The organism is Streptomyces sp. NPDC048258, assembly GCF_043201995.1.
Lineage (GTDB): Bacteria > Actinomycetota > Actinomycetes > Streptomycetales > Streptomycetaceae > Streptomyces.
Map to the genome: position 1 here is coordinate 529,342 of NZ_JBICZH010000003.1, position 56,338 is coordinate 585,679.

General features: G+C 72.8%; 48 protein-coding genes, 3 pseudogenes and 1 riboswitch (2 of these 52 running past the window's edge). Of the genes and pseudogenes, 29 read left to right on the top strand and 22 right to left on the bottom strand.

The features are described from left to right. Both ACGFYQ_RS09935 and ACGFYQ_RS09940 read left to right on the top strand, forming a co-directional pair. Window positions 1-1,399 carry the 3' portion of an FAD-dependent oxidoreductase gene (locus ACGFYQ_RS09935; protein ID WP_393741840.1) on the top strand. Its footprint begins 401 nt before the window's first position, so 1,399 of the gene's 1,800 nt are visible here — the last part of the coding sequence; its start codon lies off the left edge, out of view; its stop codon occupies window positions 1,397-1,399. A 34-nt stretch (window positions 1,400-1,433) separates the two neighbouring features. Then, window positions 1,434-2,228 carry a helix-turn-helix domain-containing protein gene (locus ACGFYQ_RS09940; RefSeq protein WP_393741842.1) on the top strand — a complete coding sequence of 265 codons (795 nt, stop codon included), beginning with the start codon at window positions 1,434-1,436 and terminating at the stop codon, window positions 2,226-2,228. Here the strand turns inward: ACGFYQ_RS09940 and ACGFYQ_RS09945 are convergent. Further along, a complete protein-coding gene (locus tag ACGFYQ_RS09945) occupies window positions 2,214-2,630 on the bottom strand; it encodes a hypothetical protein (protein ID WP_393741844.1) in 417 nt (138 codons plus the stop codon). The two genes, ACGFYQ_RS09940 and ACGFYQ_RS09945, sit on opposite strands and share 15 nt — an antisense overlap. A 257-nt stretch (window positions 2,631-2,887) precedes the next feature. On the opposite strand from ACGFYQ_RS09945, the gene ACGFYQ_RS09950 reads away from it, so the two are divergent. From ACGFYQ_RS09950 to ACGFYQ_RS09965, 4 genes are all read left to right on the top strand, one after another. Further along, a complete protein-coding gene (locus tag ACGFYQ_RS09950; protein ID WP_393741846.1) occupies window positions 2,888-3,943 on the top strand; it encodes a hypothetical protein in 1,056 nt (351 codons plus the stop codon). Then, window positions 3,940-4,518: a toxin-antitoxin system, toxin component gene (locus ACGFYQ_RS09955; protein ID WP_393741848.1), complete on the top strand. Its 579-nt coding sequence runs from the start codon at window positions 3,940-3,942 to the stop codon at window positions 4,516-4,518. The genes ACGFYQ_RS09950 and ACGFYQ_RS09955 overlap by 4 nt, the downstream gene beginning before the upstream one ends. Before the next feature lie 72 nt (window positions 4,519-4,590). Continuing rightward, window positions 4,591-6,072, top strand: coding sequence for an FAD-dependent oxidoreductase (locus tag ACGFYQ_RS09960; RefSeq protein ID WP_393741850.1), 1,482 nt, complete (start codon window positions 4,591-4,593; stop codon window positions 6,070-6,072). Continuing rightward, entirely contained in the window at window positions 6,069-7,226 is a 1,158-nt protein-coding gene (locus tag ACGFYQ_RS09965; protein ID WP_393741852.1) for an MAB_1171c family putative transporter, read from the top strand. The genes ACGFYQ_RS09960 and ACGFYQ_RS09965 overlap by 4 nt, the downstream gene beginning before the upstream one ends. Window positions 7,227-7,328: 102 nt before the next feature. Here the strand turns inward: ACGFYQ_RS09965 and ACGFYQ_RS09970 are convergent, their stop codons facing one another. Further along, window positions 7,329-8,174: a bifunctional 5,10-methylenetetrahydrofolate dehydrogenase/5,10-methenyltetrahydrofolate cyclohydrolase gene (locus tag ACGFYQ_RS09970; protein WP_393742147.1), complete on the bottom strand. Its 846-nt coding sequence runs from the start codon at window positions 8,172-8,174 to the stop codon at window positions 7,329-7,331. A gap of 72 nt (window positions 8,175-8,246) precedes the next feature. Further along, a riboswitch (ZMP/ZTP riboswitch) is annotated at window positions 8,247-8,340 on the bottom strand. 76 nt (window positions 8,341-8,416) lie between these two features. Between ACGFYQ_RS09970 and ACGFYQ_RS09975 the strand changes: the two are divergent. Together ACGFYQ_RS09975 and ACGFYQ_RS09980 are read left to right on the top strand one after the other, a co-directional pair. Further along, window positions 8,417-8,590: pseudogene (locus ACGFYQ_RS09975) on the top strand (SAM-dependent methyltransferase); the annotation flags it as partial. 224 nt (window positions 8,591-8,814) lie between these two features. Beyond that, complete coding sequence (locus tag ACGFYQ_RS09980; RefSeq protein WP_393741854.1) at window positions 8,815-10,404, top strand: RNA polymerase sigma factor; 1,590 nt, start codon at window positions 8,815-8,817, stop codon at window positions 10,402-10,404. Here the strand turns inward: ACGFYQ_RS09980 and ACGFYQ_RS09985 are convergent. The 6 genes from ACGFYQ_RS09985 to ACGFYQ_RS10010 all read right to left on the bottom strand — a co-directional run bounded on the left by ACGFYQ_RS09985 (window position 10,401) and on the right by ACGFYQ_RS10010 (window position 18,477). After that, on the bottom strand, window positions 10,401-12,206 hold the full coding sequence (locus ACGFYQ_RS09985; RefSeq protein WP_393741856.1) for a hypothetical protein: 1,806 nt from the start codon (window positions 12,204-12,206) through the stop codon (window positions 10,401-10,403). The genes ACGFYQ_RS09980 and ACGFYQ_RS09985 overlap by 4 nt on opposite strands. Window positions 12,207-12,267: 61 nt before the next feature. Continuing rightward, window positions 12,268-13,329: an ATP-binding protein gene (locus ACGFYQ_RS09990; protein ID WP_393741858.1), complete on the bottom strand. Its 1,062-nt coding sequence runs from the start codon at window positions 13,327-13,329 to the stop codon at window positions 12,268-12,270. A 335-nt stretch (window positions 13,330-13,664) separates the two neighbouring features. Next, window positions 13,665-14,114: an SRPBCC family protein gene (locus tag ACGFYQ_RS09995; RefSeq protein WP_393741860.1), complete on the bottom strand. Its 450-nt coding sequence runs from the start codon at window positions 14,112-14,114 to the stop codon at window positions 13,665-13,667. A gap of 42 nt (window positions 14,115-14,156) precedes the next feature. Next, on the bottom strand, window positions 14,157-15,590 hold the full coding sequence (locus ACGFYQ_RS10000) for an amino acid permease (RefSeq protein ID WP_393741862.1): 1,434 nt from the start codon (window positions 15,588-15,590) through the stop codon (window positions 14,157-14,159). Between the two features lie 75 nt (window positions 15,591-15,665). After that, window positions 15,666-17,855 (bottom strand): phage holin family protein, encoded by a 2,190-nt coding sequence (locus ACGFYQ_RS10005; RefSeq protein WP_393741864.1) that lies wholly within the window; start codon window positions 17,853-17,855, stop codon window positions 15,666-15,668. Between the two features lie 217 nt (window positions 17,856-18,072). Continuing rightward, window positions 18,073-18,477: a hypothetical protein gene (locus tag ACGFYQ_RS10010; protein ID WP_393741866.1), complete on the bottom strand. Its 405-nt coding sequence runs from the start codon at window positions 18,475-18,477 to the stop codon at window positions 18,073-18,075. Window positions 18,478-18,608: 131 nt separating this feature from the next. On the opposite strand from ACGFYQ_RS10010, the gene ACGFYQ_RS10015 reads away from it, so the two are divergent. The 3 genes from ACGFYQ_RS10015 (at window position 18,609) to ACGFYQ_RS10025 (ending at window position 20,514) form a co-directional block, all read left to right on the top strand. Continuing rightward, complete coding sequence (locus ACGFYQ_RS10015) at window positions 18,609-19,385, top strand: MBL fold metallo-hydrolase (protein WP_393741868.1); 777 nt, start codon at window positions 18,609-18,611, stop codon at window positions 19,383-19,385. Beyond that, window positions 19,382-20,023, top strand: a complete 642-nt coding sequence (locus ACGFYQ_RS10020) for a DedA family protein (RefSeq protein WP_393741870.1) — start codon at window positions 19,382-19,384, stop codon at window positions 20,021-20,023. The genes ACGFYQ_RS10015 and ACGFYQ_RS10020 overlap by 4 nt, the downstream gene beginning before the upstream one ends. A 224-nt stretch (window positions 20,024-20,247) precedes the next feature. Then, window positions 20,248-20,514 (top strand): hypothetical protein, encoded by a 267-nt coding sequence (locus ACGFYQ_RS10025; protein WP_393741872.1) that lies wholly within the window; start codon window positions 20,248-20,250, stop codon window positions 20,512-20,514. A 229-nt stretch (window positions 20,515-20,743) separates the two neighbouring features. Here ACGFYQ_RS10025 and ACGFYQ_RS10030 read toward each other — a convergent pair whose 3' ends face one another. From ACGFYQ_RS10030 to ACGFYQ_RS10040, 3 genes are all read right to left on the bottom strand, one after another. Further along, window positions 20,744-21,823 carry an MBL fold metallo-hydrolase gene (locus tag ACGFYQ_RS10030; RefSeq protein ID WP_393741874.1) on the bottom strand — a complete coding sequence of 360 codons (1,080 nt, stop codon included), beginning with the start codon at window positions 21,821-21,823 and terminating at the stop codon, window positions 20,744-20,746. A gap of 29 nt (window positions 21,824-21,852) precedes the next feature. Continuing rightward, entirely contained in the window at window positions 21,853-23,070 is a 1,218-nt protein-coding gene (locus ACGFYQ_RS10035) for an aminotransferase class I/II-fold pyridoxal phosphate-dependent enzyme (protein ID WP_393741876.1), read from the bottom strand. Between the two features lie 131 nt (window positions 23,071-23,201). Continuing rightward, entirely contained in the window at window positions 23,202-23,774 is a 573-nt protein-coding gene (locus tag ACGFYQ_RS10040) for a TIGR03086 family metal-binding protein (protein WP_393741878.1), read from the bottom strand. Window positions 23,775-23,965: 191 nt separating this feature from the next. On the opposite strand from ACGFYQ_RS10040, the gene ACGFYQ_RS10045 reads away from it, so the two are divergent. Continuing rightward, window positions 23,966-24,784, top strand: coding sequence for a methyltransferase domain-containing protein (locus ACGFYQ_RS10045; RefSeq protein WP_393741880.1), 819 nt, complete (start codon window positions 23,966-23,968; stop codon window positions 24,782-24,784). A 204-nt stretch (window positions 24,785-24,988) separates the two neighbouring features. Here ACGFYQ_RS10045 and ACGFYQ_RS10050 read toward each other — a convergent pair whose 3' ends face one another. From ACGFYQ_RS10050 to ACGFYQ_RS10060, 3 genes and pseudogenes are all read right to left on the bottom strand, one after another. Next, a complete protein-coding gene (locus ACGFYQ_RS10050) occupies window positions 24,989-26,959 on the bottom strand; it encodes a DUF5107 domain-containing protein (RefSeq protein WP_393741882.1) in 1,971 nt (656 codons plus the stop codon). A 125-nt stretch (window positions 26,960-27,084) separates the two neighbouring features. Then, window positions 27,085-27,984: an arginase family protein gene (locus ACGFYQ_RS10055; protein WP_393741884.1), complete on the bottom strand. Its 900-nt coding sequence runs from the start codon at window positions 27,982-27,984 to the stop codon at window positions 27,085-27,087. A 36-nt stretch (window positions 27,985-28,020) separates the two neighbouring features. After that, window positions 28,021-28,186, bottom strand: a pseudogene (locus tag ACGFYQ_RS10060) (GNAT family N-acetyltransferase); the annotation flags it as partial. Window positions 28,187-28,293: 107 nt separating this feature from the next. On the opposite strand from ACGFYQ_RS10060, the gene ACGFYQ_RS10065 reads away from it, so the two are divergent. Next, window positions 28,294-28,989 carry a hypothetical protein gene (locus ACGFYQ_RS10065; RefSeq protein WP_393742148.1) on the top strand — a complete coding sequence of 232 codons (696 nt, stop codon included), beginning with the start codon at window positions 28,294-28,296 and terminating at the stop codon, window positions 28,987-28,989. A 21-nt stretch (window positions 28,990-29,010) separates the two neighbouring features. On the opposite strand, the gene ACGFYQ_RS10070 is transcribed toward ACGFYQ_RS10065, so the two are convergent. The 4 genes from ACGFYQ_RS10070 to ACGFYQ_RS10085 all read right to left on the bottom strand — a co-directional run bounded on the left by ACGFYQ_RS10070 (window position 29,011) and on the right by ACGFYQ_RS10085 (window position 33,874). Beyond that, window positions 29,011-31,008, bottom strand: a complete 1,998-nt coding sequence (locus ACGFYQ_RS10070) for a prolyl oligopeptidase family serine peptidase (protein ID WP_393741886.1) — start codon at window positions 31,006-31,008, stop codon at window positions 29,011-29,013. 13 nt (window positions 31,009-31,021) lie between these two features. Continuing rightward, on the bottom strand, window positions 31,022-32,407 hold the full coding sequence (locus ACGFYQ_RS10075) for a M20/M25/M40 family metallo-hydrolase (protein ID WP_393741888.1): 1,386 nt from the start codon (window positions 32,405-32,407) through the stop codon (window positions 31,022-31,024). After that, the gene (locus tag ACGFYQ_RS10080; RefSeq protein ID WP_393741890.1) at window positions 32,400-33,233 is read right to left on the bottom strand and encodes a M55 family metallopeptidase; all 834 of its coding nucleotides are present in this window, start codon (window positions 33,231-33,233) and stop codon (window positions 32,400-32,402) included. The genes ACGFYQ_RS10075 and ACGFYQ_RS10080 overlap by 8 nt, the downstream gene beginning before the upstream one ends. Window positions 33,234-33,430: 197 nt before the next feature. After that, window positions 33,431-33,874, bottom strand: a complete 444-nt coding sequence (locus ACGFYQ_RS10085; RefSeq protein ID WP_393741892.1) for an SRPBCC family protein — start codon at window positions 33,872-33,874, stop codon at window positions 33,431-33,433. Window positions 33,875-34,065: 191 nt separating this feature from the next. Between ACGFYQ_RS10085 and ACGFYQ_RS10090 the strand changes: the two genes are divergently transcribed. From ACGFYQ_RS10090 to ACGFYQ_RS10100, 3 genes are all read left to right on the top strand, one after another. Next, window positions 34,066-35,088 (top strand): Rv2578c family radical SAM protein, encoded by a 1,023-nt coding sequence (locus tag ACGFYQ_RS10090; protein WP_393741894.1) that lies wholly within the window; start codon window positions 34,066-34,068, stop codon window positions 35,086-35,088. Between the two features lie 112 nt (window positions 35,089-35,200). After that, complete coding sequence (locus tag ACGFYQ_RS10095) at window positions 35,201-36,763, top strand: alpha/beta hydrolase (RefSeq protein ID WP_393741896.1); 1,563 nt, start codon at window positions 35,201-35,203, stop codon at window positions 36,761-36,763. A gap of 24 nt (window positions 36,764-36,787) precedes the next feature. Then, a complete protein-coding gene (locus ACGFYQ_RS10100; RefSeq protein WP_393741898.1) occupies window positions 36,788-37,213 on the top strand; it encodes a RidA family protein in 426 nt (141 codons plus the stop codon). Between the two features lie 159 nt (window positions 37,214-37,372). Here ACGFYQ_RS10100 and ACGFYQ_RS10105 read toward each other — a convergent pair whose 3' ends face one another. Then, the gene (locus ACGFYQ_RS10105; RefSeq protein ID WP_393741900.1) at window positions 37,373-37,930 is read right to left on the bottom strand and encodes an adenylosuccinate lyase; all 558 of its coding nucleotides are present in this window, start codon (window positions 37,928-37,930) and stop codon (window positions 37,373-37,375) included. A gap of 366 nt (window positions 37,931-38,296) precedes the next feature. Here ACGFYQ_RS10105 and ACGFYQ_RS10110 point away from each other — a divergent pair, with 366 nt between their 5' ends. From ACGFYQ_RS10110 to ACGFYQ_RS10160, 11 genes are all read left to right on the top strand, one after another. After that, window positions 38,297-40,093: a 3-hydroxyacyl-CoA dehydrogenase family protein gene (locus ACGFYQ_RS10110; protein ID WP_393741902.1), complete on the top strand. Its 1,797-nt coding sequence runs from the start codon at window positions 38,297-38,299 to the stop codon at window positions 40,091-40,093. Between the two features lie 178 nt (window positions 40,094-40,271). Beyond that, a complete protein-coding gene (locus tag ACGFYQ_RS10115; RefSeq protein WP_393741904.1) occupies window positions 40,272-41,084 on the top strand; it encodes a TetR family transcriptional regulator in 813 nt (270 codons plus the stop codon). Window positions 41,085-41,488: 404 nt separating this feature from the next. Continuing rightward, complete coding sequence (gene ccrA / locus ACGFYQ_RS10120; protein WP_393741906.1) at window positions 41,489-42,826, top strand: crotonyl-CoA carboxylase/reductase; 1,338 nt, start codon at window positions 41,489-41,491, stop codon at window positions 42,824-42,826. A 21-nt stretch (window positions 42,827-42,847) separates the two neighbouring features. Continuing rightward, complete coding sequence (locus tag ACGFYQ_RS10125; RefSeq protein WP_393741908.1) at window positions 42,848-44,926, top strand: protein meaA; 2,079 nt, start codon at window positions 42,848-42,850, stop codon at window positions 44,924-44,926. Beyond that, window positions 44,923-45,897, top strand: a complete 975-nt coding sequence (locus tag ACGFYQ_RS10130) for an HpcH/HpaI aldolase/citrate lyase family protein (RefSeq protein ID WP_393741910.1) — start codon at window positions 44,923-44,925, stop codon at window positions 45,895-45,897. The genes ACGFYQ_RS10125 and ACGFYQ_RS10130 overlap by 4 nt, the downstream gene beginning before the upstream one ends. A 4-nt stretch (window positions 45,898-45,901) precedes the next feature. Next, the gene (locus tag ACGFYQ_RS10135) at window positions 45,902-46,414 is read left to right on the top strand and encodes a MaoC family dehydratase (protein WP_030155134.1); all 513 of its coding nucleotides are present in this window, start codon (window positions 45,902-45,904) and stop codon (window positions 46,412-46,414) included. Window positions 46,415-46,416: 2 nt separating this feature from the next. Continuing rightward, window positions 46,417-47,622 (top strand): acyl-CoA dehydrogenase family protein, encoded by a 1,206-nt coding sequence (locus tag ACGFYQ_RS10140; RefSeq protein ID WP_393741913.1) that lies wholly within the window; start codon window positions 46,417-46,419, stop codon window positions 47,620-47,622. Between the two features lie 186 nt (window positions 47,623-47,808). Next, window positions 47,809-48,465, top strand: coding sequence for a phosphatidylserine decarboxylase (locus ACGFYQ_RS10145; RefSeq protein WP_393741915.1), 657 nt, complete (start codon window positions 47,809-47,811; stop codon window positions 48,463-48,465). Continuing rightward, the gene (gene pssA / locus ACGFYQ_RS10150; RefSeq protein ID WP_393741917.1) at window positions 48,452-49,309 is read left to right on the top strand and encodes a CDP-diacylglycerol--serine O-phosphatidyltransferase; all 858 of its coding nucleotides are present in this window, start codon (window positions 48,452-48,454) and stop codon (window positions 49,307-49,309) included. Before ACGFYQ_RS10145 ends, pssA begins: the two co-directional genes overlap by 14 nt. 152 nt (window positions 49,310-49,461) lie before the next feature. Then, window positions 49,462-50,946, top strand: a complete 1,485-nt coding sequence (locus tag ACGFYQ_RS10155; RefSeq protein ID WP_393741919.1) for an AlkA N-terminal domain-containing protein — start codon at window positions 49,462-49,464, stop codon at window positions 50,944-50,946. An 11-nt stretch (window positions 50,947-50,957) separates the two neighbouring features. Then, window positions 50,958-51,455, top strand: a complete 498-nt coding sequence (locus ACGFYQ_RS10160) for a methylated-DNA--[protein]-cysteine S-methyltransferase (protein WP_393741921.1) — start codon at window positions 50,958-50,960, stop codon at window positions 51,453-51,455. 13 nt (window positions 51,456-51,468) lie between these two features. Here the strand turns inward: ACGFYQ_RS10160 and ACGFYQ_RS10165 are convergent, their stop codons facing one another. Further along, complete coding sequence (locus ACGFYQ_RS10165; protein WP_393741923.1) at window positions 51,469-51,897, bottom strand: hypothetical protein; 429 nt, start codon at window positions 51,895-51,897, stop codon at window positions 51,469-51,471. Between the two features lie 49 nt (window positions 51,898-51,946). Continuing rightward, window positions 51,947-52,447, bottom strand: a complete 501-nt coding sequence (locus ACGFYQ_RS10170; protein WP_393741925.1) for an NUDIX domain-containing protein — start codon at window positions 52,445-52,447, stop codon at window positions 51,947-51,949. Between the two features lie 273 nt (window positions 52,448-52,720). On the opposite strand from ACGFYQ_RS10170, the gene ACGFYQ_RS10175 reads away from it, so the two are divergent. Then, complete coding sequence (locus ACGFYQ_RS10175) at window positions 52,721-53,737, top strand: glycosyltransferase family 2 protein (protein WP_393741927.1); 1,017 nt, start codon at window positions 52,721-52,723, stop codon at window positions 53,735-53,737. A gap of 57 nt (window positions 53,738-53,794) precedes the next feature. After that, entirely contained in the window at window positions 53,795-56,206 is a 2,412-nt protein-coding gene (locus ACGFYQ_RS10180; RefSeq protein WP_393741929.1) for a hypothetical protein, read from the top strand. Window positions 56,207-56,209: 3 nt separating this feature from the next. Here the strand turns inward: ACGFYQ_RS10180 and ACGFYQ_RS10185 are convergent. Further along, window positions 56,210-56,338 (bottom strand): annotated as a pseudogene (locus tag ACGFYQ_RS10185) (BCCT family transporter) (its annotated part continues 82 nt past the right edge of the window); the annotation flags it as partial.

The following is a 56,338-nucleotide window of genomic DNA, read 5'->3' on the forward strand; positions in this document are numbered from 1 at the left end:
GTGGGACAACCTCGTCGCCCCGCGCGAGATGATGTTCGCCCGCGCGGGCGGCCGCGAGGACCTGCGCGCGCCCATCCCCTGGCCGGAGCACTCCCCCGCCGAGCTGACGCCCGACGAGATCCGGCGCGCCCTCACCGGCATCCTGCAGTCGCTGGTCCGGCTGCCGCTCCACGAGACGACGTACTTCGTGAACCGCGTGCTCGTCTTCCTCACCAGCTGCGACGAACGGCGCAACGAGGTCTGGGAGCACACCCCTTGGTGGGACTTCGTACGCGCCGCGCAGATGTCGAGCGAGTACCAGCGGATCCTCGCCGTCGGCATCACCCGCAACATCGTGGCGACCAAGGCCGAGGAGGCCTCCACCCGTACGGTCGGCACCCTCGGCGAGGCCTTCGTGTTCAACCTGCTGGGCCGCGGAGCGGACGGCCCGCCGGACCGGATCCTCAACCTGCCCACCAACGAGGCGTGGATCGACCCGTGGGAGGCCCATCTGCGCTCCCTCGGAGTGGAGTTCAGGATCGGCTGGACCGTACGGGAGGTGCAGTACGGGAACGGCCGGGTGAGCGGGGTCGCCGTCCTGGACCCGGCCGGTGCGCGGCAGACCGTCACCGCCGACCACTACGTCTCGGCCCTGCCCGTCGAGCACGCCCGGCGCACCTGGAGCACCGCGCTGCGGGCCGCCGATCCGATGCTGGGGCGCTGCGACAAGCTGGAGACCGACTGGATGACCGGGATCCAGTTCTACCTCACCGAACGGGCCGCGCTGGTCCACGGACACCTCAACTGCATCGACTCCCCCTGGTCGTTGACGGCGATCCAGCAGGCCGAGCACTGGCCGTCCCGGGACTTTCCCGCCGACTACGGCGACGGCACCGCGGTCGACTGCCTGTCGGTGGACATCTCGGATTGGGACAAGCCGGGGATCCTGTATGGGAAGACGGCCAAGCAGTGCACCCGCGAGGAGGTGGCGCGCGAGGTGTGGGCGCAGCTGAAGGCCTCCCTCAACGACAGCGGGAAGACCCTGCTGAGCGACTCCGCGCTGCACTCCTGGTTCCTGGATCCGGGCGTGGACGGGCTCGGCACCCCCCACCCCACCAACCAGGACGAGCTGCTGATCCACCCGACCGGCACCTTCCACAACCGGCCGAGCGCGGGCACCCGTATCCCCAACTTCTTCCTCAGCGGGGACTACGTGGCGGTCGACATCGACCTGGCGACGATGGAGGGGGCGAACGCCTCGGCCCGGGCCGCCGTCAACTCCCTGCTGGACCGGGACGGTTCGAAGGCGGGCCGGTGCACGATCCGGCCGCTGTACCGGGCCCCGGAGGTCGAGTCCGCCAAGCGGCACGACCTGTGGCGCTACCGTCTCGGCCTGCGGAACGTCTTCGATCTGGGCTGACCCCGGACCGACACGCTCGGCTACCGTCGTGGGCATGACCACCACGATGCCCACGGTCGGCACCCTGCTCCGCACCTGGCGGGAGCGGCGCGGTATCAGCCAGCTGGAGCTGGCGGGCCGCGCCGACTCCTCGTCCCGGCACATCAGCTTCATCGAGACCGGGCGGTCCCGGCCGAGCGAGGAGATGGTGCTGAGGCTCGCCGACCGCCTGGACGTGCCGGTGCGGGAACGCAACTCGCTGCTGCTGGCGGCGGGTTACGCCCCGCACTACGCGCAGACCGCTCTGGACGACCCGTCGATGGAGACGCTGCGCGAGGGCATCCGGCGACTGCTGACGGGATACGAGCCCTACCCGGCGCTGGTCGTGGACGCCACGTACGACGTCGTCGCCGCCAACCGGGGCATCGCGATGCTGATGGAGGGGCTGCCGGAGCACCTGCTGACGTCACCGCTGAACGCCATGCGCATCACCCTGCACCCCGAAGGCCTGGCTCCGAGGATCCGCAACCTCAAGGCGTGGCGCGGGCACCTGCTGGCGCAGATGGAGCGCCAGATCGCGCTGGCCCGGTCCGAGCCGCTGCGCGCGCTGTACGAGGAGGTGTCGGCCTATCCGGTCGCCGAGCGCCCGGGCGACACCGAACCGGATGAGCCCGTTCCGTACATCGCGCTTCCGCTCGTCATCGAGCACGACGGTCACGTGCTGTCCTTCGTGTCGTCGATCGCGACCTTCAACACGCCGATGGACGTGACAGTCGCCGAGCTGGCCATCGAGACGATGCTCCCGGCCGACCCGGCGACGGTGAAGTACCTGCGCTCACTTGGCGACTGAGCGCAGGGCGAGCTGCTGGAGCAGGGCGAACGAGGCCACCGTGACGGCCTGCACCGGGATCCACACCAGGCCGGCGGTGGTGGGCGTGAACCAGACGAGCAGGGACACCAGACTCAGGGCGGCCCAGGCGTAGTTCGCCTCGATGACGAACGTGACGGGGAAGACGGGCGGCCGGCGGCGCGAGGCGAGCCAGCCGACCCCGGCGCCGAACACGGCGAGGAAGACGCCCAGTTCCAGCAGCAGGCCCTGGCCGACCCCGAGCAGCCGTCCCAGCGGGGCGGAGAAGACGACGTACGCGAGCCCGTTGCCGGTGGTGACCACGGAGTCGAGGGCGAGGAAGCGGCGCAGCGCGGTCTGCGGCGCGGTGGTCCGGGCGATGCTGCCGAGCAGGGTCGCGGACATGGGAGATCAGCCTCCATCGAGGTCGAACGGCCTGGTGGGAGACGGGTTCCGGAGCCGAGTGCGCGGCCCCGGAACCCGATGACCCCACTGTGCCGGGCGCCCTCCGGCGGGTCGATTACCTCCGACGTCATGCCAACCTTCTTTGAGCTGTACGGCAGGAAACGTTGGGTTTCCCCTGGTTCGGCAGGGGGCGGCCGGATAGGCTTCAGCCAGCCCAGCCCACTCGAACGTCTTGTCGACATACGGAGAATCAGCCGGTGCGAGCCGCTCCCCGACCCGACCTCGCCGCGCTCCGGCGGCGCGTGGAGGAGCTGTCGGAGCGGCGCGGGCAGGACCCCGCCCAGGTACTGGCCGCCCAGCGGCTGAGCCACCTCTCCGGTGTCGAACCGGCCCGCATTCCCGGGGTGGTTGCGGGCACGGCCGTCGAGGAGACCCTCGAACAGCGCGTGCACCGCCGCTTCCTGCGGCTGCGCGCCACCCGCCGCGACAAGCACGGCCGGGAGTGGCCGCTCGCCGCCATCGCCGACGACTTCGACGCGCCCGGTGCCTCCCTCGGCCCCCTCAACGCGGGCACCGGACTGCCCCGCCTGGGCCACGCGGCCGGTGTGCAGCGCTTCTTCGGGGTCCACGCCGGCTTCCTGCTGGCCGACAGCAAGAGCGCGGTGGAACGGGCCCTCGCCCTGTCGGCGGCGACCGCCTCGGACGGCGGGGACGACCTGGAGCGCCTCTCCCACCTCACCGGCATGACCCCGCAGGCCATCCGGCTCACCCTCGACGGCAGACCGCCGCGGCTTCCGCTGAAGGAGCAGGTGCACCAGCGGTTCGAGCACCTGCGCCGCACCCGGCTGCGGGAGGACGGGCAGCCCCATTCCCTCGCCGCCATCGCCAAGTCCTTCGACGCGTCCGGCCAGTCGCTGACCCGGCTCGCCCAGGGCGAGGGTCTGCCGAACCTCGCCGCGGCCGCCGGGATCCAGCGCTTCTACGGAGTCGAGGGCGGCTTCCTGCTGGCCGACGACACCGAGGCCCTCGCCACCGCCCTCACCGTGATCGAGCGAGAACTGGAGTCCGCCGAGCGGCAGCAGGAGAACCCGATGCTGGCCGTGCTGCGGGCGCACGACGTACGGAGCATCGTCACGCGGGCCGGCCGGCTCTCCCCGCGGGGCTGGAAGTCGCTCGCCGACCACCTGGACGACCTGCTCGCCCGGGAAGGGCAGCTGGGCCGGCCGGCCGGCGGCGCCGAGCACGACAGCGGGGATCCGGCCGGCGGGGGCCGGACCACCGGAGGCCGGACAGCCGAGGGGGGATCCGCATGAGGACCACACGGGCGATGCGCGGGCTCGCCGGCGAGCTGCTCGCCGACGCGCGCCTGACACCGCCGACCGACGCCACCGGGATCATCGGGGCCCTGTGCGCCGCCTACGCCCGCCGCCGGGGCGGCCGGAAGGTCGACTTCCGCTTCGCTTCGTTCCCGCCCGACACGGCCAGCGGGCTGTGGCTGGAGATGGACGACCGCGACCTGCTCGTCATCGAGGAGCGGACCCGGCCCGAGCACCAGCTCGTCATCGCCTCCCACGAGCTGTGGCACGTGGACGAGGGCACCTGCGACAGCCACGGGCCGGGCATGGCGGTGGCCGCCCGGCTCACCGGACACCGCGGCGACCTCGCCGGGCTGCTGCGCTCCGACACCGGCCTGAGCGCCGTGATCCGGCAGGCCGCCGCCCGGGCCGACCACGAGGACCCGGCGGAGATCCGCGCCGAGATCTTCGGCCTGCACCTGGGCAAGCTCCTCAAGCCGTACCTGCCACCACCCCGGGAAGAACAGTTCCCCGAGGCGATCGAGCGCATCAAGACCTCGCTCGGCTGGGGGCGCCCCGCGTCACTCCGGTGACCCGCGCCCAGCCAGCCGCCGCACCCCTCGCGCCGATGCCCTCGGCACGGCCCTGACAGAGAGCACGACACGATGACCCAGTCTTCCCCGCCCCGCCACGCCGTCGTCATCGGCGGCAGCCTGTCCGGCCTGCTCGCGGCCGCCGTCCTCGCCGAACACGCGACGGTCACCGTCATAGACGCGGACCCGCTGCCCGAGGGCCCGGCGCCGCGGCGCGGACTCCCGCAGGCCAGGCACACCCACCTCCTGTGGTCGGGCGGCGCCCGTGCCATCGAGCGGATCCTGCCCGGCATCACCGACGACTGGACGGACGCGGGCGCCATCCGCCGCAGCCTGCCCACCGACCTGGTCACCAAGACCGCCCAGGGCTGGATCCCGCGCGTCGGGGAGAAGCAGTTCAACATCTCCTGCAGCCGCGACCTGCTCGACTCGGTGGTCCGCGCCCGGGTGACCGGCCTGAAAGGGGTCTCCACCCTCCAGCGGAGCCGGGTCCGGGCCCTGGAGGGCACGGCTGCCCGGGTCACCGGCGTCCGGGTCGACACCCCGGACGAGGAGGGCCGGCTGCTGACCGCCGACCTCGTGATCGACGCGAGCGGCCGCGGCTCGCGCGCCCGGACCTGGCTCCAGTCACTGGGCGTCACCGGCATACGACAGGCCGAGGTCGACTCCGGCCTGGTCTACGCGACGAGGATCTTCGAAGCCCCGGCCGGAGCCCACGAGATGGGCTTCCCCATCGTCAACGTGCAGTCCGACCCCCGGGTGCCCGTACCCGGCCGGACGGCCACGATCGTGCCCATCGAGAACGGCCAGTGGCAGGCCACCCTCTCCGGGACCCGCGGCGGCCAGCCGACCGGCGACCCCGAGCAGTTCATCCCCTTCGCCAAGGCCATCAGGGACCCGATCGTCGGCGAACTGCTCGACGGGAAGAAGCCCCTGACCGACGTCGCCGTCACCCAGGGCACCGCCAATCGCCGGATCTACTTCGAGAAGGCCGAACTGCCCGACGGCTTCATCGCCGTCGGCGACTCGGTCGCCACCTTCAACCCGCTGTACGGGCAGGGCATGACGGTCGCCGCCCAGGGGCTGCTGGCCGTGCGCTCCCTGCTCCGGCACAAGGGGCTCGCCCACCCCGGCTTCGGCCGCGAGGCGCAGCGCGCGATCGCTCCCCTGGTGAGCACCGCCTGGGAGCTCGCCACCTCGCAGGACATCCTGTACCCGGGGGCCACCGGGGTGAAGCCGCGGGCCGGCACCGGCGCGCTCAACGCGTACGTGAGCCGGCTGATGACGGGCGCCACCACCGACGAGGCGCTCACGGCCGCCCTGTTCAAGGTGCTCACCATGAGCAGCGCGCCCACCCACTGGCTCCACCCGTCGGTGGTCTGGCACGTCCTGCGCGCCTCGGGCCGGGGCGCCCTCAAGGCGCCGCCGCTCACCGCCGCCGAGCGGGCCGTCGCCGGGCTGGGCCCGGCGGTGCCGGCGGGCCCGGGCCCGGTCGACCCGGCGGGCCCGGTGGACCCGATCGGACCGGCCGACCCCGTCGGACAGGCCCGGTGAGCAGCCGAATCCTGCTCTACCTGCCGGGAGCCGTCATGTTCCTGGCGCTGCTGATCAAGGTGCCGACCCTGCGCCGGGACCGGGACCAGCCCCTGAACCGGGCCGCGTGCGCGCTGCTCGTCGTGGGCTGTCCCATCACGTTCCTGGCGTCGCCGCCGACGATCGCCACGGTCAACCGCCTCACCGGCGTGGTCAACTTCTCCGCACCCCTGGTGTTCTGCCTGGTCACGGTCTTCTCGGGATCGTGCGTCGTCCTGGTCCTGCAGTGGGCCGGCGGGCCGCCCGCGGCCGTCCGGCGGGCCACCCGGCTGACGGTGGCGGTGTTCGGCGCGGTGAGCGTGCTGATCGTCGTCCTGTTCGTGATCGGCGACGCGCCGGTGGAACGGCTCCGGGACGTGGACACGTACTACGCCACCACGCCCTGGATCCGCGAGATGATCGTCTGCTTCCTGCTGGCCCACACCGTCGGGACCTCGGCGCTGACCGTGCTGTGCGGGAAGTGGCTGTGGCGCGCGGACCGTTCGCTGCGCCCGCTGCGCACCGGGCTGGCGCTGATCGTGTTCGGCGGGCTGCTGGACCTGGCCTACCTCGCCGCGAAGTGGGCCTCGGTGGCGGCCCGCTGGGCCGGCCGGGACTGGGTGGTCTCGGCGGACGTGGCACTGTCGCTGACCTCCGGGGCGGCTCTGATGATCGGTGCGGGGTTCGTCGTGCCGCTGGTCGGCGGGTCGGCGGCCTGGCGGGACTTCGCCCAGTACCGGCGGCTGTATCCGCTGTGGAAGGCGCTGCGCGGATCCGCGGCCGCCCGGGTGCGGACCGTGCCGCTGGCCTGGTGGTCGCCGGTCGGGATCCGCCTCATCCACCGTGAGTCCGTGATCGACGACGGCATCCTGGCGCTGGCCTCCCGGTTCGACCCCGCCGTGCGCACTGCGGCGTACGAGGCGGCGCGCGGGCAGGGTCTGAGCGGGGCCCGGGCCGCCGTGGTCGCGGACGCGGCCATGCTCGCCGCCGCCTGCCGGCGCGGGGCCGCCGGTACTCAGGGCGGGCACCCGGCCCCGTACCGGCTGGACAGCGGACCGCTGGACGCACTGGCCCGGGAGTTCCGCAGCTCCCCCATCGTCGCCGCGGCCCGCGAGGCCGCCGCCACGGGAGCCTGATCCCCGGCTCGGGTCGTGGCCGCGGCCCCCGGCCCCTTGCCCGGGGAAACACGGCGCCCCGGGCCCGAGGGCCCGGGGCGTGGTGTTCGGTTCGGCTGCGGCTCAGAGGTCCGCGAGGTCCAGGCCGGCCTGCGCGGCGGCGGCCTGGACGGTCTGCTCCAGCAGGACGGCGATGGTCATCGGGCCGACGCCGCCCGGTACCGGGGTGATCAGGGAGGCGCGGGCGGCGGCCGACTCGAAGTGGACGTCGCCGACGTTGCCCTCGTTGTAGCCGGCGTCCAGGACCACGGCGCCCGGCTTGATGTCCTCGCCCCGGATGAACTCGGCCTTGCCGACGGCGGCGACCAGTACGTCCGCCTGGCGCACGATCGAGGGAAGGTCCTGGGTACGGGAGTGGCAGTAGGTGACGGTGGCGTTCTGCTCCAGCAGCAGCATCCCGGCCGGCTTGCCCAGGATCGCGCTGCGGCCGACGACGACGGCGTGCTTGCCGGTGAGGTCCACGTCGTAGGCGGCGAGGAGGCGCATGATGCCGCCGGGGGTGCAGGAGACGAAGCCCGGCAGGCCGAAGCCCATGGCGGCGAAGGAGTGCATGGTGACGCCGTCGACGTCCTTGCCGGGCGCGATGGCCTCGAAGGCCGCCCGCTCGTCGATGTGGTGCGGGACGGGGTGCTGGAGCAGGATGCCGCTGATCTCCGGGTCCTCGGAGAGCGCGGTGAGGGTGGCCACCAGCTCCTCGGTGGTGGTCGCGGCCGGCAGCTCCACGTGGCGGGAGGTGATCCCGGCCTTGGCGCAACGGTTCTGCTTCATGCGTACGTAGGTGACGGAGGCGGGGTCCTCACCGACCAGCACGGTCGCGAGGCAGGGTGCGGTGCCGGTGCGCTCGGTGATCTTCGCCGCGTAGGCGGCGGTCTGCTCCGAGATGCGGCGGGCGAGCGCGGTGCCGTCCATCAGCCGGGCGGTGGCGGAGGCGGGGGCAGTCTGGGCAGTCGTCACGGGGTCTCCTGAACGTCGCTGCGGATCGCGGTTCGCCCAGGCGCGCGGCAGTCGACGTACGGAGGTACGCCGGGCCGCTCCCCGGTGGTGATCCACCCGAACGCCAGTCACGGCCCGCCGCCCACTGTAGTCGACATATCTGGTGGATGACCGGGGCCCGACCTGGGACGATCCAGACATGACGCGTACTTTCGACTACGGAGTCCCACGACATCGGAGCCGTGATCTACTTTCTCCGGAAGGTGATCTGGATGGTGCCGGGCTTCACGGTCGGGCAGCACCGGGACCGGTTGCGCGGGCTGCACGAACGGTTCGAACGCGACGGCCCGTTCGTCGCGCACACCGCCCGCTCGCTCATCGAAGCCCGCAAAACGGGGTGGCGGAGAGGGCGGACGGATCCACGCCGGATCGGTTGCGCGGCCACAGCGTGGCGCAGGTCACTCAATTCAGCGCGTAACGAATCGACTCGGGCATGCGATGAACCGACAGGTGTCCTCGCGCGGCCACGGAATACAGACCCCCCTCGGGTCTGTTTCCCGAGTTCGCGCGATGATGTCCCGCCCATCCTTTATCTGTTCGCAACGAGAGGCTCCTTGTGTCGCTCAGCCCGTCCCGTACGTTCCCTCCGGAGATCGCCGAATCGGAGGCCCTCGTCGCGCTCGTCGAGCGCGGCCGCGAGCAGGGTCACATCAACGGTGACGATGTGCGCCAGGCCTTCGAGGCCGGCCGCATCCCGGTGGACCAGTGGAAGCGGGTCCTGCGCAGCCTGAACCAGGTCCTGGACGAGGAGGGTGTCGCCCTTCACGTCAGCGCGGCCCCCGCCACCAAGGCCGCCGCCAAGAAGCCCCGCAAGGCGGCCGCCGCCCCGGCCCGTACGGTCGCCAAGAAGGCGGCCGCCGCGCCGCGCCCGATCGGCGCCCGCAAGACCTCGGCCACCAGCGCGGCCACCGCCACCGCCGCGGCGATATCCGCTCCGTCGACGTCCACCACCGAGGACGAGGCGACGGCCGAGGCCGCCGCCGAGCCGAAGAAGCGGACGGTCAAGAAGACCGCGACCGCCGCGAAGAAGACCGCCACCAAGAAGACGGCGGCGAAGAAGACCAGCGCCAAGGACGCCGACGAGGGCGAGACGCCCGCGGTCGGCGAGGACTGGGCAGCCGAGGACCTCGTCGACGAGGCCGAGGAGGAGGCCCCCAAGGCCGGCGGCACCCAGGGCTTCGTGCTGTCCGACGACGACGAGGACGACGCCCCGGCGCAGACGGTCATGGTGGCCGGCGCCACCGCCGACCCCGTCAAGGACTACCTCAAGCTCATCGGCAAGGTGCCGCTCCTCAACGCCGAGCAGGAGGTCGAGCTCGCCAAGCGCATCGAGGCGGGCCTGTTCTCCGAGTACAAGCTCGAAGAGGAGGAGGACCACAAGCCCGCCTTCAAGCGCGAGCTGGAGATCCTGGTCGAGGACGGCCGCCGCGCGAAGAACCACCTGCTGGAGGCCAACCTCCGCCTCGTGGTCTCCCTCGCCAAGCGCTACACCGGCCGCGGCATGCTCTTCCTGGACCTGATCCAGGAGGGCAACGTCGGCCTGATCCGCGCCGTGGAGAAGTTCGACTACACCAAGGGCTTCAAGTTCTCGACGTATGCGACCTGGTGGATCCGGCAGGCGATCACGCGTGCCATGGCCGACCAGTCGCGCACCATCCGCATCCCGGTGCACATGGTCGAGATCATCAACAAGCTCGCCCGCGTGCAGCGCCAGATGCTCCAGGACCTGGGCCGCGAGCCCACCCCGGAGGAGCTGGGCAAGGAACTCGACATGACCCCCGAGAAGGTCATCGAGGTCCAGAAGTACGGCCGCGAGCCGATCTCCCTGCACACCCCGCTGGGTGAGGAGGGCGACAGCGAGTTCGGTGACCTCATCGAGGACTCCGAGGCGGTCGTGCCGGCCGACGCGGTCTCCTTCACCTTCCTCCAGGAGCAGCTCCAGTCCATCCTGGGCACGCTCTCCGAGCGTGAGGCGGGCGTGGTCTCCATGCGCTACGGCCTCAACGACGGCCAGCCGAAGACCCTGGACGAGATCGGCCGCGTGTACGGGGTCACCCGTGAGCGCATCCGCCAGATCGAGTCCAAGACGATGTCGAAGCTGCGCCACCCGTCGCGTTCGCAGGTGCTGCGCGACTACCTCGACTAGACCAGTCGGAAAACCGGCCCTCGTGGCGTGAACGGCAGGGAGGCACCCTGCGGAACCAGATAGGCGTGCTCGCGCCGGATCCGCAGGGTGTCGCACCACCCGTCCGTGATCACCAGCACCGGGGCCCCGGGCGGGAAGTCCTCCGCCCGCTGCAGCAGGTCGATGCCCGGCTGCAGCACGGTGCCGCCACGCCCGCGCACCCGGACCCGGGCCGCGATCTCGGTCGGGGGCAGATAGCCCGCGTCGTACGGCGCCGCGTCGCAGAACACGACGCGTGCCGCCGGTACGTCGCGGGCTTCCGCGTACGAGGCGATCGCGCCCAGCGCCTTGCCGAGCAGGGCGGCGTTCATCGACCCCGACGTGTCGAGCACCACACCGAAGGTGCAGCGGGCCACCTCCTCGGGCGGGAAGTACCGGCCCGCGCGCGGGATGTCCGGCGTGGAGGCCTGGCGGCGTGCCGGGCGGGCGTAGGACCGTACGGCCACGGGCCGCGGCACGTACTCGTCGAACCAGCGGGCGAGCCGCGCGTCCCAGGGCACGGGCGGGTGGGCCAGCGCCCGGATCTCCTGGATCAGCCCGGCGGGCAGCAGCCCGCGCTCCCCGTACTGGTGCAGGTCGAAGCCCTGCGTCAGGCCGCGCCGGTAGAAGTCGTCCAGGTCCGCGTACGGGCAGCTCCCCGGGTGGGGCAGCGGCTCGCCCAGGATGTCCCCGAGGCCCTTGCCGCGCAGGGTCGCGAGGCGGCGCGTCCGGCGCAGGTCGGTGACGATCCGGTCGTAGACCTCTTCCACGGAGAGGTCCCGTAGCGCGGGATCGTGGAGCAGCCCCGCGGGCATCTCGCCGACGCCCATCTCCACGAGCCAGCCGTTGACCACGTAGTCGGCGGCCACGTTGTGCAGGTACGGGTCGCGGGCCCCGCGGCGCTCGCCGTGGCGCAGCGCGGCGTGCAGCATCTCGTGGGCCAGGATGAACCGCCATTCGCCATCGGTGAAGGTGCGCAGCGGGTTGACGTAGATCTCGCCGGCGCCCGCGCTGACCGCGGCGATGGCGATGCCCTGGGCGCGGGCCAGCTCGGCGTCGGCGACGATCTTCAGGCCGGCGGCGAGGCCGCCGAGCAGCGGGTACGACGAGACGAACCAGTTCAGCGCGCGGTCCCAGGGGTGCCGGCGGGCCATGACGCCCGTGATCCGGTCGCGGCGGCCGCCGGCCACGTCCATGGCGGCGGAGACGCTGCGGGTGAGGGCGTGGGCGAAGGCGGTCTCCCAGTCGGGGGCGGTGGTGTTCCAGCGGCGCCAGGTGACCAGGACCTGGTCGGGGTGGTCCCCGGCGGTGCCGCACTGCTCGTAGGCGGCCGGGATGCCGTCGCGGCGCCATCGGGCGGCGAGCAGCTCCTCGTCCCCGCCGGGGTACTCGGCGGGGAGGTGGTCGGGGGGCCGGCCGGCCGGGACGGTGAGCAGGAAGCGGTTGACCACGGCGCAGCGGGCGGCGAGGTCGAAGCGGTCGGGCTGCGGGCGGTCCTCGTCCTTGCTCGCGGGGACGTGGCCGAAGCCGAGGTGGAGCAGGGCGTGGGCGAGGGCCCAGGCCCACTCCCGGGGTTCGGCGCGCTTGGTGGGGTGGACGTGGACGGTGCCGTTGGAGTCCACCGCGGCCAGTCCCCCGGCCGGGGTCGCCGCGCACTTGGCCTGGCGGCAGATGTCGGCGTCGACGGCGGCGAGGGCCGGATTCCGGTTGACCAGGGCGAGCCCCTCGGCGAAGGCCTGGGTGGCGGGGTCGGGCTTGGCCGGCTTCTGCGCGCCGCGGCTCATGCGGCGGCCCCCTGTCGGGCGGCCCGGCCCGGCCGGTGCCCCGCGCGGGAGCGCAGCGGGCTCACCGGCGGGCCTCGACCAGGCGGGGCATGTCGCGGGCGGCCTCGACGAGGAACCAGGCGGGCAGGACGGGCAGGCCGTCGGCGTCGTCGGCGATGACGGTCTGCGCGACCTCGACGGAGATCTCGGCGAGCTGGACCAGGAGCGATTTGGCGCGGTAGGCGGTCTGCCGGACGGCGGGCGAGACGTGTTCGCGCTGCGCGGGGAGTTCCTTGACCAGGCGTCCCCGGAAGGCCTCGGCCAGGTAGTACAGCAGGTCCCGGTCCTCCGTACGGCGCGGCCAGCTCGCGTCGCCCTTCAGGATCGCCTCGATGCCGAAGGTGTGGCGGACGATCTTGGCGTAGCCGCAGAAGGAGACGGCGTGGGCGGGGGTGAGGGTGCCGTGCGCGACGACCTTCAGGGTCTGCTCGTCGAGGCCGGTCCCGAAGGAGTGCAGGGCGTCGGAGAGCATGTGCCAGGAGCGGGGCGTGGAGAACGCCTCCTCGGTCTTGGGCGGCTGCGACCACAGGTGGTCGGGGCGGTCGGTGAGGTAGTCCGTGACCCAGGGGTGGATGCCGTTCTCGCCGGCCCACACCAGCCAGTCCCGCGCGGACGCCTGGAGGTGGACGTGGGTGAGGCGGTTGACGAGGGCGGAGGCGATGGGCCGGGCCAGCGCGTTGTCCGTGGCGCGGTTGCCCGCGCCGATGACGATGGAGCCCGCGGGGAGCTCGTACGAGCCGATGCGGCGGTCCAGGATCAGCGAGTAGAAGGCCTTCTGGACGTCCGGGGACGCGGCGTTGAGCTCGTCGAGGAAGAGGCAGTACGGCTCGTCGCGCGCGATGGCCTCGGGCGGGCAGAAGACGGATCGGCCGTCCCGGATCTGCGGTACGCCGATCAGGTCCTCGGGGGCGAGCTGCGTGCCGAGGAGGCTGACGCACTCCAGGCCGAGGGAGTCGGCGAACTTCCGTACCAGCGAGGACTTCCCGATTCCGGGCGCCCCCCAGAGGAACACGGGCCGCACGGTGGCGAGGCCGAGGAGCAGTTCGGGGATCTGGGCGGGGGTGACGGTGACGGCAGCCTGCACGGGCGTGGATGTCCTCGGGAGTTCGGGTCGTGGGGGGGGGGGGGGGGGGGGGGGGCCCCCCCCCCCCCGCCCCCCGCGCGGGGGGGGGGGGGGGGGGCGGGCCCCCGCCCCCCCCCCCCCCCCCCCCCCCCGGGGGGGGGGGCGGCGGCGCCGGGGTGGGCTGCCGGGGCTCCGCCCCGCGCCCCGGGGGGGGGCGGCGCCGGGGGGGGGGGGGGGGGGGGGGGGGGGGGGGGGGGGGGGGGGGGGGGCGGCCCCGCGGGGCCCCCCCCCCCCCACGACCCGGGGCATCCGGTTTTTCCCGGGGTGCGGAGCAGGACCCGGACCGGGCCCCGGAGTCAGCTCGCGGTGTGCTCCAGCAGGTGCTTGAGCTTCTCCTCGCTTCGGGGCATCTCCTTGCGGAGCATGGGCTTGACCGCGAGGGGGACCAGCGCCCTGCCCATGCCGTGGCCCTCGAAGTCGACGGACAGGGTGACGCGTGAACGGGTCCCGCCGTCGAGGGGTTCGATGTAGCCCCGTACGTCCGGCCGGACCGGTCCTTCGACGCCGTGGATGTGCCAGCTCCTCGGCGGGTCGAGTTCCGTGAACTCCATGGTCGTGGGGATCCTGCGCTTGCCGACCTGCCGGGTGACGACGACCTTCGAACCGACGTGGACGGGGAGGTCGCCCATGGGAACGGCGGACACGGCGCTGTCCTGCCACTCCGGCAGGTGCGTGGGGTCCGTCACGTACGAGTAGACGTCCTCCGGCGTGCGGTCGATCTCGATGGTGTTGCTGATCGCGGACATGGCGACCCCTTAGAGCCCCCCTGACTGTCCTCTCCTTCCAAATTACCCCGCGGGTGAAACGGTCGCGCGCCCCTTCCGGGCGGACATCACGGCGTACACGAGGACGCCCGCGAAGAGGAACAGCACGCCCTGGTAGACGGCGGCGTAGCCGGAGCCGGCCACCAGCCACATCGAGAAGGCGAAGGCCAGGCAGGCGAGGACGGCGTCGCGGACCAGGCGGCCCCGGTGGACGCGCTCGGAGCGGCCCGAGAGCAGGAAGTAGAGCTGCGCGGCGGTGGAGAGCAGGTACGGGACGGTCGCGGTGAAGGTGGTGACCAGGACCAGGATCTCGAAGACGCCCTGCGAGCCGAAGGTGTAGTTGTAGACGGTCAGCGCCGAGGCGAGGACGGCCGTGACGATCACGCCGACCACCGGTACGCCGCGCCTCTTCGTCTCGAAGGCCTTCGGGAAGAGGCCGTCCTTGGCGGCGGCGTACGGGGTCTGCGCGCTGAGCAGGGTCCAGCCGTTGAGGGCGCCCGCCATCGAGATCACCGCCGCGCAGGCGACGACGGTGCCGCCCCAGGTGCCGCCGGCCCCGCCATCTGCGGAGAACATGGCGTCGACGGCGTCCGTGAAGGGGGCCTGGGAGGAGACCAGGCTGTCGTGGGCGACCAGGCCGAAGACGGCGAGGGTGCCCAGCAGGTAGACGGTGGCCGCGCCGACGGTGCCCAGGATGGTGGCCCGGCCGACGTTGCGGGCCGGGTCGCGGACCTCGCCGGCGCTGACGGCGGCGGATTCGACGCCCAGGTAGCTGAAGAGCAGGATCGCCGCGGAGGCGGAGACGGCGCCGATCGCGCTCTGGTCGGTGGCCCGGAAGGGGCCGAGGTTGGCCGGGTCGAAGAAGAGGAGACCGCCCACGGCGACGAACAGCAGCGGGGCGAACTTCAGGACGGTGGAGACCAGTTGGACGGCACCGATGTACCGGGTGCCGGCCAGGTTGGCGAGCGCCGGCAGCCACTGCACGGCGAGGGCGGCCAGACACATGGACCACTTGTGCGCGCCGACGGCGGGGAAGAGCACGCAGAGGTAGCCGACGGCCGCCACCGCGAGGGCCGCGTTGGAGACCCAGGTGGTGATCCAGTAGCTCCAGGCGGCGAGGAAACCGGCGAAGTCGCCGAAGGCGGCGCGGGCGTAGACGTACGGGCCGCCGGTCTGCGGGTGCCGCTGGGCGAGACGGCCGAAGACGAGGGCGAGGGCGATCGCGCCGAGGGTGAGCACGGCGAAGGCGACGAGGCTGATGGTGCCGAAGGGGGCGACCGAGGCGGGCAGGAGGAAGATCCCGCCGCCGATGATGTTTCCCATGACCAGGCAGGTGGCGACGGGGAGGCCGAAGCGCCGGTCGCCCTCCCGGGCGGGTGCCGGGGGTCCGGGGACGGTTGCGGCCTCGGTCGGCGGGGCTGCGCTGCCCTCGGTTGCTGGGGCTGCGGTGCTGGTCATCGGTGGTGCGCCTCGCGTTGTCTCACATGGTGGGCAGGTCGACACATGGTCGGCCACCGCAAAGGCGGTACCAAATCAGCGGGTTTCGTCCGGCGTGGGCAGCTCTACGGAAGGAAAGGTTCCGCCAATGACGCCTCCGGACGGGGGATCCTGCGGCAGCGTCCGCGCGGCCCTCCCGCCGGAGCTCTCCACGGTCGGCCGCACCGGCGGAGCCACCGACTGCCTCGCGGGCTCACCCAGCGGCGGAGCCACCGGCAGCTGCGGCCCGTCCGCCTCCCGCAGCCAGCGGCGGAGTACGCCGTGCACCGCCTCGGCGCCCACCAGCTCGCGGCCCGGATCCGACAGCTCCGTCGGCCACATCAGGAACGGGTGCCCCTGCTCCCCGCCCAGGCCGCCGTGCGAGCCGATCTGCTCCTCGAAAGCGTGCACCGCGCCCGTCTCCGGGTCGTACGCCGAGTTCACCATGATGTCGGCCACGTGCGGGAAGGTGTCGGTGCGGCGGACGGCCTCGGCCGCCCCGGGGCCGTAGGGAGCCAGCAGCTCCTCCGCCTCCCCCGGCACGTCGAGGCGTGCCACCGCCCCGCCCGGGCCCAGCACCACGCCGTCCACCAGCAGGAAGCCCACGCCGGGGTGGTTCGCCAGGGTGGGCAGCAGGGCAGGGTGCGCGCGCTCGACGCGCTCGCGCGAGGCCCGGCCGGGGACGTCCGGGAAGGAGATCAGCCCGAGATTGCCGGAGGCGAGCACCACCGGGTCCGAGCCCGGCCCCGGGCGGGCCTCCGCGTCCTCCTCCACCGGCCGGTGCAGGGCCGCCAGCACGGCCGCCCGCGCCTCGGCCCCGCTGCGGGTGCGGCCCGCCCGGCGCGAGACCGGCAGCCCGCAGCCCGCCCGGACCAGGTCCTTGAGGGTCAGCCCGTACCGGCCGAGGAAGGTCTCCCCCGGGCTCTGCCCGTGGTCGGAGAGCAGCACGATCCGGTACGCGCGCGGCGCGTGCTCGGCGACCCGGGCGATCAGCGCGAGGCTCCGGTCGAGGCGTTCCAGCACCCGGTCGGTGTCCCGGCCGTGCGGGCCGGAGTGGTGCGCGACCTCGTCGTAGGCGACCAGGTCGGCGTAGACCGCGGCGCGCCCGGCGAGCATGTCGCCGATCACCGCCGCCACGACCACGTCCCGTTCGACCACGGTCGCGAAGGCCCGGATCAGCGGGTACAGCCCGCCGCGCGCCACGCGCGGCCGGTCCCCGCGGATCCGGGCGCGCAGCGACTGGCCGATCTCCCGTCCCGCCTCGGCGACGAAGGACAGGGCCGTGCGGACGGCGTTGGCCGGATCGGAGAAGTACGCGAAGTAGCCCGCGCGGGACCGGTTCGCCCGGCCGCGGCGGGCGGAGACCGAGAGCACGAGCGCCAGTTGGTCCGCGCCCCCGCTGAACAGGTTGCCCCGGCTGGCCCCGTCGAGGGTGAGCAGCCCGCCGTCCGCGGTCCGCTCCACCGCCCGCCGCTGGAGTTCGGCGGCGCTGGTGGGCCGGTTGCAGACCATCACCTCGCCGGTGTCCTTCTCGTACCAGCGGAACGCGGGCACGTCGAAGGTGGAGCCGTGCAGGATGCCGAGCTGGCTGGCGCCGGTCTGGCTCGACCAGTCGGTGCGCCAGGAGGCGATGCGGTGGCTGCCGTCCAGCCAGTCGGCGACGGTCGGCATCAGGCCGCTGCCGGCCGCGCGGCGCAGCACCTCGTACCCGACCCCGTCGAGCTGGAGGAAGACCAGACCGGGCGCGGCCCCGCCGGCCCCGGGCGCACCCGCCCTCCGCAGTCGGCGGCGGCGCCGGTCGGCGAGGCGGTAGAGGCGCCGCCGGTACGCCTCGTCGTCGCGCACCGCGAGCGCGGTCGAGGTCGCCGAGGCCACGGCGGACATCACGGCGGCCACGACCACCGCGGTCTCGGGGGCCACTTCGCCCCGCCCGGCGGGGATCAGGTCGAGGGCTATGAGCAGCAGCGAGCCGTTGAGGAAGAAGACGAGCAGCCCGAGCACCAGGGCGGGCACCAGCAGCAGGGCCCGTACGAGCACGGGCCAGACGAGCGCGCTCAGCAGACCGAAGGCCCCGGCGCCCCAGGCGGCGGTCAGCCCGATCTGCGTGATGCTGTCGTCGTCGCCGGACCGGAGCCGGAAGTCCGGCAGGATCCCGGCCAGCGCGACCATCGTCAGCGTGGACACCGCCCAGACGAGGATCACCCGCACCAGGGCCCCGCCCGCGCTCCGCCACCGTCCTCGCACCACGCCCCACCTCCCGCGCGCCCCGTCCCGCCTTCCAGGCTCGCACAGGCGGGCTCACCCGGCCGGGCGACACGGACGGCGCACCGGTGCGCGGGACCTGCCGGTCAGGTGCCGTCGTGGCCGCGGGTCAGGTGCCGTTGCAGCCCGGCAGTCCGGTGCCGTCGTAGCCGCCGGTTACGTACGGTCGTAGCCGGCGCTCAGGTGCCGTCGTAGCCGGCGGTTACGTACCGTCGTAGCCCGCGGTCGGCATGGACAGCCGGCGGTGCACCTCGGCCTTCATCGCGGAGGTGTACGGCGGCTCTTGGTGCCCGGCGGTCTCCAGTCGGACACCGCGCCGCTCGCACTCGGCGCTGAACTCCTCGACGGAGCGCAGCGCGCGGGCCAGCACGCGGTGGTTGGCGGCGACGAAGAGGTCGACCTGCCCGGCGTCGATGTCGGACCAGAGCCCGCAGTGGTCGGCGCGCAGCCCGTAGACGAGCAGTTGCCTCGTCACGACGTACCCGTGGTCGGCGGCCCAGCGCACGCACACGGCGTGCTGGCTCCGGGTGTCCACGGCGAAGGGGTCGGCGTCGAGGTCTTCGAGCGGGGCCAGGCTGGCGATCGCGGCCACGCGCAGCTCTTCCATGCCGCCCGACCCTACTCCGATCGGCCGCCGGGGAGGAGAGGGCGGCGAGGTTCCGGTTCCGGGCGGATCCTCGGGGCAGCCTTTAGGCTCGGTGAGGGGCGGGACGGGACGGGCGCGGGAGGGAGGGCCGGATGCCGGTGGAGGTCACCTGGTGGGGGCATGCCACGTGCACGGTCGAGGACTCCGGGGTCCGGCTGCTGACGGATCCGCTGTTCGCCCGGCGCCTCGCCCATCTGCGGCGGCGGCGCGGGCCGGTGCCCCCGCCCGAGGCGGCGCGGGCCGACGTGGTGCTGGTGTCGCACCTGCACGCCGACCATCTGCACCTGCCCTCGCTGGAGCGGCTGGCGCCCGGCACCCGGCTGCTGGTGCCGCGGGGTGCGCGCCGGGCGGTGCCGGGGCTGGCGCGGATCGCGGGACTGCGCGGGCTGGCGGTGACGGAGGTGGCCCCGGGCGACGAGGTCCCGGTACGGGGCGGCGTACGGGTACGGGCGGTCAGCGCCCTGCACGACGGGCGGCGGCTGCCGTTCGGGCCGCATCTCGCCCCGGCCCTCGGGTACGTGGTCGAGGGCGAGGCCCGTACCTATTTCGCCGGGGACACCGGGCTGTTCGACACGATGGCCCGGGAGGTCGGCCCGGTGGACGTGGCCCTGCTGCCGGTGGGCGGCTGGGGGCCGTACCTGGGGCCGGGGCACCTGGACGCGGGGCGGGCGGCGCGGGCGCTGGCCGAGCTGGCCCCTGCGGCGGCGGTCCCGGTGCACTACGGGACGTACTGGCCGATCGGGATGGACGCGGTGCGTCCGCACGAGTTCCACGCGCCGGGCGTGGAGTTCGAGCGCCGCGCGGGACGGCTCGCGCCGAAGGTGACCGTACGGGTGCCCGCCCACGGGGAGCGGGTGCGGCTGCCGTGACCTGGCGCGACATCGTGACGGCGGCCGGGCAGGTGCCGCCGGAGACCACCCAGCAGGCGGTGGGGTACCCGGCGTTGTTCGTGCTGGTGGCGCTCGGCGCGCTGGTGCCGGTGATCCCGACCGGGGCTCTGGTGAGTTCGGCGGCCGTGGTGGCGTTCCATCAGGACTCGTTGCCCTTCGGGGTGTTGCTGGTGTTCGGGGTGTCGGCGCTGGCGGCGTTCACCGGGGACGTCGCACTGTACTGGCTCGGGCAGCGCGGGGTGCGGTCGCGCAACGGCTCGCGCCGGCTGGAGGCGCTGCGCGGGCGGGCCACGCCCGAGCGGCTGGAGCAGGCGCGGAGGGGGCTGGACGAGCACGGGGTGCTGGTCCTGGTGGTGTCCCGGCTGGTTCCGGCGGGGCGGATCCCGGTGATGCTGGCCTGTCTGCTGGCGCGGCTGCCCCTGCGCCGCTTCGCCCGCGGCGACGCCCCGGCCTGCCTCGCGTGGGCGGCGACGTACGGCCTGATCGGCATCCTGGGCGGTTCGCTGTTCTCGGAGCCCTGGAAGGGCGTGGCCCTCGCGGTGGGTCTGACCCTGCTGATCAGCGCGGGCCCGTCGGTGTGGCGCCGGCTGCGGGGACCGGTCCCGAAGGAGGACTAGATCTCAAGTGCGTTTCGGGTTCCAGGTACTTCCTCATCGGACGGTCCTGAACATTGCCCGGTCGGCCTGAAGTGCGTGCACCGGTGCCGTGCTCTAGCGTCGGAAGGGCGAGGGTGACCGATGCGTCGAGCCGGTCGCCCCTAGGACCTGCTCCGCGCCGCCCCCGCCCGTGGTCCGGCGCACTCGCGGATCGCGTGACCGACCGAGAGAGCAGGTGCATCCGCATGCGTTCGTCGGCTCGTATCCCCAGCATCCTCGCCGGCCTGGCCCTCGCCGTCGGCGGCATCGTCGTCACCGCCCCGGTCGCCCACGCGGACATCCAGGCCTGTGAGCAACACGTCGGGCAGCAGAACGCGCAGGTCAAGGACGCCGTCCGGCAGGCGTGCTACGAGGGCCAGATCGGTAACCAGACCAGCTGCACCGCCAGCCTCGACGAGGCCGGCATCTCCAAGGATGTCGCGGCCCAGGCCTGTCAGGTGGCTCCGAAGTAGCAACCACGAGGGCCCCGACGCCAGTTGGTGCAGGGCCATCGGTCTGGCCGCCCCAGGTGTGGTGACTAAGGGCTGTCCCGTAATCCCCGGTGGATCAGCGCACGGCGTCAGATGCGGTGCATCGCAAGGCGGAGGGGCGCCCCCATACTGGGCGTATTCGGGCGTTCCGACAACGCAGCGAGGTGCCGTAGCTGGCGTCGTGCGCCCGCCGGGGATTACGGGACAGCCCTTAGCCTTCGAGCGTGCGCGAGGCGCCGATCGCGAGGTCCCAGAGGTGGTCGCGGGGCAGGCCCGCGCGGGCCCAGGCGGCCCGGGCGCGGTGCAGGGGTTCCATGACCGGTTCGGCGGAGAGGACGAAGGTGGCCCAGTGCATGGGGGCCATCCGCCGGGCACCGAGGTCGAGGCAGGCCTGGACGGCCTCCTCCGGGTCGGCGTGGACGTCGCCCAGCCACCAGCGCGGGGCGTAGGCGCCGATGGGCAGGAGCGCGAGGTCGATACCGGGGTGGCGGCGGCCGATCTCCGCGAACCAGCGGCCGTAGCCGGTGTCGCCGGCGAAGTAGAGCTTCTTCGGCGCGGGGCTCAGGGTGTCGGTCAGGATCCAGCCACCCCACAGGGACCGGCAGGTGTCGATCAGCGAGCGTTTCGACCAATGGTGGGCCGGTACGAACTCGAAGCGTACGCCGCCTAGTTCGGCCGATTCCCACCAGTCGAGCTCGGTGACCCGGGTGAAGCCGCGGCGGCGGAACCAGCCGGCCAGGCCGGCCGGGACGAAGAGCGCGGTGTCGCGGGGCAGCCGCTTGAGGGTGGGCGCGTCCAGGTGGTCGTAGTGGTTGTGGCTGATGACCACCGCGTCCACGGGCGGCAGGTCCTCCCAGCGCACCCCGACGGGTGTCATCCGGGACGGGGTGCCGAGGATCCGCCGGGACCAGACGGGGTCGGTCAGCACGGTCAGCCCGCCGGTCTGCAGCACCCAGCTGGCGTGTCCGGCCCAGGTGACGCAGACCGAGCCGGGAACCGCCGCGGGCAGCGGGGCCGGCTCGTACGGCAGGTCGGGGATGCCGCGCAGGCCGTCGGGGCCGGGCCGGAAGGCGCCCTCGCGGGCGAGCCGGGCGAAGGCGCGGACACCGGGGAGCGGGGTGGTGAGCCGGTCGGCGAAGGAGCGGGGCCAGCGGCGGTGTTCGCCGAGCGGGCGCGGGGCGGCGGGGAGCGGCGGCGACGGGGCGGGCCGCCGGGCGCCGGCGGCCGGCCGTACCGCGCCCGCGCCCGCGCCACCGCCCGTGGATGCGGGGGCGTCCGTCCGGTCGCTCATCAGGAAGTCTCCGTTCACCGGGTCGGGCATCAGACCAGCCCGGCCAGGACGGAGCCGAGGAGGTCCAGGGAGCGCCGTACGTGCGGGAGCGCGAGCGGATCGCGTGCGGTGAGCGCGGCCAGCCGTTCCTCCGGGGTGGCGCCCAGCAGCGGCCCGGTCGACAGCCTCACCCGCAGGGCGACCGGTTCGTCCGCGAACCGCTGCCCGCCCGGGGTGGGCGCACCGAGCCGGCCGCCGAGCCAGTCCTCCAGCTCCATGGCGTCGCCGACCCCGTGCCGGGCGAGTCCGGCGCGCAGCGGGGTCAGGTCGGCGTAGAGGTGCCGGCCGGCCTGCGGGGGGCGGGCCAGCGCCCCGACGGAGAGGAGTTCGCGGTGCGCGGCGGCGGCGACCGCACCGTGCAGGGCGGCTGCGGCGGAGGCCCGCCCGGCGACGGCGTCGGGTTCGTCGAGGGCGTGCGCGGCGGCGCCGGCGACGGGTCCGGCGACCAGCGCGCCGGTGGCGGTGAGGACGTCGAGGGTACGGGCGCGCAGCCAGGTCCCCCTGGGGGTGCCGGGGAAGCGGACCACGGCCGCGGGCCAGCCGGCGGGCAGCAGCGCTCCGGACAGGTCGACGAGGACGGCCGCCTGGTCCGGGAGCATCTCGGCGGGGCTCAGGACCAGGGTGTCGTGCGGCCGGTGGACGGTGTCGCGCCAGCTCTCGTCGCTGACGACGAAGAGCCCGGTGGATTCGGCGGCCTCGCAGGCCTCGCGCAGCATCTCGGGCGGCGGGACGGTCGCGGTCGGGTCGTCGGCGACCGACAGCAACAGTACGCGCGGGTCGCCGCCCTCGGCGCGTACCCGCCGTACGGTCTCCAGCAGGGCGTACGGGTCAGGGATGCCGCCGCACTCGGCCGGGGTCGGCACGTGATAGGCCCGCCGTCCCAGCAGCCGGACCTGCGGCGTCCACCAGGCGGGACAGGGCCGGGGCAGCATCACGTCGCCGCCGTACGCGCCGAGCAGCGCGAGCAGCAGCGCCGGAGCCCCGGGCCCGGCGGCCACGTTCTCCGGGGCGGTCGGCAGCCCGCGCCGCCCCCAGTGCCGGCAGGCGGCCTCGCGGACGGAGTCCCCGCCGCCCGGGGGCTCGGGGGCGGCGCGCCCGGCGGCCGCGGCGAGGACGGAGACGAGTTCGGGCAGCACGGGCAGGCCGGGCTGGGGCGCGGGAGGTCCGTACCGGACCGGACCACGGCCTTCCGCCGTCGTGCGCTGCATCCCCTCCACCGTTTCCGCCTTCCGCGCGCGAACCGCTCAGCTCCGCCAATCCTGACCTTTATACGATTATTTGCGGCGCTATGCCCGCTCTGGGCCCGCTTGCACCCGGTCCGACCGCCGCCCGCCGGGGTTCAGCCCCGCCTCCCCAGCAGCCCCAGCAGCCTGGTCTGCGCGTCCGCTCCCGCCGGAACCTCCAGCGGAGCGGCGTACATCCCGCTCGCCGCGAGCCCGTCGGCGTACGGCATGACCTCCTTGATGGAGAACTCGACGAGGCCGTCCGGCAGCCGGTCGTCGGCCCCGATGCCCCGCGAGAGGTCCCAGGTGTGCACGACGCAGTCGGCGGTCAGCTCCGCGCAGTACGCGGAGCCGAGCGCGGGCCCGTACGAGAGCTTGACGGTCCGGTCGAGAGCCCCGGGCTCGGCGAAGGCGTCCTGCGCGGCGGACGCGGCCCTGTCCCAGGCGGCGACCGGGTCGTCGCCCAGCACGTCGCCGGAGAACGCGTCGCCCATCTCCTCGACCGTGCGGCCCTCGCTGACCAGCGGCGGGATCCAGAGCTGCTCCCCGGTGACGTGGTTGACCAGATCCCGCACGCTCCACTCCGCACACGGGGTCGGCGCGTCCCACTGGTCGTCCCCGATGGCGCGCAGACGCTCGCCGAAGAGCCGCAGCGCCTCGGCATGCCGTTCGAGCAGCGTTTCCGGCATGGCTCTCACCGTCCCGTGGCACGAGGTCTCCCCCCTCGGCCCCACTCTCCTCGCCCCCGCATTTCCCTGCCACCGCCACGCCGAACCCCCTTGACACACAAGGATGGTGTCCACATGTCGAAACTCGTATCTCACATCACGAACTGATCGTCTACGGTGAGGACAACGCTTCGACGAGGAGGGGTCAGGCCATGAACGCCCACAAGGAGACCGCCGTCTACACGCACGGCCACCACGAGTCGGTGCTGCGCTCGCACCGCTGGCGCACGGCGCGGAACTCGGCCGCGTACCTGATCGGCGAGCTGCGGCCGGGCATGTCCGTGCTGGACGTGGGCTGCGGCCCGGGCACGATCACCGCCGACCTGGCGGAGCTGGTCGCGCCGGGCGGCCGGGTGACCGCCGTCGACGCGTCGGGGGACGTGGTCGCGCAGGCCCGGGCGTACGTGGCGGAGCGCGGCGTGGCCGGGGTGGAGTTCGTCACGGCGGACGTCCACGCGCTGGACTTCCCGGACGGCTCCTTCGACGTGGTCCACGCCCACCAGGTGCTGCAGCACGTCGGCGACCCGGTACGGGCCCTGCGCGAGATGCGGCGGGTGTGCCGGCCGGGCGGGATCGTGGCCGCGCGGGACGCCGACTACGCGGCGATGACCTGGTACCCGGCCGCGCCGGGCCTGGACGAGTGGCTGGACCTGTACCGCCGGGTCGCCCGCGCCAACGGCGGCGAGCCGGACGCGGGTCGCCGGCTGCGGGCCTGGGCGCGTGAGGCGGGCTTCACGGACGTGGCGTCCTCGGCGACGGCCTGGTGCTTCGCCTCCCCGGAGGAGACGGCGTGGTGGTCGTCGCTGTGGGCGGACCGCACGACGGCCTCCTCGTACGCGGACATCGCCGTCCGCGGCGGCCACGCGACGGCCGCGGACCTGGCCGCCGCCGCGGAGGCCTGGCGCGCCTGGGCCGCCGCCCCGGACGCTTGGTTCTCGGTCCTGAACGGCGAAATCCTCTGCCGGGCCTGACCTCTGCCTGCCCGGGCCGCGCCGCTGCTGGGGCTCCGCCCCGTGCCCCGCGCCTCAAACGCCGGCGAGGCTGAAATTGCCCTGCGGGCAATCCAGCCCCCCGCCAGGCAGGCGGCATCAGCCGAAAATCCAGCCCCGCCGGCGTTTGAGGCGCGGGGGTTCGGGGGCAGCGCCCCCGACAGCGGCGCCGCACCCGCCCGCCGGCTACCGCACCGGCGGCCGCATGCGGAAGTCGTACCGCGCGGGGAGCGGGCGATCGGTGAGCGCCGACCAGGCCTCGGCCAGGATCTCCTCGCCCTCCCGGAGGTCCGGAAGCTCGAAGCCGTCTTCGAAGACGCGCCGGGCCGCGGCCACATGGCCCTCCGCCGCCAGCAGCCGCGCGGCGAGCAGCCGGAAGCGGCCCCCCTCACGCAGCGCGGGCCGCAGCCGGTCCCAGACCCGCCGGGCCTCGGGCAGGCGTCCCGCGGCCAACAGGGCCGCCATCGCCTCCTGCCCCAGCGCGGCCTCCGCGACCGTCCACGGCTCGCCGCCCCGGCTCTCCCCGGCCAGGTCGTCGAAGGCCTCCGCGTACCCGTCGGCCGCCCTCGCCGTATCGCCGGCCAGCGCGTCCGCCACCGCCAGGCACCGCAGCAGCGGCCACCGCGACGGCGCCAGCGCCAGCCCGCGCTCCCAGCTCCGTACCGCCTGGGCCACGTCTCCGGCGTGCCACTGCGCCACGCCCAGGTGGTACTCGGTCAGCGGCTCCGCCGGGGCCGTCTCCAGCATGTCCCGCCAGTGCGCGGCGACCAGGCTCGGCCCCGGCGGAGCCACCCGGCGCGGGACCGGGAAGACCCCCGTGCGCCACAGCTCCAGCCACGGCTCCTGGGCCTCCCCGAGCGTGGACTCCTCGAAGGGCGTGCCCGGCAGCTTGAAGCCGCCGCACAGCACCTCCAGCGCGCCCCATCCCGAACCCGCCGCCAGCCGCTCCCCCGGCTCGCCGTCGGCGTGGCCGCGCCACGCCTCGTAGGCCTCGTCCACCCGCTCCCGGGGCAGTACGGACTCCAGCGCGGCCTGCGCCGCGCCGCGGGCCGCCGCCCAGTCGGGGCCGTGCACCGCGGCGGGCTCCGCGGACAGCGGGCCGTACGCCTCCAGCCAGCTGAACTCCGCCCCGCCCTCCAGCCGTACGTGCTCCAGCTGCGTGCGGGCCAGCCCCGCCTGGATCTCCGCGTAGCCGCCGGTGCCCGGCTCTGTCAGCCACTCCTGCCAGCGGCGGCCGCCGCCGCCCGCGCCCCACACGAACAGCTTGCGCCCGCGCAACCGCCCGGTGGAGGTCTGCACGAGCCCCCGCCCCTCGGCGTCCAGGGAGGCGATCCAGGGCCGGGCCCCGTCGTGGACCTCGTAGAAGAAGTCGGCCGGGTACTCGCTGCGGAGCGGGTACGTGCGGTCCGCGCCCTCCCAGTCGGGTACCGGGATGCGGCGCAGCGAGCGCTCGTAGCCGAAGTGCCAGGCCTCGTCGGCGGGGGCGAGGACCCGGGTGCCCGCGTCCTCGGGAACGGCGATGTTGGACCACCAGTACACGGGCACGGGCCGCTCGTGCGGATTGCGCACGCGCACGCCGACGTAGAGGAACTCCGAGTCCTCCGGCAGCCACAGGTCCACCTGGAAGGGCAGGTCGCGCAGCCGCTCCCACTCCCACAGCCGGACCATCACACCGCCGTCCGGGGCCGGGACGAGCGCGGCGTGCAACGGCTCGCAGGAGAGGGTGGTGTGCCCGGTTGCGCCGGTGTTCCACTCGATGCCGCCGGAGAACCAGGCCCCGTTGAGCGCGAAGTTGGCGGGCTGGAACACCGGGTTGCGGTAGAGCAGTTCACGACCGGTGGGCAGGTGCACGAGGGAGTGGACGCGCCCGCCGAGCCCCGGCAGCACGGTCACCCGCAGGTGTTCGTTCTCGATGACGATCGACTCGAACTCCCGCTCCGAGCGCTCCCGCCGGTACCCGTCCCGGATCCGCACGGGCAGCAGCGAGCGCAGCGGCTCGTACCCGATCTGCCGCGCCATGTCGCGCGGCAGCCCGTCGCACGCCCGCTCGTCCAGTACGTGTACCCCGTCGGGCGCGCGCAGGGCGGGCAGTGGGTTGTCGGAGCCCAACGGGGCTGCGGGAAGGGTCAGTACGGCGCGGCGGACGGTGGTGGCCATGAGGGAAATGGAACACGCCACGGCGGCCGGTGCACAGGGGTTCCGCGGATCACCACCGGTCAGGATTACGCAAAGGCGTACGCGAAGGCAGGGGCGCAGGCCTGAACGACGGCCCGCACGACGGTCTACGCGAAGGCGCCCGCGACCAGGTCGGCGAGCAGCGCGCCCGCACGGCCGTCCGGATCCAGGTCCGGGTCGTAGATCGTGACGTTGATCCCGACGCAGCGCGGGGAACTCACCAACACCCCCAACAGCTCGGCGAGTTCGTCGGGGAGCAGGCCGCCGGGGTCGGGGCTGTCCACGGCCGGCATGACGCTCGGGTCCAGCGCGTCCGCGTCCAGGTGCACCCAGAAGCCGTCGGTGGCCGGCGGGTGCAGCCCGTCCAGCGCCGCCCGGGCCACCGGCCCGGCGCCACGCTCGCGGATCTCCCCGACGGTGGCGGTGCGGATCCCGGCCGCGCGCAGCTCCGGGAGGTCCGCGTCCCCGTCCCGGATCCCGAAGAGCCGCACGTCCTCGTCCCGCAGGTACGGCGAGCGGCCCTCCAGGTCGGAGAGGCCGGCCTGCCCGCGTCCGGTGGCGAGGGCGAGCTCCTCCCCGCCCGCCGCGCCGACCGGCCCGTTCACGGCCTCGTTGCCGGGGTGGCGGAAGTCGGCGGAACCGTCGATCGCGGCCAGTCCGTACCGGCCGAGCCTGCGCATGGCGAGCGAGGCGCCGAGCTGGATCGAGCAGTCCCCGCCGAGCACGACGGGGAACTCCCCCGCCCGCAGGTGCCGTTCGATCCGGTCGGCGAGGGTGACGGTGTACGCGGCGAGCGCGTCGGCGTGGAACACGCCGTCGCCCTCCTTCCAGTCGCCGCGGTCGTAGCGCGGCGGGACCACCACCCCGCCCTCGCGTGCGCCGAGCCGGGCCAGCAGGCCCTGTTCGCGCAGGGCCCCGGCCAGCTTGTAGACGCCGGGTACGGTGCCGGGCGCGGGCGGGCGCAGGCCGAGGTTGGACGGGGCATCGAGGAGCACGAGGGATCGCATGGACCCATCCTGGGCGATGCCGGGCCGGAACGCCTCCTACGGAAGCGGCAATTCGGCGGTCACGGCCCAGCGTTCGTGGTCGCGCCAGGCTCCGTCGACGTGCAGGAGGTCCGGGGAGAGTCCCTCCAGCCGGAAGCCCGCGCGCCGGACCGGTGCGATCGAAGCCGTGTCTCCGGGCTGGCATGTCGGCCTCCAGGCGGTGGGAGGCCCACCCGGTCGCCCTCGCGGAGGTAGGTGGAAAAACTCATCGCCGCAGGCTGGGCGGTGTGGCAGGATCCCCCGGTGATCATCATCCAGGACCCCGAAGAAATCCTGCTCGCGGCGGCGCGCAACAACGCCGAGTGGTGCGACGCGGTCGTGCGCGGCCACGGAGCGGCCGGCGAGTTCGCGCCGGGCGTCTGGAGCAGCGCGCGCCGGACCCCGCCGCTCTACCCCGATGCCGTCTCCCTCGCCCCGGGCGCCTCCGCGGCCGGGCTGGTGGCGGCGATCGACACCGACGGCCCCGGCAGCTGCTCGGTGAAGGACAGCTTCGCCGACCTGGACCTGGCCGGGGACGGCTTCGAGGTGCTGTTCGAGGCCCGGTGGATCCACCGCCCGGCCGGGGCCCCGGCGGCCGCGGGCTCGCGGCTGGAGTGGTCCGAGGTGACCACCGCCGACGAACTGGAGGCCTGGGAGGCCGCCTGGGACGGCGAGGAGTCCACCGGGCTGTTCCACCCGGCCCTGCTGGGCGAGGACATCGCCTTCCTGGCGGGCCGCGCCGACGGCCGGATCGTGGCGGGGGCCGTCGCGAACCGCGGCGGCGACCCGGTGGTGGGCCTGTCCAACCTCTTCGCCCACGACGACGCCGATACCGACGCCGCCTGGGCGGGCGCCCTCACCGCGATCGCCGCCCGCTGGCCGGACCTGCCGGTCGTCGGCTACGAGGCGGGCGACGACCTCGACGCGGCCGTGCGCGCCGGCTTCACCCCGCTCGGCCCGCTCCGCGTCTGGCTGCACACGGCCTGAGCGGGCAGAACCGCCGCGCCCCTAGGACTCCAGCCGAAGCGGCGGGACGTCGGTCCGCTCGATGCCGAAGACCTGGGTGTACAGCGACAGTTCGGCCTCCAGGGCGCGGATCATCGTGTCCGCCCGCCGGAAGCCGTGCCCCTCGCCCTCGAAGGTCACGTACGCGTGCGGTACCGACCGCCCCCGCATGGCGGCGAGGAACCGCTCCGCCTGGGCCGGCGGGCAGACCGGGTCGTCCAGCCCCTGGAGCAGGACGAACGGGGCCGTGATCCGGTCGGCGCGGGCCACCGGCGAGCGCTCGCGGCACCGTAAGGCGAGGGTCTGCGGCGGTCCGGCCAGGCTGTCGATGTAGCGGGACTCCAGGTCGTGGGTCTCCGCGGCGAAGCCGAGCAGGTCCAGCACCGGGTAGATGATCGCCGCGCAGGCGTACAGGTCGGTCGCGGCCAGCGAGGCCGCCGCCGTCCAGCCGCCCGCGCTGCCGCCGCGGATCGCGAGCCGGTCCGGGTCGGCGGTGCCCTCGGCGGCCAGCGCCCGGGCCACCGCCGCGCAGTCCTCCACGTCCACCACGCCCCACTGCTCGCGCAGCCGCTCCCGGTACGCGCGCCCGTAGCCGGTGGAGCCGCCGTAGTTCACCTCGACCACACCGATGCCGCGCGAGGTGAAGTAGGCGATGTGCAGGTCGAGTACGGGCGGCACGTGGTCCGTGGGGCCGCCGTGCGCCCACACCACGTACGGGGGCAGTTCGTCGGCCGGGGCGCGCACGGCCGGGTGGTGCGGCGGGTAGACGTGCGCGTGGATCTCCCGGTTGTCGGGGCCGACGAAGGTCCGGCTCTGCGGCTCCGGGTAGTAGGCGGGGTCGACCCGGTCCAGCCCGGTCCGGGCGCCGCCGCCGATCACCCGGGTGTGCCCGGTGGCGGTGTCCAGCTCCACCACCTCGTACGCGCTGCGCGGGCTCGCGGCGACCCCGTAGACGCGCGTGCCGCTGACGGCGAGGGTCGGCTGCCAGGCCGTCCACGGTCCGGCCGCGTCCACCAGGTCCCCGCTCTCGGGGTCCAGGACGCCGAGCACCGAGGAGCCCTGGCCGTGCAGGACGGCGACGAGGCGGTCGGGAAGCGGGGCGAGCCAGCGCAGCCCCGGCTTCCACAGCGCGCCGCCGAACTCCTCTTCCCGGGGGCACAGGTTGACCGCCCAGCCCGTCCCCGGGTCCACGCGGTACGGGTTCCACCAGCCGCCGCGGTCGCTCACCGCGAGGAGGGTCCCGTCGGCCGTCCACTCGACCTGGGCGACGGACTCCTCGGGGCCGCCGAGCACGGTCCGGGGCCCGGAGAGGGTCCCGTCCGCGGTGACCTCGGCGAGCCGCAGCTCGGTGCCGTCCCAGGGCATCCGCGGGTGGTCCCACACCAGCCAGGCCGCGTGCCGCCCGTCCGGCGAGAGCCTGGGCCCGGTGCTGAACCGGTACCGGGCGTCCGTCAACTCCCGTACCGCCGAGCGGTCTTCCGCAGCCGATCCGTCCAGCGGTACGGCGGCCAGTGCGCGGCGTACGTCCGTCGGCGCGGGACCGGTGAACTCCTCCAGCACGCACCAGACTTCGCCGCCCCGCAGTACCGGGTCGGCCCAGCGCAGCCCGCCGCCGACATCGGAGACGGGCGTGAGGGGCCGCGGTGCGGCGGCGCCGGGCGCGTCCGGCTCGTAGGCGTACAGCCGCTGGTCGGCGAAGTGGACGAAGACCAGCAGCGGCCCGCCTTCGGCCCGTTCGGCGCCCGCCCAGGGCCGGCCGCCGTACTCGGTGACCCTGCTGCGCACGTTCCACGGCGCGGGCAGCGCCGTGACCGCGGGTCCGCCGTCCGCGGGGCGGCGTACGAGGGCGCGGCGGCCGCCTTCCTGGGGCCGGGGCTCGGTCCACCACACTTCGGGGCCGACGGTGCCCACGTACTCGGGCCGCCCGTCGAGCGAGGCGGCGAGTTCCGCGTCGATGGGTGAGGGCCAGCTTCCGTAGGGCCGGGTCGGCACCACCGCCATCACAGGGTCCCCCTCACAGAGTCCGCAGCGCGTGGTCGAGGACGCGGACCCCGAAGTGCAGGGCTTCGACGGGGACCCGCTCGTCCACGCCGTGGAAGAGGGACCAGTAGTCGAAGCCGGGCGGCAGCTTCAGCGGGGAGAAGCCGTAGCCGGTGACGCCGAGGCGGGAGAACTGCTTGGCGTCGGTGCCGCCCGCCATGCAGAACGGCACCACGTGCCCGTCGGGGTCGAACCGCTCGACGGACTCGCGCAGGATCCCGTACGTCCGCCCGTCGACGGGGGCTTCGAGCGCCACCTCGCGGTGGTGGAACTCCCAGCGCACGTCCGGGCCGGTGAGCGCGTCGAGGGTGGCGATGAACTCGGCCTCGCCGCCCGGCACCATCCGGCCGTCCACATAGGCGGAGGCCTGGCCGGGGATCACATTGAGCTTGTAACCGGCGCTGAGCATGGTCGGGTTGGCGCTGTTGCGTACGGTCGCCTCCAGCAGGACGGCGGCCGGGCCGAGCCGGCCGAGGACCTCGTCGAGGTCGAAGCCGGGGGCCCGGGGGTCCACCGACAGGCCCTGCAGGGCCGCGAGTTCGGTGATGCAGGCGACGACGGTGTCGGTGAGGCGGACCGGCCATTCGTACGCCCCGATCCGGGCGACGGCGGCGGCCAGGCGGCTCACGGCGTTGGCCCTGTTCGGCTTGGATCCGTGCCCGGCGGTGCCGTGGGCGGTCAACTTCAGCCAGGCGGTGCCGCGTTCACCGGCCGCGATCGGGTACAGGGCGGGCTGTCCCGGGCCGGGGTGGACGGTGAAGGCCCCCGACTCGCTGATGCCCTCCGTACACCCTTCGAAGAGGTGCGGGTGCTCGTCGGCGAGGAAGCCGGAGCCGTCGGCGGCACTGTCCTCCTCGTCGGCGGTGAAGGCGATCACGATGTCCCGACGCGGCTTCACCCCGGCCCGCGCCCAGGCCCGTACGACGGCCAGCACCATCGCGTCCATGTTCTTCATGTCGACCGCCCCGCGGCCCCAGACCACTCCGTCGCGGACCTCCCCCGAGAAGGGGTCCACGCTCCAGTCGGCGGCCTCGGCCGGGACCACGTCGAGATGGCCGTGGACCAGGAGGGCCTCGGCGCCGCTCTCGGTGCCCTCGATCCGGGCCACGACGTTGGTGCGGCCGGGGGTGCGCTCCAGGAGGACCGGCTCCAGCCCGGCGGCGGCGAGCCGCTCGGCGGCGTACTCGGCGGCGGGGCGCTCACGGCAGTCGCCGCCGCCCCGGTTGGTGGTGTCGATCCGGATGAGGCCGGAGGTGAACTCGACCACCTCGTCGAGGGCGGCCTCGTCCACGGCGTCGGCCGGGACACGGTCCTGGGCCTGGACCGGAACCTGGGCGGTGACTGCGGGCATGTCAGCCATACTGCTCCTCCACGGCTGCCGAGACGACCGTCGTGACCGCCTTGAAGGTCCGGATCCCCTCGTACATCGTCTCGCTGGTGTACGAAATCCTGCGCTCCCCGCACCGCTCCGCGCCCGGGACCACGGTGGCGGCCATCGCCAGGTGCTCGGCGTCGAACTCCAGCTCCACGGTGTACGGACCGCCGGGTACGGGATCGCGCCGGGAGGCGAGGGACATGGCCTCCTTGGCCGCGGCGCGGATGTCGGCGGCGGTGCGGGCGGGGGTCCGGCACACGGCGGCGTAGCGCGAGACGTGGTCCTTCACCGCGACGGTCACCGCGTCCGGGGCGTAGCCGGCGGCCTCGGCACAGGTCAGGTCGTCGCCGGTGACGAGGATGACCGGGACTCCGTACTCGGCGACGACGTGGGCGTTGAGGAGTCCCTCGCTCGCGCGGATCCCGTCGAGCCAGACACCGGTGATGGAGTTGGCGAGGTAGGTGTGGGCGAGGACCCCTTCGGAGCCCGCTCCCATGTGGTAGCCGACGAAGGCGATCCCGTCGACGTCTCCGTGCTGGACGCCCTCGACCATGGAGAGCGACTTGTGGCGGCCGGTGAGCATCTCCGCGCGGGCGTCGAGGCGCTCCAGCAGCAGGTTGCGCATGGTCCAGTGGGCCTCGTTGATGAGGACCTGGTCGGCGCCTCCGTCGTAGAAGCCGAGGACGGCCGCGTTGACATCGGAGGTGAACATCGACCGGCAGCGTTCCCACTGCGGCGTCCCGGGCAGCACGTCCGCGGGCCAGGTGACGCCGGTGGCGCCTTCCATGTCGGCGGAGATGAGGATCTTCATCGGGCCCCCGGGCGGTCGGTCGCGCGCGGGCGGTGGCACGCGCTCGGTCACGCGCGACGCGGGCGGCACGCGCAGGGACCCAGCGTAACCGTCCGGCCTGCGGCCGGCCCGGGACCACGCCCGGCTTCCGGCGGCTCGGCCCGGCCGGGAAATCCACCCGATCCGGTGAGCCGCTCGGAGCCGTGCGATGTCCGGGCTCAGGCCTCGACTTCGGCGGCCAGGTTGGCCAGCACGGTGTCGTAGATGCGGCCGAGGCCCTTGGGGGCGAAGGTGCGCTCGAAGAAGCCGCCGATGCCGCCGGCGCCGTTCCACACGGTGGTGACGACGGCCTTGGACTTGCCCTCACCGGCCGGGGTGACGATCCAGGTGGTGACCATGGAGGAGTTGCGGTCCTTCTCCACGAGCTGGCCGTCGGTGGGCTCACTGACCTCCAGCAGGCAGTCGCGTACGCGCTTGCTGGTGGCCTGGAGCTTCCAGTGGACGAGGGTTCCCTCGCCGTCGCCGCCCTCGCGCACCTCGTACTCGCTGAAGTGCTCGGGCAGCAGCTTCCCCCGGGTCCCGGTGTAGTCCGCCAGCGCGTCGAACACGGTCTCCGCGTCGGCCGCGATGATCCGCTCCGTGGTGGCCTCGACCTGCGCCATAGCTGTTCCTCCAGCAGTTGTGTCCGCTCGTCACGCCGAAGCCAACCACCTCCGGGGCGGGCGCCCAAATCCGGGGCGGACGTGACGGCGGACGCGGACGCGGAGCGCGTCCGTGGGGAGGGAAGATCCACCCCGCACGATCATGGGAACGTTTGTTCTATTCTCGGCCGGAGCTACCGAGGGAGGCGCTCATGCGCTGGGACAACCTGACCGAGGGCCCCACGGGTCCGACCGCGCTGTTCGGCGCCGACGCCGTCGTCACCCGCACCGTCGACACCCCCGAGTTCCGGGGGATCACCTTCCACGAGGTCCGGGCCCGCTCGATCGTCAACCGGGTGCCCGGCGCCTCGCGCATGCCGTTCGAATGGACGGTCAACCCCTACCGCGGCTGCAGCCACGCGTGCGTGTACTGCTTCGCCCGCAAGACCCACAGCTACCTCGACCTCGACACCGGCCTCGGATTCGACTCGCAGATCGTCGTGAAGACCAACGCCCCCGAGCTGCTGCGCCGCGAGCTCGGCTCGCGCCGCTGGACCGGCGCGCACATCGCCATGGGCACCAACGTCGACTGCTACCAGCGGGCCGAGGGCCGCTACCGGCTGATGCCCGGGATCATCGAGGCGCTGCGCGACCACTCGAACCCCTTCTCGATCCTCACCAAGGGCACGCTGATCCTGCGCGACCTCCCCCTCCTCCAGGAGGCCGCCGCGGTCACCGAGGTCGGGATCTCCGTCTCCGTCGGCTTCACCGACACCGCCCTGTGGCGGACCGTGGAGCCCGGCACGCCCTCCCCCGCCGCGCGGCTGCACGCCGTACGGACCCTGACGGACGCCGGAATCGAGTGCGGGGTGCTGATGGCCCCGGTCGTCCCCTTCCTCGGCGACGCCCCGGAGCAGCTGCGGGACACCGTCCGGGCCGTCGCCGAGTCCGGCGCCACCTCCGTGACACCCCTGGTACTCCATCTGCGGCCCGGGGCGCGCGAGTGGTTCACGGCCTGGCTGGGCGAGCACCATCCGCACCTCGTGGAGCGGTACGAGCGGATGTACGCGGGCGGCTCGTACGCGCCCACCTGGTACCAGCGACAGATCACCCGCCAAGTCCACGAGCTGGCGGCGGAATTCGGCATCGGCCCGAACGGCCGGGGAGCGGCCCGCCGGGTCACCGTTCCCGAGCGGCCGGTGCCCGCCGAGCCGACGCAGCTCACCCTCCTCTGACAACCCAGACCCCCTGAAGGGTCATCACATCGGGCCAATAGGCAGCGCAATCCCGCCTTCCGGTCGCGGTTTCCGGGACGATTCCGCCCAGAACCCTCGGCTGGGAGGCCCCATGCTGCACCCCTTGAAGAAGCGCGCCGCTGTCCTGCTGTCGATCTCCACCGTCGCCGCCGTCCTCGCGAGCCCGGTCACGGCCGCCCCGGCCGCCCCCGCGCCGAAGCAGGCGCCGCTGCGCTGGACCGACTGCGCGACCCCCCGCTACCCCACGCTCCAGTGCGCCTCCCTCAAGGTCCCCCTCGACCACGACCGGCCCACCGGGCGCCAGATCTCCCTCGCCCTGACCCGGGTCCCCCACACCGCCGCCACCTCGGCCGGCCCGCTGCTGGTCAACCCCGGCGGCCCGGGCGGCAGCGGCCGCGGCCTGGCGGGCTTCGTCGCGTCCGCCCTCCCCAAGGACGTGGCCTCCCGGTACGACGTGATCGGCTTCGACCCGCGGGGCGTCGGCAAGAGCGAGCCCGCGCTCGACTGCGCGGGCGGCCACTTCGCCCCCGTCCGGCCCGACTCCGTACCGCGCGACGCGGCCGGCGAGCAGGCCAACCTGGACCGGGTGCGGTCCTTCGCCGAGTCCTGCCAGGCCAAGCACGGGGACGTGCTGCCGCACGTCGGCACCGTCTCCGCCGCCCGCGACATCGAGGTGCTGCGCACGGCCCTCGGCGCGCAGCGGATCAGCTACTTCGGGTACTCGTACGGGACCTACCTGGGCGCGGTGTACGCCAAGCTCCACCCCGGCCGGGTCGACCGGCTCGTCCTGGACTCCGTGGTCGACCCGGGCGGGGTCTGGTACGAGGACAACCTGGCCCAGGACAAGGCGTTCGACTCCCGCCACAAGGCGTTCCTGGCCTGGGTGGCGAAGTACGACGCCACGTACCGGCTCGGCACCGACCCGGAGGAGGTCGAGGAGCGCTGGTACGCCGTGCGCGAGGAGCTGCGCGAGACGCCGGCGGGCGGCAAGGTGGGCCCGTCCGAGCTGGAGGACACCTTCATGCCGGGCGGCTACTACAACGGCTACTGGCCGACCCTGGCCGCGGCCTTCACGGCGTATGCGGAGGGGAAGGACCCGAAGCCGCTGGTGGCGGCGTACGAGCGGTTCGGCGCGGTGGAGCCCTCCGCGGGCAACGGGTACAGCGTCTACACCGCGGTGCAGTGCCGGGACTCGGCCTGGCCGAAGGACTGGAACCAGTGGCGCGCGGACATGTGGCGCACGCACGCCGCGGCGCCGTTCATGACCTGGAACAACGCCTGGTACAACGCCCCGTGCGCGTTCTGGCCCACGGAGCCGCTCCAGGCCCCGGACGTGACCAACGCCGATCTCCCGCCGGCCCTCCTGCTCCAGGCGACGGAGGACGCGGCGACCCCGTTCGGGGGCGCGCTCAGCATGCGGGAGAAGCTGAAGGGCTCTGCCCTGGTCGTCGAGGAGGGCGGCGGCAACCACGGCATCTCGCTGAGCGGCAACAAGTGCCTGGACGAGAAGGTCGCGGCGTACCTGAGGACGGGCAAGGCCGCGGACGCCACCTGCCCCGCCCAGGAGGCCCCGAAGCCGTCCGCGTCGACCCGTGCCGTTCCGCCCTCGGCGGGCGGGGCGGCCCTGCACGGCCTGCTGGGTTTCCGGGGCTGATCTTCACCGGGCAGGATTCCGCCCATGACCACTACGCCTGAGCACAGCCACCTCACCCGCGTCCACGCCCCGGAGGGCGTCAGTCCCGGTACCGGATTCAGCCATGTCGTCTGGGGCACCGGTCGGTTCGTCGCCGTCTCCGGCCAGTGCGCGTTCGACGAGAAGGGCGAGGTGGTCGGCGAGGGCGACGCCGCCGCCCAGGCCCGGCAGGTGTTCGAGAACCTGCGCCGGTGCCTGGCGGCGGCCGGGGCCACCTTCGACGACGTCGTGAAGCTGACCTACTTCGTGACGGACGTGGCCCACCTCCCGGCGGTACGGGCCGCCCGTGCGGCCGTCATCCCCGCGGACCGCGTGCCGGCCTCCTCGGCGGTCCAGGTCTCGGCCCTGGTCCGCCCCGAACTCCTGCTGGAGGTGGAGGCCTTCGCCGTCCTCCCGGACGACAGGGCCTAGCCGGGAGGGCCTGGGTCCTGTCCGGGCGATCTTCGCGGGCCCGCGCGGCCTGTACGAGCTGCGACGTCCCCCAGCTACCGCTGGGAGGTGCCCCCACCGCCTTGCGATGCACCGCACCAGACCACGCGGGCCGACCGACGAAGATCGCCCGGACAGGACCTAGCCGGGAGGGAGACCGCGCAGCGCGGCCGTCGCCGCCACCGCCAGGCGGGGGTGGGACTGGGCCCGCACCAGGACCTCGCGGGCGCGGGGGTCGGCCAGGGCGCCGAGGCCCTCGACGCAGGCCAGGGCGATCCGCCAGTACGGGTCGTGCGGGGACAGCAGCCGGGACAGGGTCGCCATCAGGGCCGGGGCCGACTCCGGGGCGCGCAGGGCGGTGAGCAGCCGGACGGGCTGGAGGGCGTAGGCGGTGCGCAGGCTGTTGGTGGCGAGGGCAGCGGCCGCGCGGGCGGTGCGCGGGTCGCCCAGTACGGCCAGCGCCTCGGCGGCGGCCGCGCAGCGCGGCGGGTCCCGGTGGTTGAGCAGCAGCACCAGCGACTCGAAGGCGCGGCGGTCCCCGGCCAGCCCCAGCCGGTACGCGGCGAGTTCGCGGGCCCACAGCGGCAGCCCGGCCGAGGTCAGGGAGGCCGCCAGGGCATCGGGGCCGGCCGCGAGCAGCGCCTCGTAGTCCGGCGACTGTCCGGCCTCCGCCCGCAGGCGCTCCAGCACGTCGTTCACCCGGCCACCCTAGGCGGGCGGGGCCGCCGCCACGGCCCGTTCGCAGCGATTGATGATCGATGATCGATGATCGGTACATTTGGGCGGTACAGGTCACATCTCCCCGCTCTGGCGGACCAGTTACCGACGGGTTACTGTCGCATCAACACGTACGAGGACGGCCTGGTGACGCAGCCGCCTCGTGCCAGTCGGTTCTGCACGACTCATCGCACCACCCACGGTGTGACCCCGGGACAGGGTCCGCCGCTTCCGCCCTCCGGGCACCTTCCCCAGGGCTCTCTTCCGCACGGTTCTCCGTACGGCATCCGCGCGCGCCGTGCGCCGCGCGCTCCCTCAGTCGTCACCCTCTTCCACTGGAGTCCCTCGATGGACCGTCCGTCCAGTCACCCCACCCTCCAGACCATCGCCGTCGTCGGCCTCGGCACGATGGGCACCGGCATCGCCGAGGTCCTCGCCCGTGCCGGCCGCGAGGTCATCGGCATCGACATCAGCGAAGCCGCCGCCCGCCGGGCCGCGGCCGCCCTCGCGGCGGCCACGGCGCGCTCCGTCAGCAGGGAGCTCCTCACGGAGCAGGAGCGGGCGGACGTGCTCGCCCGTTTCCGCACCTACTCCGACCTGGGCGCCGCCGCCGAGGCGGACCTCGTCATCGAGGTCGTGCCGGAGTCGTACGAGGTCAAGCAGCAGATGTTCCGCGAGCTGGACGCGATCGTCCGGCCCGACACGATCCTGGCCACCGGCACCAACGCCCTGTCGGTGACCCGCATGGCCGCCGAGTCCCTGCGCCCCGAGCGCGTGCTGGGCCTGCACTTCTTCAACCCGGCTCCGGCGATGAAGCTGGTCGAGATCGTCTCCTGCGTGCTGACCGCCCCGCCGGCCGTCGAGGCCGTCACCGAGCTGGCCCGCGAACTCGGCAAGGAGCCCGTCCCGGTCGGCGACCGCCCCGGTTTCGTCGCCGACGGCCTGCTGTTCGGCTACCTCAACCAGGCCGCCGCCATGTACGAGGCGAAGTACGCCTCCCGCGAGGACATCGACGCGGCGATGCGGCTCGGCTGCGGCCTGCCCATGGGCCCGCTCGCCCTGCTCGACCTGATCGGCGTGGACACCGCCCGCACCGTCCTGGAGGCCATGTACACCTCCTCGGGCGACCGCCTGCACGCGCCCGCCCCGATCCTGGGCCAGCTCGCCGAGGCCGGCCTGACCGGGCAGAAGTCCGGCCGCGGCTTCTACACGTACGAGGCTCCCGGCAGCTCGGTGATCGTCCGCGACCTGCAGAGCCCGCCGGACGGGTCCCTGCTCGGTGCGGGGCGCCCGGTCTCCTCGGTCGGCGTGGCCGGCTCGGGCACCATGGCGAGCGGCATCGCGCAGGTCTTCGCCCAGGCCGGCTACGACGTCGTCCTGGCCGCCCGCAGCCAGGAGAAGGCCGAGGCCGCGAAGGCCGCGATCGGCAAGTCCCTGGGCCGCGCCGTGGCCAAGGGCCGGCTGACGGACGAGGCCGCCACGCAGACCCTGGACCGGATCACCGCGGCGGGTTCGCTGGACGCCTTCGCCGACGTGGACCTGGCCGTGGAGGCGGTGGCCGAGGACCTGGCAGTCAAGCAGGAGCTGTTCGCGGCCCTGGACAAGGTCTGCAAGCCGGGTGCCGTGCTGGCGACGACCACCTCCTCGCTGCCGGTGATCGCGGTGGCCCGCGTGACCTCGCGCCCGCAGGACGTGATCGGCATGCACTTCTTCAACCCGGCCCCGGCGATGAAGCTGGTCGAGATCGTCCGCACGGTCCTGACCGCCGACGACGTGCACGCCACGGTCCGCGAGGTCTGCGTCAAGGTCCGCAAGCACCCGGTGGACTGCGGGGACCGGGCCGGCTTCATCGTGAACGCGCTGCTGTTCCCGTACCTCAACAACGCGATCAAGATGGTCGAGCAGCACTACGCCGGCATCGACGAGATCGACGCGGCGATGAAGCTGGGCGGCGGCTACCCGATGGGGCCCTTCGAGCTCCTGGACGTGGTCGGCCTGGACGTCTCCCTGGCGATCGAGAAGGTCCTCCACAAGGAGTTCCGCGACCCGGGCCTGGCCCCGTCCCCGCTGCTGGAGCACCTGGTGGCGGCGGGCTGCCTGGGCCGGAAGACCGGCCGCGGATTCCGTGAGTACGCCCGCCGGTAACCCCCGGCCGGGCCACGAGCCGGATGCGTGGGGAGGGCTCCTCGGGCCCGCCGGACCCTCACGGCGGGCAAACCCTCCCGGCGAGCACTGTGTGCCCAGTGCCTGCCCTCCCCCGCATCCACCCCTGTCCCACCCCCCTCAGGCGCGCTCCGCTGCGCAAATGAAGTACGTTCGCTCTATGTCCCAGCCCGCCAAGACCTCGCCCCGCACCGCCACGGCCCCCGACGCCCAAGAGAGCACGGCCGGCACCAAGGCGGCCGCGCAGCGGCTCAAGATGCGCCGCGAGCTCGCCGCGGCCGCGATGGAGCTGTTCGCGACCAAGGGGTACGAGGCGACGACGGTCGACGAGATCGCCGCGACCGCCGGGGTGGCGCGCCGGACCTTCTTCCGGCACTTCCGGTCCAAGGAAGAGGCGATCTTCCCGGACCACGACGACACCCTGACGCGGGCCGAGGCCGTCCTGGACGCGGCCCCGGCACACGAGCACCCGCTCGACACGGTGTGCCGCGGGATCAAGGAAGTCATGAAGATGTACGCCGCCTCGCCCGCGGTGTCGGTGGAGCGCTACCGGCTGACGCGCGAGGTGCCGGCGCTGCGGGAGCGGGAGATCGCCTCGGTGGCCCGGTACGAGCGGCTGTTCACCCGCTACCTGCTGGCCCACTTCGACGAGCAGGACCACCACGACGGCAACGACGACCCGCTGCTGGCCGAGGTGGCCGCGTCCGCGGTGGTCACCGCCCACAACCACGTGCTGCGGCGCTGGCTGCGGGCGGGCGGCCAGGGGGACGTGGAGGCGCAGCTGGACCACGCCTTCTCGATCGTGCGCAAGACGTTCGGCACGGGGATCGGCGCGGGCCGCACGCTGAGCACGGCGTCGGCCCCGCCGGCGGAGGTCCGTACGCAGGGCGAGGTGCTCGTGGCGGTGGCCCGGACGGACGCCCCGCTGGACGAGGTCATGCGGACCATCGAAGAGGCGCTGCGCAACAAGTAGCCACACGTAGCGACAAGCATCACAGCGGCCGCTCCCGTACCGGGGGCGGCCGCTTCCGTTTGTCCAGCTTGCCCCTACTCGCAGGTAACTCTGATCGATCATCGCTCAAACATGCAGGTCAATAGGCAAATGAGAGAAAGTTTTGGCACGCGGTGCCTTGCTGAGTGACACCGCGTGCCATACGTTGAATCTTGTCCGGATGTCCCCGCGGCCCACGCCCACTCGGCACGGAACGCGCCCCGGATGCCTGCGTCACCAGGCCCCGCACGCCCCACCACAGGCGTCGCCCAGCACCACCGCACCAGCCGGACCGACGGCACCTCGCAGCACCACCCACACGCACCCACGCACGCAACGCGTATCCCCCAGCGCACCCTCATCAGCGCTAAGCCGGAGGCTCTACCGTGAAGGACATCCTGGACGCGATCCAGTCGCAGGCCGCGACGGCCGCCGACTTCGCCGCCATGCCGCTCCCCGACTCGTACCGCGCGATCACCGTGCACAAGGACGAGACGGAGATGTTCGCCGGGCTCACCACCCGCGAGAAGGACCCGCGCAAGTCCCTGCACCTGGACCAGGTCCCGGTGCCGGAGCTCGGCCCGGGCGAAGCCCTGGTGGCCGTCATGGCCTCCTCGGTCAACTACAACTCCGTGTGGACCTCGATCTTCGAGCCGGTGTCCACCTTCAGCTTCCTCGAGCGCTACGGACGCCTGTCCGAGCTCACCAAGCGCCACGACCTCCCGTACCACATCATCGGCTCCGACCTCGCGGGCGTCGTGCTGCGCACCGGCCCCGGCGTCAACGCGTGGAAGCCGGGCGACGAGGTCGTCGCGCACTGCCTCTCGGTCGAGCTGGAGTCCTCCGACGGCCACAACGACACGATGCTCGACCCCGAGCAGCGCATCTGGGGCTTCGAGACGAACTTCGGCGGCCTCGCGGAGATCGCCCTCGTCAAGTCCAACCAGCTGATGCCGAAGCCCGGCCACCTGAGCTGGGAGGAGGCCGCCTCCCCCGGTCTGGTCAACTCCACCGCCTACCGCCAGCTGGTCTCCCGCAACGGCGCCGGCATGAAGCAGGGCGACAACGTCCTGATCTGGGGCGCGAGCGGCGGGCTCGGCTCGTACGCCACCCAGTTCGCCCTCGCCGGCGGCGCCAACCCGATCTGCGTGGTCTCCAGCCCCGAGAAGGCGGACATCTGCCGCGCGATGGGCGCGGAGGCGGTCATCGACCGCAACGCCGAGGGCTACAAGTTCTGGAAGGACGAGCACACCCAGGACCCGAAGGAGTGGAAGCGCTTCGGCAAGCGCATCCGCGAGCTGACCGGCGGCGAGGACGTGGACATCGTCTTCGAGCACCCGGGCCGCGAGACCTTCGGCGCCTCGGTCTACGTCACCCGCAAGGGCGGCACGATCGTCACCTGCGCCTCGACCTCGGGCTACAACCACGAGTACGACAACCGCTACCTGTGGATGTCCCTCAAGAGGATCGTCGGCTCGCACTTCGCGAACTACCGCGAGGCGTGGGAGGCCAACCGCCTGGTGGCCAAGGGCAAGATCCACCCCACCCTGTCGAAGGTCTACTCCCTGGAGGAGACCGGCCAGGCCGCCTACGACGTCCACCGCAACCTCCACCAGGGCAAGGTCGGCGTCCTCGCGCTGGCCCCCGAGGAGGGCCTGGGCGTCCGCGACCACGAGCTGCGCGCCCAGCACCTCGACGCCATCAACCGCTTCCGCAACATCTAAGGGCCAAAGGGACAGCCTGAGATGACAGAGCGCCAGAAGGACCGTCCGTGGCTCATGCGGACGTACGCCGGCCACTCCACGGCCGAGGCGTCCAACGAGCTGTACCGCCGCAACCTCGCCAAGGGCCAGACCGGCCTGTCGGTCGCGTTCGACCTTCCGACGCAGACCGGCTACGACCCCGACCACATCCTCGCCCGCGGCGAGGTGGGCCGGGTCGGGGTCCCGGTCTCCCATCTGGGCGACATGCGGCGGCTGTTCCAGGACATCCCCCTGGAGCAGATGAACACCTCGATGACGATCAACGCCACCGCCATGTGGCTGCTGGCGCTCTACCAGGTGGCCGCCGAGGAGCAGGGCGCGGACGTCTCCCAGCTCCAGGGCACCACCCAGAACGACATCGTCAAGGAGTACCTCTCCCGCGGGACGCACGTCTTCCCGCCGGGGCCGTCCCTCCGCCTGACGACGGACATGATCGCGTACACGGTCAACCACATCCCGAAGTGGAACCCGATCAACATCTGCAGCTACCACCTGCAGGAGGCCGGGGCCACCCCGGTCCAGGAGATCTCGTACGCGATGTCCACCGCGATCGCGGTGCTGGACTCGGTGCGCGACTCGGGCCAGGTGCCCGAGGAGCGCTTCGGCGAGGTGGTCGCCCGTATCTCCTTCTTCGTGAACGCGGGCGTCCGCTTCATCGAGGAGATGTGCAAGATGCGCGCCTTCGGCCGCATCTGGGACAAGGTCACCCGCGAGCGCTACGGCATCGAGAACGAGAAGCAGCGCCGCTTCCGGTACGGCGTCCAGGTCAACTCCCTGGGCCTGACCGAGGCGCAGCCGGAGAACAACGTCCAGCGCATCGTGCTGGAGATGCTGGCCGTCACCCTCTCCAAGGACGCCCGCGCCCGCGCGGTGCAGCTGCCCGCCTGGAACGAGGCGCTGGGTCTGCCCCGGCCCTGGGACCAGCAGTGGTCGCTGCGCATCCAGCAGGTCCTCGCCCACGAGAGCGACCTGCTGGAGTACGAGGACATCTTCGCCGGGTCCCACGTCATCGAAGCCAAAGTCGACTCCCTGCTCGCCGACTGCCTGGCCGAGATCGACCGGATCCAGGAGATGGGCGGCGCGATGGCGGCCGTCGAGTCCGGGTACCTGAAGTCCCAGCTGGTCTCCTCGCACGCCGAGCGGCGGGCGCGGATCGAGGCCGGCGAGGACAAGATCGTCGGTGTCAACTGCTTCCAGCAGACCGAGGAGAACCCGCTCACGGCCGACCTGGACGGCGCCATCATGACGGTGGACCCGGCGGTGGAGGCGCTCACCGTCGAGCGCATCGGCCGCTGGCGGGCCGAGCGGCAGGAGTCCTCGGACCGGCAGGGGAACGGCGATCCGTTCGTCTTCCCCACCACCCGGCAGGCCCTGGAGCGTCTGAAGGAGGCCGCGGCGGGGACCGAGAACCTGATGGAGGCCACCCTGGAGTGCGCCCGGGCGGGTGTCACCACCGGCGAGTGGTCGAGCGCGCTGCGCGAGGTGTTCGGCGAGTTCCGCGCCCCGACCGGGGTCTCCTCGGCCCCGGTGGCGGTCACCGCCGAGCCCGGTACGCCGATGCACGAGGTCCGCGAGAAGGTGTCCCGTACGGCCGACGAGCTCGGCTCGGGGCGGCTGCGCCTGCTGGTCGGCAAGCCCGGCCTGGACGGGCACTCCAACGGCGCCGAGCAGATAGCCGTGCGGGCCCGCGACGCCGGCTTCGAGGTGGTCTACCAGGGCATCCGGCTGACTCCCGAGGAGATCTCCTCCGCGGCGCTGGCCGAGGACGTGCACTGCGTGGGACTGTCCATCCTGTCCGGATCCCACAGCGCACTCGTCCCGGATGTCCTCGAACGCCTGCGCGCGGCGGGGGCGGGTGACATTCCCGTCATCGTCGGAGGCATCATTCCGAACGCGGATGCCGTGACACTCAAGGCGGCCGGTGTCGCCGCCGTCTTCACGCCGAAGGACTTCGGCATCACGGAGATCATCGGCCGTATCGTCGACGAGATCCGCAAGGCCAACAAGCTCGACCCCCTTCACAACACCGCAAACCTTGCAAGCACGGAGGTCCCCGCATGACCACGCCCGTCCACCCGGTCAACCGTCTTCGCCCGCGTCGCTCCTGCCTCGCGGTCCCGGGTTCGAACCCGCGCTTCCTGGAGAAGGCCCAGGGCCTGCCGGCCGACCAGGTCTTCCTGGACCTGGAGGACGCCTGCGCGCCGCTCGCCAAGGAAGGCGCCCGCCACACGATCGTGGACGCGCTGAACAACGGCGACTGGACGGGCAAGACCCGGGTCGTGCGGGTCAACGACTGGACCACGCACTGGACGTACCGCGACGTCGTCACGGTCGTCGAGGGCGCCGGCCCGAACCTCGACTGCATCATGCTGCCGAAGGTCCAGGACGCCCAGCAGGTCGTGGCCCTCGACCTCCTGCTGACCCAGATCGAGAAGACGATGGGCTTCGAGGTCGGCAAGATCGGCATCGAGGCGCAGATCGAGAACGCCAAGGGCCTGGTGAACGTCGACGAGATCGCCGCCGCCTCCCCCCGGCTGGAGACGATCATCTTCGGCCCGGCCGACTTCATGGCCTCGATCAACATGAAGTCCCTGGTCGTGGGCATGCAGCCGCCCGGTTACGGCGCGGACGCCTACCACTACATCCTGATGCGGATCCTGATGGCGGCCCGCATGCACAACCTCCAGGCGATCGACGGCCCCTTCCTCCAGATCCGCGACGTGGACGCGTACCGCGAGGTGGCCGGCCGGGCGGCGGCGCTGGGCTTCGACGGCAAGTGGGTACTGCACCCCGGCCAGGTCGACGCGGCCAACGAGGTCTTCTCCCCCTCGCAGGAGGACTACGACCACGCCGAGCTGATCCTCGACGCGTACGACTGGTGCACCTCCGAGGCGGGCGGCAAGAAGGGCTCGGCGATGCTCGGCGACGAGATGATCGACGAGGCCAGCCGCAAGATGGCCCTGGTCATCGCGGGCAAGGGCAGGGCCGCCGGCATGCAGCGCACCAGCAAGTTCGAGATCCCGGAGGCCTAGGACCATGCAGTTCGGACGCACGTACGAAGAGTTCGAGGTCGGGGCGGTCTACAAGCACTGGCCCGGGAAGACGGTCACGGAGTACGACGACCACCTCTTCTGTCTGTTGACCATGAACCACCACCCGCTCCACATGGACAGCAACTACGCCGAGAACACCACCGACTTCGGCAAGAACGTTGTCGTGGGCAACTACATTTACTCGCTGCTGCTCGGCATGTCCGTGCCGGACGTCTCCGGGAAGGCCATCGCCAACCTGGAGATCGAGTCCCTGCGGCACGTGGCGCCGACCTTCCACGGCGACACCATCTACGGCGAGACCACGGTCCTCGACAAGACCCCGTCGAAGTCGAAGAACGACCGCGGCATCGTCTACGTGGAGACCAAGGGCTACAAGCAGGACGGCACCCTCGTCTGCGTCTTCCGGCGCAAGGTGATGGTCCCGACCGAGACGTACATCAAGGAGCGCGGCGGCGAGCAGCCCGGCCGCCCGCAGCTGAAGGAACAGGGGAAGTAGCCATGGCCCGACTCGCCCAGACCGCCGGGCTCACGGACGTCCAGCGGGAGATCCTCAAGACCGTCCGGGAGTTCGTCGACAAGGAGATCATCCCGGTCGCGACCGAGCTGGAGCACCGCGACGAGTACCCGCAAGCGATCGTCGACGGCCTCAAGGAGCTCGGCCTCTTCGGCCTGATGATCCCGGAGGAGTACGGCGGCCTGGGTGAGTCGCTCCTCACCTACGCCCTGTGCGTCGAGGAGATAGCGCGGGGCTGGATGTCCGTCTCGGGCATCATCAACACGCACTTCATCGTGGCGTACATGCTCAAGCAGCACGGCACGCAGGAGCAGAAGGACTACTTCCTCCCGCGCATGGCGCTGGGCGAGGTGCGCGGCGCGTTCTCGATGTCCGAGCCGGGCCTGGGCTCCGATGTGTCGGCCATCACGTCCAAGGCGGTGAAGGACGGCGACGAGTACGTCCTGAACGGCCAGAAGATGTGGCTGACCAACGGCGGCACGTCCACTCTGGTGGCCGTCCTCGTCCGAAGTGACGAAGGACACCCGGAGGGCACCGCGCCCCACAAGTCGATGACGACCTTCCTCGTGGAGAAGGAGCCGGGCTTCGGCGAGGTCCGTCCGGGCCTGACCATCCCGGGCAAGATCGACAAGATGGGCTACAAGGGCGTCGACACGACCGAGCTCATCATGGACGGACTGCGCATTCCGGCCAATCGGGTCCTCGGCGGCGAGACCGGCCGAGGGTTTTACCAAATGATGGACGGGGTCGAGGTCGGCCGCGTCAACGTGGCGGCCCGTGGCTGTGGTGTCGCTCAGCGTGCATTCGAACTGGGTGTCTCTTATGCCCAGCAACGTCACACTTTCGGCAAAGCCATCGCCGAGCACCAGGCCATCCAGTTCAAGCTGGCCGAGATGGCTACCAAGGTCGAAGCCGCCCATGCGATGATGGTGAACGCAGCACGCAAAAAGGACTCCGGGGAACGAAACGACCTCGAATCAGGGATGGCGAAGTACCTCGCCTCCGAGTACTGCAAGGAGGTGGTGGAGGACGCCTTCCGTATCCATGGCGGGTACGGATTCTCGAAGGAGTACGAGATCGAGCGTCTCTACCGGGAGGCTCCGATGCTGCTGATCGGTGAAGGTACCGCCGAGATCCAGAAAATGATCATCGGGCGACGCCTGCTTGAGGAGTACCGACTCCAGGGCTGAAAGTACCTTTTGCGGCGAATCATCCACTGATTCGTCGCAAAAGAGTCACTAGCAGTCACTGGCTGACGGCCATCGACTCGGCTTCTGGCTTGCCCAGTTGTTGCGCGCAACCGATAGCATTCCAGTAAAGCCGCCGTCCCGTCCCCCTGTTTGCGGCGCGGCAATCACCCGCTACGAAGGTCATCCATGCCCCACAGCCAAACCTCTGCACCTCGCGACAGCCTCCTTGGCGTACGCCTCGCGCGCGGAGCATCGCCGTGGCTTCTGCCGACCGTCGCCGCCGCGGCGCTCAGCCTCACCCGGGCTCGCAAGTCCGGGCGCTGGGCCGCGGCGGCCGTGCCCGCCACCGCGCTCGCGGCGGGCATGCTGTGGTTCTTCCGCGACCCCGAGCGTGAGATCGCTCAGGGCCGTGTCATCTCGCCCGCCGACGGTGTGGTGCAGAGCATCATGCCGTGGAAGGACGGGCGGACCCGGGTCGCGATCTTCATGAGCCCGCTGAACGTCCACGTCAACCGTGCGCCCCTCGCGGGCACGGTGACGTCCGTGGAGCACATCCCCGGCGGATTCGTCCCGGCGTTCAACAAGGAGAGCGAGAACAACGAGCGCGTTGTCTGGCACTTCGACACCGAGCTCGGTGACATCGAGATGGTGCAGATCGCCGGTGCCGTGGCCCGCCGCATCGTCCCGTACCTGCCGGCCGGCACCAAGGTCGAGCAGGGCGAGCGCATCGGTCTGATCCGCTTCGGCTCCCGCGTCGACATCTACCTCCCCGAGGGTGTCGAGGTCGCGGTCGAGGTCGGTCAGGCCACCACCGCGGGGGTGACCCGAATTGACCGTGACTGACCCTGAGACTCCCGCCACAGGCTGGGTTCCCGAACCTGCCGAGGAGGAGTCCGCCGAGGACGACATGCCGCTCTCGCTGCGGCTGTCGATAGCGGACACCCTCACCCTCGGCAACGCGACGTGCGGATTCATGGCGGTGTACTTCACCACCACCGGAATCCTCATCCCGCACCTCACCGGCAGCGGCGAGTCGGGCATGGCCCGGCACAGCGCGGCGACCGCGGTGATACTGATGCTGCTCGCGGCGGTCTTCGACCTCTTCGACGGCATCGTGGCCCGCAAGCTGCGCAGCTCGCCGATGGGCGCCGAGCTGGACAACCTGTCCGACCTGATCAGCTTCGGGCTGGCGCCGGCGTACTTCGTGCTCGTCTACGGCATGGTCGCCGACGACGCACACCAGAAGATGTCGGCACTGGCCGCGATCGTGGTCCTCCTCGCCGTCGTCCTGCGACTCGCGAGATTCAGCTGCGTGACGATGAAGGACGGCATGTTCCAGGGCATGCCGAGCCCCTTCGGGGCGCTGACGGTCGTGTCCATCGTCCTTCTGGAGCTCCCCTTCGTCCCGACCCTGCTGGCGATCGTCGGCGTGGCCTGGCTGATGGTGAGCCGGGTCGAGTACCCCAAGCCGCGGGGTGTCCTCGCGGTGGCGATGCTCAGCTGGATCGTCGGGGCGATGGGGCTGCTGGCGGCCTGGGCGTTCGACGCCCCGGGCGGTCAGCTGCTGCTCCAGACCGGCTGCGCCCTGCAGATCGCTCTGGCCGCGACCATTCCGCTGTTCGCGACGACCCGGCGGGCGAACACCTTCCGGCACAACCGCCGCGAGGCCCGCGCCACGCTGCGCTAGCCGCACCCGAGTACCTGGGAGGGCCCTGGACGCCACTGGCATCCGGGGCCCTCTCCCCTTTCCGGGACCCGGCCCGCCCGACCCCCGGGGTCGGTAGGCTTGATGTCGGAAAACCGCCAGCCGTGGGGGGTTCCGGCCCGGATCCTGGAGCCATGCACACCGACACCGAGCGCTGCGTCAGAGCCGTGCAGTCGAAGGACGCCCGCTTCGACGGCTGGTTCTTCACCGCCGTCCTGACCACCCGGATCTACTGCCGGCCCAGCTGCCCCGCCGTGCCCCCCAAGGTCGAGAACATGACCTTCCTGCCCAGCGCCGCCGCCTGCCAGCAGGCCGGCTTCCGGGCCTGCAAGCGGTGCCGGCCCGACACCAGCCCAGGATCACCCGAGTGGAACGCACGGGCCGACGCCGTCGCACGGGCGATGCGGCTGATCCAGGACGGGGTCGTCGACCGCGAGGGCGTGCCCGGCCTCGCCACCCGCCTGGGGTACTCGACCCGGCAGGTCGAGCGCCAGCTCAACGCCGAGCTCGGGGCCGGTCCGCTCGCCCTGGCAAGGGCCCAGCGCGCCCAGACCGCCCGGCTGCTCATCGAGACCTCCGAACTCCCGATGGGCGACGTGGCCTTCGCCGCCGGGTTCTCCTCCATCCGCACCTTCAACGACACCGTCCGCGAGGTCTTCGCCCTCGCCCCGAGCGAGCTGCGGGAGCGGGCGGTGAAGGCCAGCCGCCACAAGAACGCCCAGCCCCGCATCCCCGGGACGATCAGCCTCCGGCTGCCGTTCCGCACCCCCCTCAACCCGGACAACCTGTTCGGGCACCTCGCCGCCACCGCCGTCCCCGGCGTCGAGGAGTGGCGCGACGGCGCCTACCGCCGCACCCTGCGCCTGCCCCACGGCACCGGCGTCGTCGCGCTGACCCCGCAGCCCGACCACATCGGCTGCCGCCTCGCCCTGACCGACCTGCGCGACCTGACCATCGCCATCAGCCGCTGCCGCTGGATGCTCGACCTCGACGCCGACCCGGAGGCGGTCGACGAGCAGCTGCGCTCCGACCCGCTGCTGGCCCCGCTGGTGGACAAGGCTCCCGGGCGCCGGGTGCCCCGTACGGTCGACGCGGCCGAGTTCGCCGTACGCGCGGTCCTCGGCCAGCAGGTGTCCACCGCGGCGGCGCGCACGCACGCGGCCCGGCTGGTCACCGCGTACGGCGAGCCGGTGGAGGACCCGCTGGGCGGGCTGACCCGTCTCTTCCCCTCCCCGCAGGCGCTCGCCGGGCTGGACCCGGAGTCCCTGGCCATGCCGCGCAGCCGGCGCGCCACGTTCACCACCCTGGTCTCGGCGCTGGCCGACGGTTCGCTGCCGCTCGGCATCGACAGCGACTGGGAGGCGGCGCGGACCCAGCTGTCGGCGCTGCCCGGCTTCGGCCCGTGGACCACCGAGATCATCGCGATGCGGGCGCTCGGCGACCCGGACGCGTTCCTGCCGTCCGACCTGGGCGTCCGGCGGGCCGCGCGGGGGCTCGGGCTGCCGTCCACGCCCTCGGCGCTGACCGCCCGGGCGGCCGGCTGGCGGCCCTGGCGCGCGTACGCCGTGCAGTACCTGTGGGCCACGGACTCCCACCCCATCAACCACCTGCCCGCCTGAGGAGCACGAGCATGAGCAGCAAGCAGCACGCCGTCGTCGACAGCCCCTACGGCCCGCTCACCCTGGTCGCCACGGACGGCGTCCTCAGCGGCCTGTACATGACCGGGCAGCGCCACCGCCCCGCCGAGGAGTCCTTCGGGGAGCGGGTCGCCGCCTCCGAGGAGCCGTTCCCCGAAGCGGCGCGGCAGCTGGCCGCGTACTTCGCCGGAGAACTCACCGTCTTCGACCTCCCGCTGCGGCTGGAGGGCACCGACTTCCAGCGCAGCGTGTGGGACCAGCTGGTACGCATCCCCTACGGCGAGACCTGGTCGTACGGGCAGCTCGCGTCCGAGCTCGGCAAGCCGAACGCCTCGCGCGCCGTGGGCCTGGCCAACGGGAAGAACCCGATCGGCATCATCGTGCCGTGCCACCGGGTGATCGGGGCCTCGGGCGGCATGACCGGCTACGGCGGCGGGGTCGAGCGCAAGGTGCGGCTCCTCGACTTCGAAGCCGGGGCCCGGCAGCTCTAAAGCGTGTCTTGGCCTAGACCACGAGCAGGGGCACCAGCAGGGCGAACGCGGCGCCCGCCTCCACCGCGTAGCCGTACAGCGACGGGTGCTGGACGGGGGCGGCGAGCAGGACCACGCTCTGCTGGGCGGCGGCCGCCGCCACCCAGTCGGCGTCGGCGCCGAGGTTGCCCTGGTACCAGCCCTCGCAGGAGCCGGGTCCGCTGACGGCGAGGAGGTCGTCCTCGCGCCGGTAGAAGGCCTGCCACTGGGCGGCGGGCACGGACCAGCCCTCGAAGTCGGTGAACTGGGCCCAGCCGCCCTCGCGTATCGCGGTGTCGAACAGCCAGACGGGCGTCCCCTCGGGGGTCACCTCGCCGCCGGCCTGCTGGTCGGTGGTGAAGTGCACCATGGGGAGGGCGTCGGGCCCGTCGGCGGTGCTGGGCCAGGCGTACATCGTGATCATCAGCTGATTCTGTCCTGCTCGGAGTAAGCCCGGTGTTACCTGGCCGGTCTCATGAGATGCGCGGGCGGCGGCCGTTCTCCAGTTCCGCCGTGCCCTCGCCCGACAGCAGGACCCGGTAGGCCTCTTCGGTGCGCAGGCCGAGCGATCCGGGGAGGTAGGCGGTGAGTTCGGCGGGGTCGACCAGCCGCCAGGACAGCAGCTCCTCCTCCTGGAGGGTGATGGAGGCGAGTTGCGCGTCGTCCAGCACCCCGCCGTCGTAGAGGTACGCGACCAGCGGCGGGCGGCCCGCGCCCAGGGTCCAGTCGACGGCGAGCAGCCGGCCCAGCGGTACGTCGATGCCGATCTCCTCGGCGCTCTCGCGGCGGGCGGCCGTACGGGGCGACTCGCCCAGGTCCGACTCGATGGTGCCGCCGGGCAGGGCCCAGCCCTCACGGTAGTTGGGCTCGACGAGCAGGACCCGGCCCTCGGCGTCCCGGTAGAGGGCGGCCGCGCCGGCCAGCACCCGGGGCAGGCTCGCGATGTAGGTGGCGTAGTCATCCGTGGTGGTCACCGCGCCACCCTACCCAGCCGTCCCGGCGCGGCGGCGTGAAGCGGTCGGTCAGGATCGCTCAGAAAGTGGTCATTTGGTGATTGTTCTCAAATGATATTGTGGCCGCTCGCCCGGGTTGCTTGCCTCTGCCCCGCGGTGCCGAGGGGCGCCGGGAGCCGGCGCGCCGCCTTTCGCCCGGTGGCACACCTTCGACCGGCCGCGTTGGCAGGTCGGACCGTCGGCGCATCCGCCGACGGTCTTTCGCTCTCCCGAGATTGAAGACAAGCGACAGCCATGCACAACGCAGCAGCCCCGGCACGTGACGAGGCCATCCCGCCGGTTCCCGTGTTGTCGGTCGTGATCCCGATCTACAACGAGCAGGAGGCGCTGCCGCTGACCGTGGCGCGCCTGCGCCCGATCCTGGACGGGCTGGGCGTCGACTACGAGGTCGTCGGCATCGACGACGGCAGCACCGATGCCACCCCGGTGATCATGCAGAAGATCCGCCAGGACTGGCCGGAGCTGCGCATCGTGCGGTTCGCCCGCAACTCCGGGCACCAGGCCGCGCTGACCGCGGGCATCCACCGGGCCTACGGCGACTACGTCGTCAGCATCGACGCCGACCTCCAGGACCCGCCGGAGAAGATCGCGGAGATGTTCGCGCTCGCTCGCGAGAAGGACCTGGACATCGTCTACGGCGTGCGCGGCGACCGCGGCACCGACACCTTCTTCAAGCGGCGCACGGCCGGCGCGTACTACTGGCTGATGCGCAAGCTCGTCGGCAAGAACATGCCCAACCAGGCGGGCGACTTCCGTTTGCTCAGCCGGGCCGCCGTCGATGCGCTGAAGTCCCTGCCCGAGCACCAGCCGGTCTACCGCCTGCTCGTGCCGTGGCTCGGTTTCAGCAGTGGCGAGGTCGTCTACGTCCGCGAGGAGCGCGTCGCGGGCAGCACCCACTACCCGCTGTCCAAGATGGTCCGGCTGGCCCTCGACAGCATCACCAACTTCTCCGCCAGCCCGCTGCGGCTCGCCACCTGGCTCGGCCTGATGAGCTTCCTGGTCTGCTTCGCCCTGGCGATCTACACCACGTTCCAGTACGCCTTCGGCTCGACGGTGCCCGGCTGGTCGTCGCTGTTCATCGGCATGCTCTTCATCGGTGGTGTCCAACTGATCTGTGTGGGCCTGCTCGGTGAGTACATAGGACGGATCTACTCGGCCGTCCAGAACCGGCCCGCCTACTTCGTCGGCTACGACTCGGCCGAGGAGAGCGCCACCGCGCGCAGCGACCGGAACGCCGAGTACGCGGCCTGATCCCGGCCTCCCGCAGCGGGGCGGCCGACGCACAGCAGGTAGGGAAGAACAGGACGTATGGGTACAACTGACAGCGCCGCGCCCGAGCAGACAGCCTTCCGGGCGCGGCCGCTGGGCGGCTCCACCCCGCCGGGCGGGGCCGGGCGACCCGCGCCGCACGCCTTCTGGCGGTTCCTGCCGGCGATCGCCGCGTACCTCCTCCTGGTCTCCCTGCTGCTCGCCGCGGACACCTCGGTCGGCGACGTCGCGCGGTACACCTTCTACGTGCTGTGGGGCGTCATGCTCCCCGGCACCCTGGTGTTCCGGGCGCTGCGCCGGCGGCCGCACACCCTGGTCGAGGACCTCGCGTTCGGCGCCGTCACGGGCCTCGTCCTGGAACTGGCCGCCTGGGCGGTCCTGGTCGGCGTCGGGGCCCAGTCCGTCGCCCTCGCCTGGCCCCTCGCCGTGGTGGTCCCCTTCGCGGCCGTACCGCGGCTGCGGCGGCACTGGCGTCCGCGCGGCTTCACCAGCCCCTCCCTGGGCTGGTCCTGGTCGGTCGCCGGGACGGTCATGCTCACGAGCGCGTACTACTCCCAGGTCTTCCTGTCGCGCTATCCGGTCCTGCCCACCGACGAGACCAGCCGGCTCTTCGGCGACATGCCCTACATGCTGTCGCTCGCCGCGAACGCGAAACAGCACGTTCCGCTGACCCTCCCGCAGGCCGCCGGCGAGCCGCTGCACTACCACTGGTTCGCCTTCGCCCACATGGCGATGACCGACATGGTCGGGCACATCGACCTGCCGGTGGTGGAGTTCAGGCTCATGGTTCCGGCGCTGGCCGCGCTGAGCATGGTGATCACCGCCGTGGTGGCCCGGCGCCTCGTCGGCCGCGCCTGGGCCGGCCCGCTGGCCGCGCTCCTGATATTCGCGGTCGGCGAGTTCACCGCGAGCTACCCCAACAACGTGAACAGCTGGACCTTCGGGGCTCCCGCCGTCCGGCTCATGTCCTGGTCGAGCCTCTCCCTGACGTACAGCCAGCCGCTGCTGATCGCGCTGCTGGGCGTCGTCGGCGACGCCCTGCGCAGGAGCCACAAGGACGACGGCGCGAGCGGCAGCGGCGGCGCCCCCGTACCCCTGCTCGGGCGCGGGGTGTTCGTCCTGACCGCGCTGTTCGCCCTGGCCTCCACCGCCGCCAAAGCGAGCACGCTGCCCGTCACCCTCGCCGGACTGGCCTTCGCCGGACTGATGATGCTGATCGCCACCCGCCGCGTCCCGTGGACCGTGGTGGGGCTGGGCGCGATCATCGCCGGTGCCCAGCTCTTCGCCACGGCGGCCATCTTCAACTTCGAGAGCTACGGCCTCCAGATCGCCCCGTTCGGCAATATCAAGAGCTACTGGGCCGATCCACAGCACGCACGCTCGACGGCCTTCCAGGCACTCGTCGTCACCGCCACCCTCGCCGCCTTCCTGTTGAGCCATCACGTGAAGCTGCTCGGCATGATTCCGCTGGTCTGGCGCCGCCGGTTCAGGCTGGAACCGGTCCAGTGGTTCCTCTTCGGTTCCGCCGTGGCGGGACCGGCGGCCTATCTGGCCGTCAACGGCTACAACTCCAGCTACTTCACGATCGCGGCCCTGCCCTTCGGCGCGATCCTCTCGGCCTGGGGATACTGCGAGGTGTTCGAGCGCGCCGCGCTGTCGAAGCGGGCCCGGGCAGCGCTGGCCTTCGCCACCGTGGGCTTCGTCGCGCTGCTCACCCTCGCGATCCACCGCTACTCGGGCGCATGGGCGGTGTCCGCCCAGCGCTTCTTCGGTGATGCGGCCGGCACCACGTCCTACACCCTGCTGCTGGCCTCGCTCGCGGCGGCCGCGGCGCTCGCCGCGACCGCCCTGGTGTGCGGCGTGCTGTGGCGGATCGCGGGCCGGGCGTGGCCCGCGCTGCGCAGCCGAGGCGGCATCGTCCTGCTGACCGGCGCTCTGGCGGCGGGCGCACCCGGCCTGTTCCACGACGTGCTCCAGGCCAGGGAGGTCGCCTGGGTGGGCTCCTGGGTGATGCCCGCCAGTCAGGTCGAGGCGGCACGCTGGGTCCGCGCGCACAGCGAACCCTCGGACGTCCTGGTCACCAACAGCCACTGCTGGGAGTTCGACGACTACGCCAACGGCCCGGGTTGCACCAACGTCCGCTCCCAGTGGCTCAGCGGCTACTCGGAGCGGTCGGTGCTGGTCGAGGGGTGGGCGTACGCACCGCGGCTCGTCGCGCTGACCGGTGGCGGCACCGCCTACGACGGGCCGTTCTGGGACCAGGAGCTGTTCGGGCTCAACGAGGACGCCGTCTACCGCCCCACGGACGGGGTGCTGCGCCGGCTCCACGACCGGTACCACGTTCGCTATGTGGTGGTGCACCGCCCGACGGGCCACGAGTCACCGCTCCTGCGCACCCTTGCCGACCAGGTGTTCGACAATGGCCGGATCGCCGTGTACCGCCTGTCCTGAGCCGGAATACTCCATGGCCGCGAGGGCGGAGGCTCCGGTGCCCGGGGCCGCCCCGGAGGCCGGGGGCGGGTTCCAGGTAGTGGGTGAGCGGCTCCCCCACCCCGTAGAACATCAGGCCGATGCCCATGCCCG

Bases quoted from the DNA above. Each gene is read 5' to 3' on its own strand.
- ACGFYQ_RS10100 (WP_393741898.1), top strand. From the start codon at position 36,788: ATGACCACTACGCCTGAGCACAGCCACCTCACCCGCGTCCACGCCCCG.
- ACGFYQ_RS10095 (WP_393741896.1), top strand. From the start codon at position 35,201: ATGCTGCACCCCTTGAAGAAGCGCGCCGCTGTCCTGCTGTCGATCTCC.
- ACGFYQ_RS10110 (WP_393741902.1), top strand. From the start codon at position 38,297: ATGGACCGTCCGTCCAGTCACCCCACCCTCCAGACCATCGCCGTCGTC.
- ACGFYQ_RS10015 (WP_393741868.1), top strand. From the start codon at position 18,609: ATGCCGGTGGAGGTCACCTGGTGGGGGCATGCCACGTGCACGGTCGAG.
- ACGFYQ_RS10045 (WP_393741880.1), top strand. From the start codon at position 23,966: ATGAACGCCCACAAGGAGACCGCCGTCTACACGCACGGCCACCACGAG.
- ACGFYQ_RS09940 (WP_393741842.1), top strand. From the start codon at position 1,434: ATGACCACCACGATGCCCACGGTCGGCACCCTGCTCCGCACCTGGCGG.
- ACGFYQ_RS10030 (WP_393741874.1), bottom strand. From the start codon at position 21,823: ATGAGCGACCGGACGGACGCCCCCGCATCCACGGGCGGTGGCGCGGGC.
- ACGFYQ_RS10040 (WP_393741878.1), bottom strand. From the start codon at position 23,774: ATGCCGGAAACGCTGCTCGAACGGCATGCCGAGGCGCTGCGGCTCTTC.
- ACGFYQ_RS10035 (WP_393741876.1), bottom strand. From the start codon at position 23,070: ATGCAGCGCACGACGGCGGAAGGCCGTGGTCCGGTCCGGTACGGACCT.
- ACGFYQ_RS10055 (WP_393741884.1), bottom strand. From the start codon at position 27,984: ATGCGATCCCTCGTGCTCCTCGATGCCCCGTCCAACCTCGGCCTGCGC.
- ACGFYQ_RS09985 (WP_393741856.1), bottom strand. From the start codon at position 12,206: ATGAGCCGCGGCGCGCAGAAGCCGGCCAAGCCCGACCCCGCCACCCAG.
- ACGFYQ_RS10115 (WP_393741904.1), top strand. From the start codon at position 40,272: ATGTCCCAGCCCGCCAAGACCTCGCCCCGCACCGCCACGGCCCCCGAC.
- ACGFYQ_RS10140 (WP_393741913.1), top strand. From the start codon at position 46,417: ATGGCCCGACTCGCCCAGACCGCCGGGCTCACGGACGTCCAGCGGGAG.
- ACGFYQ_RS10075 (WP_393741888.1), bottom strand. From the start codon at position 32,407: ATGGCTGACATGCCCGCAGTCACCGCCCAGGTTCCGGTCCAGGCCCAG.
- ACGFYQ_RS10025 (WP_393741872.1), top strand. From the start codon at position 20,248: ATGCGTTCGTCGGCTCGTATCCCCAGCATCCTCGCCGGCCTGGCCCTC.
- ACGFYQ_RS10160 (WP_393741921.1), top strand. From the start codon at position 50,958: ATGAGCAGCAAGCAGCACGCCGTCGTCGACAGCCCCTACGGCCCGCTC.
- ACGFYQ_RS10180 (WP_393741929.1), top strand. From the start codon at position 53,795: ATGGGTACAACTGACAGCGCCGCGCCCGAGCAGACAGCCTTCCGGGCG.
- ACGFYQ_RS10080 (WP_393741890.1), bottom strand. From the start codon at position 33,233: ATGAAGATCCTCATCTCCGCCGACATGGAAGGCGCCACCGGCGTCACC.
- ACGFYQ_RS10145 (WP_393741915.1), top strand. From the start codon at position 47,809: ATGCCCCACAGCCAAACCTCTGCACCTCGCGACAGCCTCCTTGGCGTA.
- ACGFYQ_RS10165 (WP_393741923.1), bottom strand. From the start codon at position 51,897: ATGATCACGATGTACGCCTGGCCCAGCACCGCCGACGGGCCCGACGCC.
- ACGFYQ_RS09955 (WP_393741848.1), top strand. From the start codon at position 3,940: ATGAGGACCACACGGGCGATGCGCGGGCTCGCCGGCGAGCTGCTCGCC.
- ACGFYQ_RS10010 (WP_393741866.1), bottom strand. From the start codon at position 18,477: ATGGAAGAGCTGCGCGTGGCCGCGATCGCCAGCCTGGCCCCGCTCGAA.
- ACGFYQ_RS09960 (WP_393741850.1), top strand. From the start codon at position 4,591: ATGACCCAGTCTTCCCCGCCCCGCCACGCCGTCGTCATCGGCGGCAGC.
- ACGFYQ_RS09995 (WP_393741860.1), bottom strand. From the start codon at position 14,114: ATGTCCGCGATCAGCAACACCATCGAGATCGACCGCACGCCGGAGGAC.
- ACGFYQ_RS10135 (WP_030155134.1), top strand. From the start codon at position 45,902: ATGCAGTTCGGACGCACGTACGAAGAGTTCGAGGTCGGGGCGGTCTAC.
- ACGFYQ_RS10175 (WP_393741927.1), top strand. From the start codon at position 52,721: ATGCACAACGCAGCAGCCCCGGCACGTGACGAGGCCATCCCGCCGGTT.
- ACGFYQ_RS10130 (WP_393741910.1), top strand. From the start codon at position 44,923: ATGACCACGCCCGTCCACCCGGTCAACCGTCTTCGCCCGCGTCGCTCC.
- ACGFYQ_RS10085 (WP_393741892.1), bottom strand. From the start codon at position 33,874: ATGGCGCAGGTCGAGGCCACCACGGAGCGGATCATCGCGGCCGACGCG.
- ACGFYQ_RS10155 (WP_393741919.1), top strand. From the start codon at position 49,462: ATGCACACCGACACCGAGCGCTGCGTCAGAGCCGTGCAGTCGAAGGAC.
- ACGFYQ_RS10125 (WP_393741908.1), top strand. From the start codon at position 42,848: ATGACAGAGCGCCAGAAGGACCGTCCGTGGCTCATGCGGACGTACGCC.
- ACGFYQ_RS10000 (WP_393741862.1), bottom strand. From the start codon at position 15,590: ATGACCAGCACCGCAGCCCCAGCAACCGAGGGCAGCGCAGCCCCGCCG.
- ACGFYQ_RS09945 (WP_393741844.1), bottom strand. From the start codon at position 2,630: ATGTCCGCGACCCTGCTCGGCAGCATCGCCCGGACCACCGCGCCGCAG.
- ACGFYQ_RS10070 (WP_393741886.1), bottom strand. From the start codon at position 31,008: ATGGCGGTGGTGCCGACCCGGCCCTACGGAAGCTGGCCCTCACCCATC.
- ACGFYQ_RS09970 (WP_393742147.1), bottom strand. From the start codon at position 8,174: ATGGACGGCACCGCGCTCGCCCGCCGCATCTCGGAGCAGACCGCCGCC.
- ACGFYQ_RS10050 (WP_393741882.1), bottom strand. From the start codon at position 26,959: ATGGCCACCACCGTCCGCCGCGCCGTACTGACCCTTCCCGCAGCCCCG.
- ACGFYQ_RS10090 (WP_393741894.1), top strand. From the start codon at position 34,066: ATGCGCTGGGACAACCTGACCGAGGGCCCCACGGGTCCGACCGCGCTG.